At 72.0% G+C, this 42,199-nt stretch carries 39 protein-coding genes, 1 rRNA gene and 1 pseudogene; 26 read left to right on the top strand and 15 right to left on the bottom strand.

Annotated elements, in window-relative coordinates; genetic code table 11:
* Positions 1 to 88 precede the first annotated feature (88 nt).
* Positions 89 to 232 (bottom strand): hypothetical protein, encoded by a 144-nt coding sequence (locus ACH4K1_RS32040; protein WP_398093038.1) that lies wholly within the window; start codon positions 230 to 232, stop codon positions 89 to 91.
* Positions 233 to 450: 218 nt separating this feature from the next.
* A complete protein-coding gene (locus ACH4K1_RS32035) occupies positions 451 to 2,256 on the bottom strand; it encodes a bifunctional metallophosphatase/5'-nucleotidase (RefSeq protein ID WP_398093037.1) in 1,806 nt (601 codons plus the stop codon).
* A gap of 319 nt (positions 2,257 to 2,575) precedes the next feature.
* Here ACH4K1_RS32035 and mshD point away from each other — a divergent pair, with 319 nt between their 5' ends.
* The 12 genes from mshD (at position 2,576) to pstB (ending at position 15,625) form a co-directional block, all read left to right on the top strand.
* Positions 2,576 to 3,499 carry a mycothiol synthase gene (mshD, locus tag ACH4K1_RS32030; protein WP_398093036.1) on the top strand — a complete coding sequence of 308 codons (924 nt, stop codon included), beginning with the start codon at positions 2,576 to 2,578 and terminating at the stop codon, positions 3,497 to 3,499.
* A gap of 565 nt (positions 3,500 to 4,064) precedes the next feature.
* Positions 4,065 to 4,403, top strand: a complete 339-nt coding sequence (locus ACH4K1_RS32025) for a MerR family transcriptional regulator (RefSeq protein ID WP_398093035.1) — start codon at positions 4,065 to 4,067, stop codon at positions 4,401 to 4,403.
* 134 nt (positions 4,404 to 4,537) lie between these two features.
* Positions 4,538 to 4,957, top strand: a complete 420-nt coding sequence (locus tag ACH4K1_RS32020; protein ID WP_398093034.1) for a GntR family transcriptional regulator — start codon at positions 4,538 to 4,540, stop codon at positions 4,955 to 4,957.
* Positions 4,954 to 5,862, top strand: coding sequence for an ABC transporter ATP-binding protein (locus tag ACH4K1_RS32015; RefSeq protein ID WP_398093033.1), 909 nt, complete (start codon positions 4,954 to 4,956; stop codon positions 5,860 to 5,862). Before ACH4K1_RS32020 ends, ACH4K1_RS32015 begins: the two co-directional genes overlap by 4 nt.
* Positions 5,859 to 6,860, top strand: a complete 1,002-nt coding sequence (locus tag ACH4K1_RS32010; protein WP_398093032.1) for an ABC transporter permease — start codon at positions 5,859 to 5,861, stop codon at positions 6,858 to 6,860. Before ACH4K1_RS32015 ends, ACH4K1_RS32010 begins: the two co-directional genes overlap by 4 nt.
* Positions 6,861 to 7,197: 337 nt before the next feature.
* Positions 7,198 to 9,444: an RNA degradosome polyphosphate kinase gene (locus ACH4K1_RS32005; protein WP_398093031.1), complete on the top strand. Its 2,247-nt coding sequence runs from the start codon at positions 7,198 to 7,200 to the stop codon at positions 9,442 to 9,444.
* Positions 9,431 to 10,615: a CHAD domain-containing protein gene (locus tag ACH4K1_RS32000; protein ID WP_398093030.1), complete on the top strand. Its 1,185-nt coding sequence runs from the start codon at positions 9,431 to 9,433 to the stop codon at positions 10,613 to 10,615. Before ACH4K1_RS32005 ends, ACH4K1_RS32000 begins: the two co-directional genes overlap by 14 nt.
* Positions 10,612 to 11,067 (top strand): NUDIX hydrolase, encoded by a 456-nt coding sequence (locus ACH4K1_RS31995; protein WP_398093028.1) that lies wholly within the window; start codon positions 10,612 to 10,614, stop codon positions 11,065 to 11,067. Before ACH4K1_RS32000 ends, ACH4K1_RS31995 begins: the two co-directional genes overlap by 4 nt.
* A 285-nt stretch (positions 11,068 to 11,352) precedes the next feature.
* Entirely contained in the window at positions 11,353 to 12,489 is a 1,137-nt protein-coding gene (pstS, locus tag ACH4K1_RS31990; protein ID WP_398093027.1) for a phosphate ABC transporter substrate-binding protein PstS, read from the top strand.
* Between the two features lie 245 nt (positions 12,490 to 12,734).
* A complete protein-coding gene (gene pstC / locus ACH4K1_RS31985; RefSeq protein ID WP_398093025.1) occupies positions 12,735 to 13,727 on the top strand; it encodes a phosphate ABC transporter permease subunit PstC in 993 nt (330 codons plus the stop codon).
* The gene (gene pstA / locus ACH4K1_RS31980; RefSeq protein WP_398093024.1) at positions 13,724 to 14,809 is read left to right on the top strand and encodes a phosphate ABC transporter permease PstA; all 1,086 of its coding nucleotides are present in this window, start codon (positions 13,724 to 13,726) and stop codon (positions 14,807 to 14,809) included. The genes pstC and pstA overlap by 4 nt, the downstream gene beginning before the upstream one ends.
* A 39-nt stretch (positions 14,810 to 14,848) precedes the next feature.
* Entirely contained in the window at positions 14,849 to 15,625 is a 777-nt protein-coding gene (gene pstB / locus ACH4K1_RS31975) for a phosphate ABC transporter ATP-binding protein PstB (protein WP_137235552.1), read from the top strand.
* Between the two features lie 133 nt (positions 15,626 to 15,758).
* Here the strand turns inward: pstB and ACH4K1_RS31970 are convergent, their stop codons facing one another.
* Together ACH4K1_RS31970 and ACH4K1_RS31965 are read right to left on the bottom strand one after the other, a co-directional pair.
* Positions 15,759 to 16,757, bottom strand: coding sequence for an inorganic phosphate transporter (locus ACH4K1_RS31970; protein ID WP_073771025.1), 999 nt, complete (start codon positions 16,755 to 16,757; stop codon positions 15,759 to 15,761).
* Between the two features lie 5 nt (positions 16,758 to 16,762).
* Positions 16,763 to 17,383 (bottom strand): DUF47 domain-containing protein, encoded by a 621-nt coding sequence (locus ACH4K1_RS31965; RefSeq protein WP_030815607.1) that lies wholly within the window; start codon positions 17,381 to 17,383, stop codon positions 16,763 to 16,765.
* A gap of 196 nt (positions 17,384 to 17,579) precedes the next feature.
* Between ACH4K1_RS31965 and ACH4K1_RS31960 the strand changes: the two genes are divergently transcribed.
* The gene (locus ACH4K1_RS31960; RefSeq protein ID WP_228995004.1) at positions 17,580 to 17,963 is read left to right on the top strand and encodes a metal-sensitive transcriptional regulator; all 384 of its coding nucleotides are present in this window, start codon (positions 17,580 to 17,582) and stop codon (positions 17,961 to 17,963) included.
* Between the two features lie 122 nt (positions 17,964 to 18,085).
* On the opposite strand, the gene ACH4K1_RS31955 is transcribed toward ACH4K1_RS31960, so the two are convergent.
* Positions 18,086 to 18,280 carry a hypothetical protein gene (locus ACH4K1_RS31955; RefSeq protein ID WP_398093022.1) on the bottom strand — a complete coding sequence of 65 codons (195 nt, stop codon included), beginning with the start codon at positions 18,278 to 18,280 and terminating at the stop codon, positions 18,086 to 18,088.
* A 177-nt stretch (positions 18,281 to 18,457) separates the two neighbouring features.
* A complete protein-coding gene (locus ACH4K1_RS31950) occupies positions 18,458 to 19,315 on the bottom strand; it encodes a hypothetical protein (RefSeq protein ID WP_398093021.1) in 858 nt (285 codons plus the stop codon).
* A 166-nt stretch (positions 19,316 to 19,481) separates the two neighbouring features.
* Between ACH4K1_RS31950 and ACH4K1_RS31945 the strand changes: the two genes are divergently transcribed.
* The gene (locus ACH4K1_RS31945; protein ID WP_398093020.1) at positions 19,482 to 19,769 is read left to right on the top strand and encodes a hypothetical protein; all 288 of its coding nucleotides are present in this window, start codon (positions 19,482 to 19,484) and stop codon (positions 19,767 to 19,769) included.
* 146 nt (positions 19,770 to 19,915) lie between these two features.
* On the opposite strand, the gene ACH4K1_RS31940 is transcribed toward ACH4K1_RS31945, so the two are convergent.
* The 7 genes from ACH4K1_RS31940 to ACH4K1_RS31910 all read right to left on the bottom strand — a co-directional run bounded on the left by ACH4K1_RS31940 (position 19,916) and on the right by ACH4K1_RS31910 (position 28,311).
* Complete coding sequence (locus ACH4K1_RS31940) at positions 19,916 to 20,647, bottom strand: phosphatase PAP2 family protein (protein WP_398093019.1); 732 nt, start codon at positions 20,645 to 20,647, stop codon at positions 19,916 to 19,918.
* Positions 20,648 to 20,968: 321 nt separating this feature from the next.
* Complete coding sequence (locus tag ACH4K1_RS31935; protein ID WP_398093042.1) at positions 20,969 to 21,964, bottom strand: NlpC/P60 family protein; 996 nt, start codon at positions 21,962 to 21,964, stop codon at positions 20,969 to 20,971.
* A gap of 151 nt (positions 21,965 to 22,115) precedes the next feature.
* Positions 22,116 to 22,721: a hypothetical protein gene (locus ACH4K1_RS31930; RefSeq protein ID WP_398093018.1), complete on the bottom strand. Its 606-nt coding sequence runs from the start codon at positions 22,719 to 22,721 to the stop codon at positions 22,116 to 22,118.
* Positions 22,718 to 25,213 carry an alpha/beta hydrolase gene (locus tag ACH4K1_RS31925; protein ID WP_398093017.1) on the bottom strand — a complete coding sequence of 832 codons (2,496 nt, stop codon included), beginning with the start codon at positions 25,211 to 25,213 and terminating at the stop codon, positions 22,718 to 22,720. Before ACH4K1_RS31925 ends, ACH4K1_RS31930 begins: the two co-directional genes overlap by 4 nt.
* A 232-nt stretch (positions 25,214 to 25,445) precedes the next feature.
* Complete coding sequence (locus ACH4K1_RS31920; protein ID WP_398093016.1) at positions 25,446 to 25,613, bottom strand: hypothetical protein; 168 nt, start codon at positions 25,611 to 25,613, stop codon at positions 25,446 to 25,448.
* Positions 25,614 to 25,996: 383 nt separating this feature from the next.
* Positions 25,997 to 27,814 carry an alpha/beta hydrolase gene (locus ACH4K1_RS31915; protein WP_398093015.1) on the bottom strand — a complete coding sequence of 606 codons (1,818 nt, stop codon included), beginning with the start codon at positions 27,812 to 27,814 and terminating at the stop codon, positions 25,997 to 25,999.
* Positions 27,811 to 28,311 (bottom strand): hypothetical protein, encoded by a 501-nt coding sequence (locus ACH4K1_RS31910; protein ID WP_398093014.1) that lies wholly within the window; start codon positions 28,309 to 28,311, stop codon positions 27,811 to 27,813. Before ACH4K1_RS31910 ends, ACH4K1_RS31915 begins: the two co-directional genes overlap by 4 nt.
* Positions 28,312 to 28,695: 384 nt before the next feature.
* On the opposite strand from ACH4K1_RS31910, the gene ACH4K1_RS31905 reads away from it, so the two are divergent.
* The 8 genes and pseudogenes from ACH4K1_RS31905 to ACH4K1_RS31870 all read left to right on the top strand — a co-directional run bounded on the left by ACH4K1_RS31905 (position 28,696) and on the right by ACH4K1_RS31870 (position 37,302).
* Positions 28,696 to 29,253, top strand: coding sequence for a hypothetical protein (locus ACH4K1_RS31905; protein ID WP_398093013.1), 558 nt, complete (start codon positions 28,696 to 28,698; stop codon positions 29,251 to 29,253).
* A gap of 327 nt (positions 29,254 to 29,580) precedes the next feature.
* On the top strand, positions 29,581 to 29,889 hold the full coding sequence (locus ACH4K1_RS31900) for a hypothetical protein (RefSeq protein ID WP_003968086.1): 309 nt from the start codon (positions 29,581 to 29,583) through the stop codon (positions 29,887 to 29,889).
* A gap of 181 nt (positions 29,890 to 30,070) precedes the next feature.
* Complete coding sequence (locus ACH4K1_RS31895) at positions 30,071 to 30,940, top strand: hypothetical protein (RefSeq protein ID WP_398093012.1); 870 nt, start codon at positions 30,071 to 30,073, stop codon at positions 30,938 to 30,940.
* A complete protein-coding gene (locus tag ACH4K1_RS31890) occupies positions 30,930 to 32,306 on the top strand; it encodes a hypothetical protein (RefSeq protein WP_398093011.1) in 1,377 nt (458 codons plus the stop codon). The genes ACH4K1_RS31895 and ACH4K1_RS31890 overlap by 11 nt, the downstream gene beginning before the upstream one ends.
* Complete coding sequence (locus ACH4K1_RS31885) at positions 32,303 to 33,853, top strand: SCO6880 family protein (protein WP_398093010.1); 1,551 nt, start codon at positions 32,303 to 32,305, stop codon at positions 33,851 to 33,853. The genes ACH4K1_RS31890 and ACH4K1_RS31885 overlap by 4 nt, the downstream gene beginning before the upstream one ends.
* Before the next feature lie 64 nt (positions 33,854 to 33,917).
* Complete coding sequence (locus tag ACH4K1_RS31880; RefSeq protein ID WP_228994990.1) at positions 33,918 to 35,336, top strand: ATP-binding protein; 1,419 nt, start codon at positions 33,918 to 33,920, stop codon at positions 35,334 to 35,336.
* Position 35,337: 1 nt separating this feature from the next.
* Positions 35,338 to 37,022, top strand: a pseudogene (locus ACH4K1_RS31875) (type IV secretory system conjugative DNA transfer family protein).
* A 64-nt stretch (positions 37,023 to 37,086) separates the two neighbouring features.
* A complete protein-coding gene (locus ACH4K1_RS31870) occupies positions 37,087 to 37,302 on the top strand; it encodes an e9imm peptide (protein WP_398093041.1) in 216 nt (71 codons plus the stop codon).
* 60 nt (positions 37,303 to 37,362) lie between these two features.
* On the opposite strand, the gene ACH4K1_RS31865 is transcribed toward ACH4K1_RS31870, so the two are convergent.
* Entirely contained in the window at positions 37,363 to 37,923 is a 561-nt protein-coding gene (locus ACH4K1_RS31865) for a GNAT family N-acetyltransferase (RefSeq protein ID WP_398093008.1), read from the bottom strand.
* Between the two features lie 198 nt (positions 37,924 to 38,121).
* Between ACH4K1_RS31865 and ACH4K1_RS31860 the strand changes: the two genes are divergently transcribed.
* From ACH4K1_RS31860 to ACH4K1_RS31845, 4 genes are all read left to right on the top strand, one after another.
* The gene (locus ACH4K1_RS31860; RefSeq protein ID WP_398093007.1) at positions 38,122 to 39,096 is read left to right on the top strand and encodes an ABC transporter ATP-binding protein; all 975 of its coding nucleotides are present in this window, start codon (positions 38,122 to 38,124) and stop codon (positions 39,094 to 39,096) included.
* 32 nt (positions 39,097 to 39,128) lie between these two features.
* Positions 39,129 to 39,908 (top strand): ABC transporter permease, encoded by a 780-nt coding sequence (locus tag ACH4K1_RS31855; protein ID WP_398093040.1) that lies wholly within the window; start codon positions 39,129 to 39,131, stop codon positions 39,906 to 39,908.
* Between the two features lie 161 nt (positions 39,909 to 40,069).
* Entirely contained in the window at positions 40,070 to 41,356 is a 1,287-nt protein-coding gene (locus ACH4K1_RS31850; RefSeq protein ID WP_398093039.1) for a sensor histidine kinase, read from the top strand.
* Positions 41,353 to 42,018 (top strand): response regulator, encoded by a 666-nt coding sequence (locus ACH4K1_RS31845; protein ID WP_398093006.1) that lies wholly within the window; start codon positions 41,353 to 41,355, stop codon positions 42,016 to 42,018. The genes ACH4K1_RS31850 and ACH4K1_RS31845 overlap by 4 nt, the downstream gene beginning before the upstream one ends.
* Before the next feature lie 107 nt (positions 42,019 to 42,125).
* On the opposite strand, the gene rrf is transcribed toward ACH4K1_RS31845, so the two are convergent.
* Positions 42,126 to 42,199, bottom strand: a 5S ribosomal RNA gene (rrf, locus tag ACH4K1_RS31840); the annotation flags it as partial.

The following is a 42,199-nucleotide window of genomic DNA, read 5'->3' as shown; positions in this document are numbered from 1 at the left end:
CCGACCAGCTCCCTCACCTTGGTGTCCAGCAGGGCGAGATCACCCGTGAAGACCGGTATGCCCTCCAGAACCACCGGCTGCGAGTCGCTCACTTCACACCCCGCAGATCCCTCAGCACATCCAGACGCACCGACCTCGCCGCGTCCTGCGCCTGCTCCAGCTCACCCGCGTGCCCACCGGCCACCTTCAACTGGCCCTGCACGCCCTGCGGCCTGTTACCCCACCCGGTCATCCCACGCCCCCGTACGCACGCCCCCGCCCGCCCCCTCCGCTGCATCGAACGAAGGTACGCGTACATCACTGTCTATCAACCTGTACTTCGCTACTGCAATCCGCTATCGGCCATATCAACGGCCAAGAGACGGTCAGGACTTCCGCCCCCGCCCGCCCCCCGCCCAGCGCAAAGGGGCGGCAGGCCCGCAGGCCCACCGCCCCTGTACCGCCGAGGAGTTACTTGACGATCGTGATCCGGTCCGTCGCCGGCGGGGCCAGCGGGGCGGCGGCCGTGGAGTGGGCCGCCAGGTAGGCGTTGAACAGGTCCAGGTCGGACGCGCCGACCAGCTTGTTCGTGCCCTGGCCGAGGGCCGGGAAGCCGTCGCCGCCGCCCGCGAGGAACTCGTTCATCGCGACGCGGTAGCTGCGCGCCGGGTCGATCGCCTCGCCGTTCAGCTTGATGGAGTCGGTGACGACGCGGGCTGCGCCGGACTTCGTCAGGTCGAGGGTGTAGGTGAGGCCCCTGGAGATCTGGAGGATCTTCGGGCTGGCCTCGTTGGAGCCGCTGACCTGCTGCTGGAGGGCGGCGACCAGCTGGGCGCCGGTCAGGTCCACGACGTTCATCATGTTGGTGAACGGCTGCACGGTGAACGCCTCGCCGTAGGTGACGACCCCGTCGCCCTCACTGCCGGACGCCTTGTGCACCAGGTCCGCGCGGATGCCGCCCGGGTTCATGAACGCGACTTCCGCGCCGCCCTTGTCGGCCGGGGCGAGCCCTTCGAGCTGGGCGTCCGCGATGACGTTGCCGAGCGGCTTCTCCAGAGCGGTGGAGCCGCGGCCGTTGATGTCGGCGGTGATCCAGCCCTGCGGCCGGTTGGCGATCGGGGCGGCGAGCTTGTTCCAGCGGTCGATCAGGCGCGTCATGTCGGCGGCCTTGGGCTGGTCGCGGGTCACGACGTGGTTCGCGGACTTCACCGACGTACGGACGATGTCCTTGGTACGGCGGTCGTAGGTGAGCGTGGTGTCCGTGTACAGCTTGCCGAACGACGAGGCCGAGGTGACCATGCGCGGCTGGCCGGACGGGTCCGGGACGGTGCAGACGTACGCCTGGTGGGTGTGGCCCGTGACCAGGGCGTCCACCTTCGGCGTGATGCCCCGGGCGATGTCGACGATCGGCCCGGAGATCCCGTCGCCCGCGCCGGGGCTGTCGCAGTCGTAGTTGTACGAGGTGGAGGCCGGGGCCCCGCCCTCGTGGATCAGCGCCACGATGGACTTGACGCCCTTGCGGTCCAGCTCGCGGGCGTACTTGTTGATCGTCTCGACCTCGTCGTGGAACTTCAGGCCCTTGACGCCGTTGGCGGTGACGATGTCCGGGGTGCCCTCCAGGGTCACGCCGATGAAGCCGATCTTGACGCCGTTCTTCTTCCAGACGGTGTACGGCTTCAGCAGCGGCTTGCCGGTCTTCTCCTCGGTCACGTTGGCCGCGAGGTAGGGGAAGTCCGCGCCCTCGAACTCCTCGCCCTTCTCGTAGCAGCCCTCGACCGGGTGGCAGCCGCCGTTCTGGAGGCGGGCCAGCTCGGTCGCGCCCTCGTCGAACTCGTGGTTGCCGACCGCCGAGACGTCCAGGTCGAGCTTGTTCAGCGCCTCGATCGTCGGCTCGTCGTGGAAGAGGCCCGACAGGAGCGGGCTCGCGCCGACCATGTCGCCGCCGGCCGCCGTGACGGAGTACGGGTTGCCCTTGCGCGCGGTGCGCAGCGAGGTCGCCAGGTACTCGACGCCACCGGCCGGGATCGCCTTCACCGTGCCGTCGGGCTGCTTCTCGGAGACGTTGCCCGCCGAACCGGCCGGCGGCTCCAGGTTGCCGTGCAGGTCGTTGAAGGACAGCAACTGCACATCGACGGTACGGGGCTGGTGGCCGTGGCCGTGCCCGCGGTCCTGGGCGTCGGCCGGCATCGCGGCGACGAGCGCGCCCGTGGTGGCCAGCCCGGCCGCGACGGCGAGCACCCGCCGTGTCGTGCGGTTCTTCTGCGGAGTCGCTGACATCGGTCCCCTTGTGTGTCCGTGGTGGAGGTGTCACAGGCGCCGTCGATGCCGTGTATGCCACCGTTTGGCGCGTATGACGGCGCACTTCGGGAAGCCTGCGTGCCGCAGCCTAGAGTCAACGCGCGTAGCGCAACAGGTGTTCGGGGTTACGACCTGGTTGCCATCCGGCCAAACGGAGGTGCCGAACCGGCCATCTTCGCGCCGCGCCCCGACCGGTGGGCCCGCCCGGCCGGAACGTGCGCCGCAGCGACGCGGCGGCCGTGCCGGCGCCCCGTACGCTCCTCCGCACCCGGCCCCCCTCCCCTTTACGCTCGGACGCATGACGACTGACGCACCCCTCCCCGCCCCCGGACGCGAGATCCGGACCTTCGACGCGCTCGACTCCGCGCAGGCGGACGCCGTCCTCGCCCTGCTCGCCGACGCCGCCCGCTCCGATGGCCGGCAGGCAGTGTCCGAGCAGGGCAGACTCCGCATCCGGGGCGGACACCGCGAAGGCGTACGGCACTTCCTGCTCACCGCCGACGGGACGCTCGCCGGGTACGCCCAGCTGGAGGACGTCGACCCCGTCGAGGCCCCGGCCGCCGAGCTGGTCGTCCACCCCGACCGGCGCGGCAACGGGCACGGCCGGGCGCTCGGCGCGGCGCTCCTCGCCGCGACCGGCAAGCGGCTGCGGGTCTGGGCACACGGCGGCAGCGCGGCCGCCCGCCACCTGGCCCAGGTCCTCGGCCTCTCCCTCTTCCGCGAGCTGCGCCAGCTCCGCCGCTCCCTGGTCCCGCTCGGCCTGGCCGATCCGGTGCTGCCCGAGGGCGTCACCGTACGGACCTTCGAGCCGGGCCGGGACGACGCCGCCTGGCTCGCCGTGAACCGCGCCGCCTTCGCCCACCACCCCGAGCAGGGTTCCCTCACGCAGCAGGACCTGGACGACCGGAAGGCGGAGCCCTGGTTCGACCCGAAGGGGTTCTTCCTGGCCGAGCGGGACGGGGAGGTCGTCGGCTTCCACTGGACGAAGGTGCACGCGGAGGAACGGCTCGGCGAGGTGTACGTGGTCGGGGTGGCGCCCGACGCCCAGGGCGGCGGCCTCGGCAAGGCGCTGACCTCGATCGGGCTGCACCACCTGGCCTCCGAGGGGCTGCCCACCGCGATGCTCTACGTCGACGCGGACAACACGGCGGCCGTGACGGTGTACGAGCGGATGGGGTTCACCACGCACGAGGTGGACCTGATGTACCGCACGGAGTCCTGAGGCCGTCGCCCGGGGCAACAACTTCCATCGCTTCGGCGCCGCAGAAGACAGCCAACCGACATCGAAGAAAAACTGTCGTGGCGGGAGTAGACATTCCCCGGTCGATGGGTCTAGGATTTTCCTCGTAGCCGAAGGAAAGAAGGCGCGGCAGACACGAACTGCCGCGCACGCAGGTCAGAGCAGTAGCGGAACGGCAGTGGAGCGGGAGAGCCGGAACCGATGGGTTCTCCCCCTGGCTGCCGGGCCGGGCGGCCCCAGGGGCCGCACGTAGTACCGCAGTAGAGCAGTACCGCAGTGACAGCAAGAACCGCAGCACGAGAGAGATAAGGAGCAGACGCCATCAGGATCGCCTGAGCGAGGAAGTCGTCCGCTCGGGTACCGCAGACCCCGGAACGGAAGGTGGTCCCCGGTCACGCATCCGCGATCCCCGTTTCCCCGCCCCTCCGGGCGGGTCGGCGGAACAAGAAGGCCGGCCAGGTCGGTCGGCAGATGGTGTTGAAAGCTCGGGGCCCGAGCGCCGCACGGCGCTCGGGCCCCCCGACGTGTCCCCGGAAGAAGAGGTGTTATGCCCCCTCGCAGTACCCGCCCCACCGACAAGTTCGACGACGACGACTATCCCGCCTACACCATGGGCCGGGCCGCCGAGATGCTCGGCGCCTCCCCCGCCTTCCTCCGTGCGCTCGGCGAGAACCGCCTGATCACCCCGCTGCGCTCCGCCGGAGGCCACCGCCGTTACTCCCGCTACCAGCTGCGCATCGCCGCCCGCGCCCGCGAACTGGTCGACCAGGGTACGAAGATCGAGGACGCCTGTCGCATCGTCATCCTCGAGGACCAACTGGAAGAGGCACAGCGCATCAATGAGGAGCTGCGCGCCGGCCGCACCCCGGCCACGCCGACCGCGTAACCACCCACCCGGGCGGCCGCTCCACCGGCGCGACCACCTCTTCTCCGAACCGCCTCCGGGGCGGCGTCACTTGACGCCGCCCCGTTTTCACACCACCCTTTCACTACTCAATTAGTGAAAGGGTGGTGTAGCGCATGACGGCCGAGTCCGCAGCTGTCGAGTTCCGCATCGACCGGCGCAGCGGGGTCGCCACCTACCTCCAGATCGTCCAGCAGACGAAGCAGGCCCTGCGCCTGGGCGTGCTGGAGCCCGGTGACCGGCTGCCGACCGCCCGCGAGGTCGTGGAAGCCACCGCGATCAACCCGAACACGGTCCTCAAGGCCTACCGGGAGCTGGAGCGCGAAGGACTGGTCGAGGCCCGCCGCGGGCTCGGTACCTTCGTCCGCCGGACGCTGGGCGGCGCGGCCGAGGCGTCCGCCGCCGACGCGCCGCTGCGTACCGAACTCACCGACTGGGCCCGCCGGGCGCGGGCGGCCGGGCTGGAGAAGGACGACGTCCGCGCGCTCTTCACGGCCGTACTGGACAGCACGTACAAGGGGGACCAGGAACGATGACCGGCATCGCGATCGAGGCACACGGCCTCGCGAGGACGTACGGGCGCGGGGGCGGCGGACACCGCGCCCTGCACGACTGCTCGTTCCGCCTGCCCACGGGCCGAGTCTGCGCCCTCGTCGGACCCAACGGCGCGGGCAAGTCAACCCTGTTGAGCCTGGCCGCCGGGCTGGATCGGCCCACCGCCGGTTCGCTCACCGTCCTCGGCTCCTCCGTCCCCGGGGACGTCCGCGACCGGATCGCGTACGTCTCCCAGGACAAACCGCTCTACCCGCAGCTCACCGTCGCCGACACCCTGTGGGCCGGGGGCGAGCTGAACCCCGGGCGCTGGGACCGCGCCACCGCCGACCGGATCGCCGCGCCGCTGCCTCCGAAGGCCCGTGTCCGCTCCCTCTCCGGCGGTCAGCGCACCCGGCTCGCCCTGGCCCTCGCCCTCGGCAAGCGGCCCGAACTGATGCTGCTGGACGAGCCGATGGCCGACCTCGACCCGCTGGCCCGGCACGAGCTGATGGGCGTCCTGATGGCGGAGACCGCCGAGCACGGCACCACCATCGTCATGTCCTCGCACATCCTCACCGAGCTGGAGGGCGCCTGCGACTACCTGCTGTTCGTCGACGGCGGGCGCATCCGGCTCGGCGGCGAGGCCGAGGACATCGCCGCCGCCCACGCCCTGCTCACGGGTCGGGCCCGGGACCTTTCCCCGCACACCGTCGTCGAATCCCGTACGACGGGCCGTCAGCTCACCGCGCTCGTCCGGAAGGAGGGCCCCGTGGACACCGCCGCGTGGACCGTCACCCAGCCGTCCCTGGAGGAGCTGCTGCTCGCCCACCTCCGCTCCCCGCAGGCCCCCACCCTGCTCACCCCGAGCGCGTGCACCGAGACCCGTGGGGCGGTGGCGTCCGCATGAGCACGCTGACACCCCCGAAGCCCGACGCGGCCACGACCGCCCCCGCTTCCCTGCGCGGGTCCGCCCACGTCCTGCTGCGCATCCACCGCAAGGCCCTCTGGGCGGGGTCCGCCCTGGTCGCCCTCGGCATCGGCGTCGTCGTCGCGCTCCGCGTCTGGATGGCCTCCGCGAAGGAACTGTGCCCCGACGGCGACACGACCCCGTGCGGCGACGCCGTCTACCAGCCGGCCTACGCCCGTACGTCCACCGAGGTCTTCCTGGCCGACGGCGGCACCGTGCTGCTCCTCCTGGCCGGGCTCGTCGGCGTCTTCGTCGCGGGCCCGCTGATCGCCCGCGAACTGGAGAGCGGCACCTTCCGCCTGGCCTGGACGCAGTCGGTCTCCCCCGCCCGCTGGCTCGCCACCCGGCTGGCCGTGCCCGCCGTGCTGACGGTCACCGGTCTGACGGTCCTGACCATCGCCTACCGCTGGGGGCTGTGGGCGTTGCGCGGATACCCGTACTCGTACAGGGCCACCTGGCACGGCTCCGGCATCTTCCCCGGCACCGGGCCCGCGGTCCTCGGCTACGGACTGCTGGCCGTCGCGGTCGGCGCGCTGTGCGCCGTCCTCGTCCGCCGGACCGTGCTGTCCATGTCCCTCACCGCCCTCGCCCTCGGGGCGACGGCCTTCGCCCTGTCCTCCGCGCGGCACCTGCTGTGGCCGGCCGCCTTCCGGCAGAGCGCGGAGGCCGTGCGGCTCGGCCCCGGCGACTGGGCCATCGACATGGGCCGACTGACGGAATCGGGCCGGAAGCTGTACTGGGAGGACTGCTACGCCGCCGACCCGCTGCGGGACGTCGAAGCCTGCATGACCGACCGGGGCGCCGTCGACTACTTCGCCGAGGTCCACCCCGCCTCCCACTACTGGCCCCTCCAGCTCGTCGAGACCGGCATCCTGCTCGCCCTCGCCGCCCTCGCCGTGTTCGCCGCCTTCCGGGTCCTGCGCCGCCTGCACGGCTGACCCGGGCCGATCCGACCCCGCGCCTCGCCGTCCGGGCCCCACGAGGGGTGGGTCCGGGCGGCGATCGCATACCCGCGCGCAGTCACGTACAGTCACCGCACGGCCGACCCGCAGGCACACCGCTCCCTGGACGTCATGTCGCCGTTACCGGCCATTCAGACGCCCTTGCGACCCTCACGGGATGCAGCCAGCTCTGCCCGCCCCCCGCCGCAACGGGAAAGCCCGGCGTGACGCCTCTGCGGGCTCACCCGGCCGTGACCCCGGGTTTCCCGGGCCTTCCGCGATCTTTCCCGGCTCCGACGCGCCTGAGGAGCGCTCCGCGCGGAAGAATAGGTCCATGAGCCAGCAGCCCAGCTCCGAGGTCCCGGTCCAGCCCGCCGCCCAGCCGTCCGTCGGCTCACTCGCCGCGCACCGGCCGCACGCCACGCCCGCCTCCCGCGGGGTCGGCTTCTCCACCGCCGCCGACCTCGATCCCGATCTGGACGCCGACGCCGACGCGTACGAGCCCGACCGGGACGGCGACGAGCTGCCCCAGGGCCGCTTCCTGGACCGCGAACGCAGCTGGCTCGCGTTCAACGAACGGGTCCTGGAGCTGGCCGAGGACCCGGCCACGCCCATCCTGGAGCGGGCCAACTTCCTCGCCATCTTCGCCTCGAACCTGGACGAGTTCTTCATGGTCCGGGTGGCCGGCCTCAAGCGCCGCATCGCCACGGGCGTCGCCACCCGCTCCGCCTCCGGCCTCCAGCCGCGCGAGGTCCTGGACCTCATCTGGACCCGCTCGCGCGAGCTCATGGCCCGGCACGCCGCCTGCTTCCAGGACATCTGCCCGGACCTCTCCGACGAGGGCATCCAGCTGATCCGCTGGCCGGACCTGACCGAGAAGGAGCAGGCCCGCCTGTTCACCTTCTTCCGGCAGCGCGTCTTCCCGGTCCTGACCCCGCTGGCCGTCGACCCCGCGCACCCCTTCCCGTACATCTCCGGGCTCTCGCTCAACCTCGCGGTCGTCGTCCGCAACCCGGTCAGCGGCCACCGCCACTTCGCCCGGGTCAAGGTCCCGCCGCTGCTGACCCGCTTCCTGGAGGCGTCGCCGCAGCGGTACGTCCCCATCGAGGACGTCATAGCGGCCCACCTGGAGGAGCTGTTCCCCGGGATGGAGGTGCTGGCGCACCACATGTTCCGGGTCACCAGGAACGAGGACCTGGAGGTCGAGGAGGACGACACGGAGAACCTCCTCCAGGCCCTGGAGAAGGAGCTGATGCGCCGCCGTTTCGGCCCCCCGGTCCGGCTGGAGGTCGAGGAGTCCATCGACCCGTACGTCCTGGACCTGCTGGTCCGCGAGCTGAAGGTGTCCGACGCGGAGGTCTACCCGCTGCCCGGGCCGCTCGACCTCACCGGCCTGTTCGCCATCGCCTCGCTGGACCGGCCGGAGCTGAAGTACCCCAAGTTCATCGCGGGCACCCACCGGGACCTGGCCGAGGTGGAGTCCGCCTCCGCGCCCGACGTCTTCGCCGCCCTGCGCGAGAGGGACGTCCTGCTCCATCACCCGTACGACTCGTTCTCCACCTCCGTCCAGGCGTTCCTGGAGCAGGCGGCGGGCGACCCGGACGTGCTGGCCATCAAGCAGACCCTGTACCGCACCTCCGGCGACTCCCCCATAGTGGACGCCCTGATCGACGCGGCCGAGTCCGGCAAACAGGTGCTCGTCCTCGTCGAGATCAAGGCCCGCTTCGACGAGCAGGCCAACATCAAGTGGGCCCGCAAGCTGGAGGAGGCGGGCTGCCACGTCGTCTACGGGCTCGTCGGGCTCAAGACCCACTGCAAGCTCTCCCTCGTCGTCCGCCAGGAGGGCGACACGCTGCGCCGCTACTCCCACGTCGGCACCGGCAACTACCACCCCAAGACGGCCCGGCTGTACGAGGACCTCGGCCTGCTCACGGCGGACCCGCAGGTCGGGGCGGACCTCTCCGACCTGTTCAACCGGCTCTCCGGCTACTCCCGCCGCGAGACCTACCGCCGTCTCCTGGTCGCCCCGAAGTCGCTGCGCGACGGGCTGATCGCCCGGATCAACAAGGAGATCGCCCACCACCGCGCGGGCCGCCCCGCCTACGTGCGGTTCAAGGTCAACTCGATGGTCGACGAAGCGATCATCGACGCCTGCTACCGGGCGGCCCGGGCGGGCGTCCCCGTCGACATCTGGGTGCGCGGGATCTGCGCGATCCGACCGGGCGTCACCGGGCTCTCGGAGAACATCCGGGTCCGCTCCGTGCTCGGCCGCTTCCTCGAACACTCCCGGATCTTCTCCTTCGGCAACGGCGGTGAGCCCGAGGTGTGGTTCGGCAGCGCCGACATGATGCACCGCAACCTCGACCGCCGGATCGAAGCCCTGGTCCGGGTCACCGACCCCGCCCACCGCGCCGCGCTCAGCCGGCTCCTGGAGACCGGTATGGCCGACACCACCGCCTCCTGGCACCTGGGCCCCGACGGGGAGTGGACCCGCCACGCCACGGACGCGGACGGGCAGCCGCTGCGGCACGTCCAGGAAATGCTCATCGAAGCCCGGAGGCGCAGGCGTGCAACGCCCTGACCAGCAGACGACGACCCGGCCCACGCCGGACGCGGCCCCCGGCACCCGCCCGGACACGCCGTGGCCCGCCGAGGCGGCCGGGGCGGGGCGCGGAGGAACCGCGGCCCCCGGCGCCGGCCCCGCCGACCCCGCGGGGGAGCCGACCGCCCGGCCCTCCGGGACCGGCCGTTCCGCTTCCGTCCGTCCCGCCCCCCTCGGGGAGCCGACCGCGGAGGGGTGCCTCGCGCCCTACCTCCGGAGCCAGGCCGCCGAGTTCCTGCGCAGCCTGCGCCTGCACCACGAGTACAGCGCCCCGGCGGACGCGGGCGGCCACGACGCCGCCGAGGCCGCCCGCGCACTGCGCCGGGCGGCCCGCCGGATCGGCGGCTCCCTGCACACCTTCCGGGCCGCGCTCGACCCGCACTGGGCCGACCAGCTCCGCGCCGAGCTGGCCTGGCTCACCGGCGTCCTGGCCCGTGAACACGCCTACGCCGGCCGGCTGACCCGGCTCGTCGAGGCCCTGCACCAGCTCTCCGGCCCGGCCCTGCCCGCCGCCCGGGGCGTCCGCACCGCCGGGGAGGGCGCCGCGGACGACGCCCAGGGCCGCGCCGCCCTCGGGGTCGGGGCCGCACGGGCCGCGGCCCTGCTGGAGCGCCGCCTCACCCTCGCCCGGACCCGGTCCCACTCCGCGGCCCTCCAGGCGCTCGGCTCCTCCCGCTTCCACGCCATCGCCGACGCCGTCGCGCTCCTCGCCTCCGAGGTCCCGCCGGCCCCCGGCCACGCGGGCCGGGCCGCCGCCGCCTCCCTCCGGGAGCCCGCCGAACGCGCCGAACAACGCCTGCTCACCGCCGTCGCCGCCCTCCCGCCCGACGACACGGGGCCGTACAACGAGATGCAGGACGCGGCCTGGCACCAGGCCCGCCTGCTGCTGCGGCTGCACCGGTACGCCCACGAGGTCGTCCTCGGGGCCGCCGACCCGGACCTGACCGCACCCGGCCACGCCCTCGACCTGCACCGGGACGCCGTCGAGGCGGCCGGGGCGGCGGCCGCCGCCGCCCGCACCCCCAGGATCGCCCCGGCCACGGCGTACGCGCTGGGCGTCCTCCACGCGGACCAGCGCCACGGGGTGGAGTCGGCGCGGGCGGCGTTCCGGAAGACCTGGCCGTACGCCACGGCCCTGGCGGCCCCATGAGCGGGGACCGGGGACGCCGCGCCGGCGGGGCGGGCGCCGGGCGGGAGGGCGCCGTCCTGGCGGCGGGCTGCGTCCTGTGGCGCCGCGCCCCGGACGGCGGCGGGGTGGAGGTCTGCCTGGTCCACCGGCCCCGCTACGACGACTGGTCCTTCCCGAAGGGCAAGCTGAAACGCGGCGAGGACGCGCGGACCGCCGCCGTACGGGAAGTGCTGGAGGAGACCGGCCACCACTGCGCCCTGGGCGAACCGCTGCCGACCTCCCGCTACCCGGTGGAGGGGCGGCCCAAGGAGGTCGCCTACTGGGCGGCGGAGGCGACGGGCGGCTCGTTCACCGCCAACGACGAGGTGGACCGCATCCTGTGGCTGGCCCCCCAGGACGCCCGCGTACGGCTCACCCGGCCCCGTGACGTCCAACAGCTCACCGCGCTCCTGGACGTCCTGCCCGCGCCCTGACCAGCGCCCCGCCCCGGTCGGCACGCCCCCCGTCCCGGCGCGCCCCCGCCCCGTCCCGCCGCCGCGCCGCCCCCACGCCGTCCCCGCCCCCGCGCCGGACCGGCCCCGCACCCGCCTGCCCGACACGGTTCACCTGCCGTTCACTCTCCCCCGTAGGCGGCTTCACCTGTTCTGCCTAATTTCGGACGTACACGGTGCGCGGCGACAAGCCACGGCACCCCTCCTCATCGCACGCCGTCGTAGAACGAGACCGATCACGGCGGCTCCTGGAAGGAACACCCGAAAGTGAAGCTTCAGCGCAAGAACCGGCTTCGTGCCACCGCGCTCGGTGCCCTCGCCGTCTCCGGCGCCCTGGTCCTCACGGCGTGCGGTTCGGACGACAACAGCAACGGCGGCGCGGCCGGCACCGGCGAGAAGACGACCGCCGCGTCGAACGTGGACTGCGGCAAGGCCAAGGGCCAGCTGCGCGCTTCCGGCTCCAGCGCTCAGAAGAACGCCATGGACCTCTGGGTCAAGAACTACATGGCCGCCTGTTCCGGTGTGGAGATCAACTACAACTCCTCCTCCTCCGGCGAGGGCATCGTCGCCTTCAACCAGGGCACCGTCGGCTTCGCCGGCTCCGACTCGGCGCTGAAGCCCGAAGAGGTCGCCGACTCCAAGAAGATGTGCAAGACCGGCCAGGGCATCAACCTCCCGATGGTCGGCGGCCCGATCGCGATCGGCTTCAAGCTGGAGGGCGTCGACAAGCTCACGCTGGACGCCCCGACCCTCGCCAAGATCTTCGACACGAAGATCAAGAAGTGGAACGACCCGGCGATCGCCAAGCTGAACGACGGCGTCGACCTCCCGGACAAGGCCATCCAGGCCTTCCACCGCTCCGAGGACTCCGGCACCACGCAGAACCTCGGCAAGTACCTGGGCGCCGCCGCCCCGAAGGACTGGAAGTACGAGGCCGAGAAGAAGTGGCCGGCCCCCGGCGGCCAGGCCGCGTCCGGCTCCTCCGGCGTCGCCGCCCAGGTGAAGCAGGTCGACGGCGCGATCGGCTACTTCGAGCTCTCCTACGCCAAGTCCCAGTCCATCCCGACCGTGGACATCAACACCGGCGGCGCCGCCCCGGTCCAGGCCACCTCGGAGAACGCCTCCAAGGCCATCGCCGCCGCCAAGATCAAGGGCACCGGCAAGGACCTGGCACTCGACCTCGACTACACCACCAAGGCCGAGGGCGCCTACCCGCTCGTCCTGGTGACCTACGAGGTCGTCTGCGACAGCGGCAACAAGCCCGAGACGCTCGACACGGTCAAGTCCTTCCTCTCCTACACCGCCTCCGACGACGGCCAGAAGATCCTGACCGACGCCGGCTACGCGCCGATCCCGGCCGAGATCAACGCCAAGGTCCGCGAGACCATCGGCTCCCTCTCGTAACACCCGCGGCGGCCGGTCCGGACTCCCCGGCCCGGCCGCCCACCGGCCCCGCGCCCCCGGGCGCGAGCCGCCCCGACGCCCGCGCCGCCGACGCACCTTGTCGCCCCCGGCGCAGGCCGTCACCGGCAGGCCGGCCCGGCGCACCCCTCCGGACCGGCCCGCCGTCCCGACCCGCCCGTCCCACTCCCCATCCGGTGCACCGCCGCCAGGGGAGCTCCGGCTCCCCCACACAGACCGGAAAGACCATGGCTTCCACCACACCGACAGACACGCCACCGGCGCCGCCGGTCGACCGCCCCCGCCCCCGGGCCACCGGGCGCATGGGCGACAAAGTCTTCCTGGGCCTCTCCCGGGGCTCGGGCATCCTGCTGCTCGTGATCATGGCGTCGATCGCCGTGTTCCTCACGTACCGCTCCGTCCTCGCCATATCGAAGAACGAGGGCAACTTCCTCACCACCTTCGACTGGAACCCGGCCGGCGACCCGCCGGTCTTCGGCATCGCGGTCCTGCTCTTCGGCACCGTCGTCAGCTCGATCATCGCGATGGTCATCGCGGTTCCGATCGCCGTCGGCATCGCCCTGTTCATCTCGCACTACGCGCCGCGCAAGCTGGCCGCCCCCATCGCGTACGTGGTCGACCTGCTGGCCGCCGTGCCCAGCATCGTCTACGGCATCTGGGGCGCCCTGGTCCTGGTGCCGTACCTGGAGGGCCTCAACCTCTGGCTCGACCAGTTCTTCGGCTGGACGTACCTCTTCGAGAAGACCGAGGTCGGCGTCGCCCGCTCGCTCTTCACCGTCGGCATCCTCCTCGCGATCATGATCCTGCCGATCGTGACCAGCGTCAGCCGCGAGGTCTTCCTCCAGGTCCCGAAGATGAACGAGGAGGCCGCGCTCGCGCTCGGCGCCACCCGCTGGGAGGTCATCCGCCTCTCGGTGCTGCCCTTCGGCCGCTCCGGCATCATCTCCGCCTCGATGCTGGGCCTCGGCCGCGCGCTCGGCGAGACGATGGCCGTCGCCACGGTCCTCTCCCCGAGCTTCCTCATCTCGCTGCACGTGCTCAACCCGGGCGGCGGGACGTTCGCCCAGAACATCGCGGCGAAGTTCGGCGAGGCCGACGCGTTCGGGCGCGACGCCCTGATCGCCTCCGGCCTCGTCCTCTTCGTCCTCACCCTGCTGGTCAACGGCGCGGCCCGGCTCATCATCGCCCGCCGCAAGGAGTACTCGGGGGCCAACGCATGAGCTACGCACCCACCGGCGTCATGGAACGCCCGAAGCCCGCACCGCCCTCCCCGAAGAAGAGCAGCCTCGGCAGCCGCTCCCTCCCCCGCCTGGCGCCGGTCGGCTTCGCCGTCCTCGCGGTCGTGCTCGGCGTCGGCCTCTCGCTGGCAGCCGGCTGGGAGAGCCGCATCCAGTGGGGCCTGCTCTCGGCCCTGTTCTTCCTGATCGTCTCCTACGTCGCCACGACGGTCGTCGAGAACCAGCGCCAGGCCAAGGACCGTCTCGCCACCAGCGTGATGTGGGTCTGCTTCCTGGCCGCCGTCGTCCCGCTCGCCTCGCTGCTCTGGACGACGATCGTCCGCGGCGCCGAGCGCCTGGACGGCTACTTCCTCACCCACTCGATGGCCGGTGTGCTCGGCTCCGAGGCCAGCGGCGGCGTCTACCACGCGCTGATCGGCACCCTGCAGCAGGTCGGCATCGCCACGGTGATCTCCGCCCCGCTCGGCCTGCTGACCGCCGTCTACCTCGTCGAGTACGGCAAGGGCTCGCTAGCCAAGGCCGTCACCTTCTTCGTCGACGTGATGACGGGCATCCCGTCCATCGTCGCCGGCCTCTTCATCCTGTCGATCATGCTGATCGCCAGCCTGGAGCCGTCCGGCCTGATGGGCGCCCTCGCCCTGACCATCCTGATGATCCCCGTCGTGGTCCGCTCCACCGAGGAGATGCTCAAGCTCGTCCCGAACGAGCTGCGCGAGGCGTCCCTCGCCCTCGGCATCCCGAAGTGGCGCACCATCCTGAAGGTGGTCCTGCCCACCGCGATCGGCGGCATCACCACGGGCGTCATGCTCGCCATCGCCCGTATCGCCGGTGAGACCGCGCCGATCATCCTGCTGGTCTTCGGCAGCCAGCTGATCAACACGAACCCCTTCGAAGGCGCCCAGTCCTCGCTGCCCTTCTACATCTACGAGCAGTACAAGATCGGTGAGGCCGCGTCCTACGACCGCGCCTGGGCCGCCGCCCTGGTGCTGATCGCCTTCGTCATGATCCTGAATCTGGTGGCCCGCGGCATCGCCCGCTGGAAGGCCCCGAAGACCGGTCGCTGACGCGGCCACAGCGACCTCCCGAAAGAAGCAGTGATTCCCATGGCCAAGCGCATCGACATCAGCGGCCTCACCGCCTACTACGGCAGCCACAAGGCCATCGAGGACATCTCGATGACCGTGGAGCCCCGCTCCGTGACGGCCTTCATCGGGCCGTCCGGCTGCGGCAAGTCCACCTTCCTGCGCACCCTGAACCGGATGCACGAGGTCACCCCCGGCGGCCGCGTCGAGGGCAAGGTGCTGCTGGACGACGAGAACCTCTACGCCTCCAACGTCGACCCGGTCACCGTGCGCCGCACGGTCGGGATGGTCTTCCAGCGCCCCAACCCCTTCCCCACCATGTCGATCTTCGACAACGTGGCGGCGGGCCTGCGGCTCAACGGCAGCTACCGCAAGAGCGAGCTGAACGACGTCGTCGAGAAGTCCCTGCGCGGCGCCAACCTCTGGAACGAGGTCAAGGACCGGCTCAACAAGCCCGGCTCCGGCCTCTCCGGCGGACAGCAGCAGCGCCTGTGCATCGCCCGCGCCATCGCGGTCGAGCCGGACGTCCTGCTGATGGACGAGCCGTGCTCCGCGCTGGACCCGATCTCGACCCTCGCCATCGAGGACCTGATCGGGGAGCTGAAGGAGCGCTTCACGATCGTCATCGTGACGCACAACATGCAGCAGGCGGCCCGCGTCTCGGACCGCACCGCGTTCTTCAACCTCGCGGCGGTCGGCAAGCCCGGCCGGCTCATCGAGATAGACGAGACCGAGCGGATCTTCTCCAATCCCTCGGTCCAGGCCACGGAGGACTACATCTCCGGCCGCTTCGGCTGAGCCGTCCGGCTCCGCCCCCGATACGGCCTTGCGGTGCTGCATGGCGGTGCCACCACAAGGCAAAAGGGTCCGCCCCCGTACTCGTACGAGTACGGGGGCGGACCCACACGTGTCAACGGCCGGGCTCCACCGCTCAGCCGAAGAGCAGCAGGACCGCCCCGTAGCTCAGCGCGGCGACCAGGGCCGCGGCGGGCATGGTGATGAACCAGCCCAGGATGATGTTCTTGGCGACGCCCCAGCGCACGGCGTTCACGCGCTTGGTCGCGCCGACGCCCATGATCGCGGAGGTGATGACGTGCGTCGTGGAGATCGGGGCGTGGAACAGGAACGCCGAACCGAACATGATCGAGGCGCCGGTCGTCTCGGCCGCGAAGCCCTGCGGCGGGTCCAGCTCGATGATCTTGCGGCCGAGGGTGCGCATGATGCGCCAGCCGCCCGCGTACGTGCCCAGGGAGAGCATCACGGCGCAGGCGATCTTGACCCAGACGGGGATCTCGTCGTTGGGCCCCTCGACATCGGCGATGACCAGGGCCATCACGACGATGCCCATCGTCTTCTGCGCGTCCTGGAGGCCGTGGCCGAGCGCCATGCCGGCCGCCGAGACCGTCTGCGCGATCCGGAAGCCGCGCTTGGCCTTGTGCGGGTTGGCCTTCCGGAACATCCACATGATGCCGACCATCACCAGATAGCCGACGACCAGGCCGATGATCGGGGAGAGGAACATCGGGATGACGATCTTCTCGACCACACCGGACCAGATGACGTCCGTCCCGCCGGCCAGCGCCGCCCCGACCATGCCGCCGAACAGGGCGTGCGAGGACGAGGAGGGAAGCCCGTAGTACCAGGTGACGAGGTTCCAGATGATCGCGCCGACCAGCGCCGCGAACAGGATGCCCATCCCCTTCTGCCCGACGGGCGTGGCGATGAGGCCCTCGCTGACGGTCTTGGCGACCCCCTGGCCCAGGAAGGCGCCGGCGAGGTTCATCACCGCCGCCATCGCCAGAGCCGCACGCGGGGTCAGCGCCCGGGTGGAGACCGAGGTGGCGATGGCGTTCGCCGAGTCGTGGAAGCCGTTCGTATACGTGAAGCCGAGCGCGACGCCGATGGTCACGATCAGCGCAAAGGTGTCCACGAGGTTCAGGACTCCTTGACCGCGATGGTCTCCACGGTGTTGGCGACGTGCTCGAACGCGTCGGCCGCCTCTTCCAGCACATCCACGATCTGCTTGAGCTTCAGCACCTCCATGGCGTCGTACTTGCCGTTGAAGAGCTGGGCCAGCAGCTTGCGGTGGATCTGGTCGGCCTGGTTCTCCAGACGGTTGACCTCGATCCAGTACTCCGTGAGGTTGTCCATGGTCCGCAGCCCCGGCATGGCCTCGGCGGTCAGCTCCGCCGCCCGCGCCAGCACCTCGATCTGCTGCTCGACGCCCTTGGGGAGCTCCTGGACCTGGTAGAGGACGACCAGGTCGACGGCCTCCTCCATGAAGTCCATGATGTCGTCGAGCGAGGACGCCAGGTTGTAGATGTCCTCGCGGTCGAACGGCGTGATGAAGGAGGAGTTCAGCTGGTGGAAGATCGCGTGGGTGGCATCGTCCCCCGCGTGCTCCGCTGCCCGCATACGCTCCGCGATCTCGACTCGGGAGGCAGAATCCGCCCCGAGCAGTTCCATCAGGAGTTTCGAGCCCGTGACAATGTTGTCCGCGGAGGCGGAGAACATGTCGTAGAAGCTCGTCTCCCTGGGGGTCAGACGAAAGCGCACGTGGGGTCCTCGGGGTGCTTTGGATTCGGTCAGGCTGATGCTAGGCGCATCATCCGGCCACGGCTAACCGGCGTTGTTCAGTGTCGCCCATCGAGCACCGCGATCGGCACGGACCCCCGTCACGTTTCCGCGGGATTCGTTACGATATACCCGGCAGGGGTATAGGAGGACGTATGAGGACAACGGGAGGACGCAGATGACCACGACCGGGACCACGGGGGCGGAAGCGGCGGGCGCGACGGCCCCGGACGCGGGGGCGGCCGCCCCGGTGGAGATCGTCACCGACCACGACCGCGGCCTGCACGGCTACCACCACCAGAAGGACGAGCACCTCAAACGGCTGCGCCGCATCGAGGGCCAGATCCGCGGCCTCCAGCGCATGGTCGACGAGGACGTCTACTGCATCGACATACTCACCCAGGTGTCGGCCTCCACGAAGGCGCTCCAGTCCTTCGCCCTGCAACTGCTGGAAGAGCACCTGCGCCACTGCGTCGCCGACGCGGCCGTCAAGGGCGGCGACGAGATCGACGCGAAGGTCGAGGAGGCCACGAAGGCCATCGCCCGCCTGCTCCGCACCTGACCCCCTGACGCCCCGGGCGGCCTCCCGCGGCCCGGCGGCCGGGGGCGCCGGCGGCGGTACGGGGTGGCGCGGCGGCCTCGGGCGTCACCCCGGCCGGCCGCGGCGGCACGCGGCTTCGGCCGTCACCTCCGCCGGGAGCCCTGCCGGGGGACCGCGGCCCGGCACTCCGCGCCCCCGACGTCGAGCACTTCGTCGATACGGTCGTGGCTGAGGCGTTCCTCCCCGGCCGCCGACGCGGCGATCATCAGTTCGCCGCACAGCTCGATCTCGGCGAGGGCCGCACGGTCCTGAGCGTTCGGAGTCCTGAGCGTCACCACCTGCCTCCCCTCTCTCTGCCGTTCTCTCCGCCGTCCCGCGACCGTCCACCGGCCCCTGGCACAGCGGCTTCCCAGCCTAGGGAACGCGAGGGGCGCCGCGCATGGCACGGACGGACCATTTGCGCCCCCTCCCAACCGGCCCCACCGCCCGGCCCGTCCCGCCCACTCCCCGCCATCTCAGCCCTGCCGGATACGGCCGGTGTAGAGGGTGTCCTCGTCCGGCAGCACCACCGTGACGGGGAGCCCGAACCCGTACAGCAGCAGCGTCGAGACCACCGACACCTCCGGGCCCTCGGAGGAGAAGGTGAAGCGGTGCCGGACCTTCCGCAGCCGGCCCTCCTCGTCGAGGTAGGCGTCGAACGGAACGGCGTCCTTGCTGAACCCTTTCGCCGCCGCGGCGAGCGCCCCGCGCGACTGCGGCGACGCGGCCCTGGCCGCCCGCCCCAGGTCTGCCACCCCCCGGTAGTGGTGCACCGTCACCCCGGCCAGCTCGGTCTCCCCCGCATACGTCACATCGGCCGCACCGCGCAGCAGTTCGGCCGCCGCCATCGGGTCGGTCACCCCGCCGGTGACGAGGTTGCCGTCCTTCAGGGTGGTCGTGTCGATCCTGACCCACTTGTCGTCGGGCACCCCGGCGCCCCGGTTCTTCATGTACAGCGCGCCGGGGGCCAGCAGTTCGGTGATCGAGCGGTGCCCGTCCGTCCCGGCGCCCTCGGGCAGCACCACCTTGATCCGCCCCGACTGCTCGCGGAAGTCGTACGCCCCCTGCCCCCGGATGGTCACCCGCGTCCCGCCGGCCGCCGTCTCCATGGACGTACGGGTCTCCGCGCCGCCCGCCGCGACGAGGACGTCCGCCGCCCGCCCGAGCAGGTCGAGGGGGCGTTCGGCGGCCACGGAACGCTGCCCGGAGCCGTCGCCCGCGCCGCTCACCGCACTCCCGCCGACGCATCCGGCGGCGACCGCGACCGCCCCGGCCGCGGCGAGGGCGCGAACAGCACGGGCCCCGCCTCCGCCCCTGTACCGCTGCACCACCATCGCCTGCCTACCCCCAACGACTACCGCCCGGCCGAGCCCCGCACCCGCTCCGCATAACGACCGCCGCCTCCCCCCGTCACGCCGCCCCGGGGCCGCGGACCGCCCGGGGCGGTCCCTCCCCGCCCGCGATCCCCCGTTCGGCGGCTGCGGCCAGTACCGTGGTCGGGTGCATGAGGATCCCCCCGCCCCGGCCCGCACCACCGCCGCCCCGCGCACCGCCACCCGGCCCGTTCCGGTCCCCGCGACGCCCGCCGTCGCGCCGCGGCCCCGGGCCGGGGCCGCTCCGGGGCCCGCGCCGGCCTCCCCGGACGGCCCTCTGAGCGGGCACACCACCACCACGATCGAACGCGGCTCGTTCTGCCTGGCCCGCTGCACCTGCGGCTGGGTGGGGCCGGCGCGCAGGTCCCGGGACCGGGCCCGTACCGACGCCGCCGAACACCTCGCCGCCCCCTGACCGACACCGGCGCCCGGCCGCACCGGTCCGTACGGCGCGCTCCCGCACCCCGGGCCCGTACAGCACGATCCCCCGGGCGCCGGAAGCGCCCGGGGGATCGGGAGAAGCGGGGACCGGGACGGGAAGGGCGTCCGCGGAACGGTCCGTCAGGCGGCCAGGTCCTTCTCCCCCGGGTCGCCGCGCCGGGAGCCGGGCCGCGGCTCGGAGATGCCGCGCGCACCGCTCCGCCCGTCCGCGTACGCCACGTCGGCGTTCTTCGACCGGACGACCCAGCCGACGCGGGGCGACCGGGCGATCGCCGCCATCAGCGGGGTCAGCAGCGCCATGGCGAGCGGAGCCAGCAGCAGGGCCACGGCCGTGCCGAGGGCGAACCCGCCGATCACGTCGGTCGGGTAGTGGACGCCCATGTAGACCCGGCTGAAACCGGCGAAGAGGGCGAGCCCGATCGCGACGAAGCCGAACTTCCGGTTGGCCACGAAGATGCCGACCGCGATGCCCATCGCCAGGGTGGAGTGGTCGCTGACGAACGAGAAGTCCGTCTTGCCGTGGATCAGGACCTCAAGGCCCTCGTGGTCGTTGAAGGGGCGCGGACGTTTGACGAAGCCGCGGATCGGGATGTTGACGAGGATGGCGAGGGCGGCGGCGAGCGGCGCCCAGACGATGGCGGCGGCGGCCGTCACCGCGTCCTCGAGCGTGCCCCGCTTGCGCATGCTCCACCAGCACCACAGGCCGACCAGGACCAAGCCGAACATGATCCCGTACTCGCCGACGAACTCCATGACCCGGTCGAACCAGGTCGGAGCGGCCTTCGCGAGGCCGTTGATGTCGTAGAGCAGACCGACGTCCGGGTTCGACCCGTCGAGTTCGAGTCCAGCCATCTGCTGCGGCCCCTTGCCTTGTCTGCTTCATCTGCTGCGACGCGCGTCCTTGCCCGCCGCCGTGGTCGAACCCCCGTGTCCGGTGCGATCCGTCACCGCACTGCACCGCATAGCCCGGTCCGTGCGCGTGCCGTTCCCGTTCCCTGTCCAGGGAACGGCCCGGCCGTCGTGTGCGTTCCGCTCTCCACCGAATGATCACCATGACGTTATCGAAGAGTGACTCGTCGTCGCAGCTCAGGGCCCAGGCTTCACGGAGAGTTCCGGCCCCGGCCGACTGCCCGTCAAGGGCCCCCGCCACTCCGGAAGCGCGCGAGACATGGATCACCCCGCGGGCAGGTCGGTCGGCAGGGCGGCGGCGCCGTCCTTGGTGACCCGTGTCGCACCGAAGTAGTCCGGTGTGTCGATCTTGTCGAACCGGATGACCGCCCCGGTGAACGGCGCGTTGATCATATAGCCGCCCCCGACGTACAGGCCCACGTGCCGGATGGCGCGCGAATTGGTCAGGTCGTCGGAGAAGAACACCAGGTCCCCCGGGAGCAGTTCGTCCCGCGAGGGGTGCGGCCCGGCGTTGTACTGGTCGTTGGCCACGCGCGGCAGCTCGATGTCCACCGTCCGGTACGCGGCCTGGGTCAGCCCGGAGCAGTCGAACCGCCCCTGCTGCTCGGGGGTGCCGTTGCCGCCCCACAGGTACGGCGTGCCGAGCTTCTTCTGGGCGAAGTAGATGGCCGCGGCGGCCTGCCGGGAGGGCGCGACCCGGCCGACGGGCCGGGCGAAGCTCTTCTCCAGCGATCGGATGATCCTGACGTAGTTCTGGGTCTCCTTGTAGGGGGGCACCCCGCCGTACTTGATCACCGCGTACGCGCCGGCGTTGTACGCGGCCAGCATGTTGCTCGTCGGGTCGCCCGGCACCTTCTTCACGTACCCGGCGATCTCGCAGTCGTACGAGGCGGCCGAGGGGATCGCGTCGGCCGGATCCCACACGTCGCGCCTGCCGTCGCCGTTGCCGTCGATACCGTGCGTGGCCCAGGTGCCGGGGATGAACTGGGCGATGCCCTGCGCGGCTGCCGGGCTCTGGGCCCGCGGGTTCCAGCCGCTCTCCTGGTACAACTGCGCCGCCAGGAGCGCCGGGTTGATGGCGGGACAGAGGTTGCCCCACTTCTGCACCAGCCCCTGGAACCGCGCCGGCACCGCGCCCTTGGCCAGCGCCACGGCGCCGCCGCCCCCCGCACCGGCGATCCCGGCGGCGGCGGAGTACGTACCGACGACGAGCAGCGCCAGGAAGCACATGACCATGCCGACGCCGATGCCACCGAACACCCAGTATTTCCGCACCCCTCAACCATCCCCCATCGGGGCGTGCTTCAGAGCCGTTTTCGAGGGTGTGTACGAGTCATCCGCGGCACACCACCGGCGCACCTGAAGCACACGGGGGCGTCGGCGGCTCACCGGTCCCAGAGGCGACGGCCTCTCAGCCGCCCTCCGCCGACCAGAAGTCGGAGCGGACGTTGGGCCGGGGCAGCGGATAGACGCCCTCGTAGGCGGGGCCGTTCGGCTCGGAGGCGGGGGCGGCGACCTCCGACTCCTTCACGCACGGGCTGTCGGCCTCCAGGAACGCCTGTCCCTTCCCCCGGAAGGAGACGCTGACACCGAATCCGCTCCGGGTGACCGCGTAGACCGCCGGGAACTTCTCGTCCTTGTTGACGGCCTTGATCCGGTAGTCGTTCTTCCGCCAGAACGTCTCCGCGCGGTCCAGGAACGTCTGACGGCGCTCGGGCGAGACGACGGTCATGACGGCCCGGCGGCGGGTCACCCCGCAGGCGCGGGTGGTGGTCGGTCCGTGCGCCCACTGCACCTCGGGGTCGATGCCCTCCAGGACGGCGTCCAGCAGGGCGTCGGACTCCTCGGCGGCCTCCTGCATGTCCATCCCCTTCTCCTTCCCGCTTCCTTCCGCCCTCTCCTGCCCCGTGCTCACGCCGTCCCCGCGCGGCCCGCTCTCGCTCCCGCACCCGGACAGCGCGGCCCCCAGGGCCAGGACCACCGCGACGAGGGGCAGGGCCCGCTTCGCTCGCCTCACTTCGGTTCCTCCATCTTGAGCCGGTCGGCGTTGCCCGACACGATCAGGGCGATGCTGTCCGCGGACACGGCGTCGCGCTCCGGGCTGAAGTAGTTCGAGTGCGATTCCAGGCTGACACCGCCGCCCCCGACCAGCGGCGGGCCGTCCGCCACCGGGAAGCGCCGCGCCCCGAACGCCTCGCTCGCCGGATCCTTCCCGAACCACAGGTCGTCGTCGCCCGGATCGGCCAGATCACCGGCGAGGTAGGCCCCGCCGGGCCCGCCCAGGGCCAGCCCGACCCCGCCCACCACGACCTGGGTCTTCGAAGGCAGCTTGGTCACCGGGTCGTTGGCGGCCGCCCCGACGAAGACGTGCTCGCTGCCGACGCCGAGGTCCACGGCGTGGTCGACGCCGACACCGGGACTGCCGACCAGGATGATGTCGTCGACCCCGGGGATCCCGCCGGGCCGGGCCGCCGCGGCGCCCACGGTCCGGGAACCGTAGGAGTGCCCGATGGCGGTCAGGTGCGGGTCCTTGTGCTGGTTGGTCACGGAGATCCCGTCCATGAAGCCGCGGTAGGCGGCTCCGCCCTTCTCGGCGCGCCCGGTCCCCATGACGGCGAAGTAGCCCGCCACCCCGTCCCCGTCCGGCAGCTGCGGCGCGTCGTACCCGAGCCAGACGACGGACGCCGTCGACTCGTCGTACCCCTGCGCCCCGATCGCGGTGTCCCGGGCCCGCCCGACGTCGTTCTTGGCGAACTCCTCGTCGAGCGAGGTGTTGAGCCCCGGTACGTACGCCGACACGTGCTGCGAGGCGTCCGGGTTGCCGAAGGAGACGATGGCCCTCCCGTTGCCCTCGTCCCCGATCCCGATGAGGTACATCGGCGGCTTCCCGTTCTCGTCCAACTGCCGCTGGATCTCCCGCAACCCCGCCAACTGGTCGCGTGCTTTCTCGGTGTCGGCACCCTCCAGCTTGTCGATCAGCGCCGGGAGGTTGCGGCGGTTGGCGGCGTCGCGGGCGAGGACCGGGATGCCGTCGAGGTTGCCGATCCGTTCCGGGACCAGCTCGATGTACCGCTCCCGCTCCTCGGGCGAGAGCCCGTCCCACCACGCCTTGCGCCCGGCGGGCGTCGCGCCGAGCGGAATCCTCTCGCTCAGGTGCGCGCGCTCGGCGTCCCGCACCTCGGCGTCGACCCGCGCCCCGGACCCGGGTATCGCCATCCCGGCGCCGGCGCCCCCGACGGCCTTGTTCCAGTCCCAGGCCGCACCGATGTAGTCGCCCCGCGCCCACTTCTCCTGCGCGCCGCGGGTGTCGCGCCCCCACGCGTCGACGATCCTCCGCCCGGCCTCCCCCGGCCGCAGAACGGCGTCGACGACCCCCTGGACGTCGCCCCCCAGCCCGTCCCCGACCAGCCCCCCGAGGAAGCCGCCGCCGTGGGGGCCGGCGGGTCTACCCGCGTCAACCGGAACGATGAAGTCGACCGGAGGAAGGGCGGCACGGTCCTGGGGGGAGCCGGCCCCGCCCTGAGCCCCGGAAGCCCCGGAAGCCCCGGAAGCCCCGGAGACCGTACCCCCGCTACCGGTCGGCCGACCGGTGGAACCGGTGGAACCGGTGGAGCCGTCACTTCCGCTGCTCCCGCTGCTACCCCCGCTCGCGCTCCCGCCGGTGGTGGTGGCTCCTCCGGTGCCGCCGCTGGTACCGGTGCTGCCGGTACCACCGGTGAGGCTGGACCCGCCACCGCCGTCCCCGCCGGACCCACTGCCCTCACTGCCGCCGGGCCCGCTGCCCTCACCGCCGTCCGCGCCGCTGCCCGCCGGACCGCCCGTGCCGCCGCCCGCCCCGGAGGCGTCGGCACCGGCGTCGGAGGCGTCACCGCGTCCGGCGCCCCCACTGCCGCCGGCATCGGCCCCACCGCCCCCGGCCACGACGTCGCGGCCGGGCGCCGGACACGAACTGCCGGTCAGATCGCAGATCGCGGCCCGGATCTCGGCGGTGAGCTGCCTGCCGGTACCGGTGGCCATCAACCCGCCGACCAGGGCGACGACGACCAGGACGAGGCCGAGGTACTCCAAGGCGGTCTGCCCGCGGTCGCGGCGGAGCTTCATCATCCCGGTGAAGCTGAACAACCGCTGCTCGGTCCGCTGCTCCGGGCCGCTCCGGAACCACCGGCGGCTCTCCGGCCTGCACAGCAGCACGAGGACGGCCGTCGGCATCACGAGTCGCGCGGCTCCCACGAGCCCGGCCCCGCCGCCCACCTCCGCGACCGCGCCGAGGACGACCCACGCCTGCGCCCCGAGAAGCCCGTACCAGACGCGGACGCCGCCCTGAGGCACGTACAGCGACAGCACGAAGGCGGCGAACCCGGGTAACGAGGCGTAGAGCAAGAGCCCGAGGAGGTACCCGTCGACCGCGTCCACCGAGGACGCCGTCGAAAGCGCCCGGATCGCGCCCACCAGGGTGGCCACGAAGAGAACATGGAGCAGGACGAGCACCGCCTGCAAAGGCCGGGGCATCAACCGTCCGGCCGAGCCTGCCGCGGCAGCGCTTACCCCGACGCCGACAGGAACCACGCTTCTTCGTATGCCGGACAAGAGCAGTCCCCTACCTCGTGAGTGGGCGCAACGGGCGACAGGTCAGTCACTCCCTGCATGCGACCACACGGGCGGGCCCCCGCCATGGGCCCCAGGACCCAACGGGGGGCTCAAATCCTCTTCACCACACCAGAGTTGACCCGGGCAACCCGACTCACACCCCTCCGCCCGCCGCTTCGGAGGCGCCGGCGGACCAGAAATCGGAGTGGATGTTGGGGCGGGGGATGAGCTGCGCCTCCGGATCGAGGTACGCGGTGGCCGGACTGGCGGAATCGGCGACCTCGGACCTGCGCACGCAGGGGCTGTCCACATCGAAGTGCACTTGACCTTGAGCAGAAACAATCAAGGTCACTTGAAAACCATCCTGGGTCTTCGCATAGACGGCAGGGGCATCCACATCGTTATTAACGGCCGCAATGCGATACCCAGCCCTCCGCCAGAAACGATCCACAACTCCGAGAAGGCTCCCCCTTCGCTGAGCGGAAACAATCGTCATGACTGAGCGCCGCCGGGTCACAGTACAGCTTCCGGTGGTCGTAGGACCATGTACCCAGTGCACAATTGGAGCGATCTCGGTCAGAACGTCGTCAAGGATCCCGTCTGCCCGCTCCGCTGCACCCTGCATATCCAACTTTTCCTCCCGCGCCCCCATGCAACTTGTAAGGATTACACAGGCGAGGAGGGCCGTCAGCAGGCATCGAAATTTCACCGCGGCCCCTCCGTTTTGATGTTCCGTGAATGCCCCGCAACAATCAGCGCCATGTTCTCGACCGAAGTTTTGTCCACCGCCGGATCGAAGTACTCGGAATGGGCGTCTGTTGTCAGCCCTCCCCCACCGATAAGAGGCGGACCGTCTCCCACCTTGAAACGCGTCGCCCCGAAGGCTTCGCTGGACGGATCCTTGCCGAACCAAGCATCGTCGTCATCTCGATCAACCAAGCCGCCAAAGGCGCGGGCCGGCGCCGGGCCACCGAACAGCATCTGGACAGCAACTGCCGACTCGCTCCTCGACGGAAGTTGGGTCACGACATCATTCGCCGCCGCTCCGACAAACACGTGGTCGTTACCGACCCCCAAGTCTTCGGCCCTGTCTACACCGACCCCCGGGCTCCCGACGAACACGATGTCGTCGACACCAGGAATCCCCCCTGGATGCTGCGTAGCGGCGCCCACTGTTCGAGAACCGTAGGAGTGACCGATTGCAGTCATATGTGGGTTTTCATTTTCGTTGACCACCTCGATTCCATTCATGAATTCTCGGAAGGCCGCGCCCCCTTCCTCCGCCCTTCCCTTCATAGCAACATCAAGTGTTCCGAGCCCGTCCGGAGACTGCGGCGCGTCGTACCCAAGCCAGGTGATAACAGCCGCGGGTGACCCATGACGATTGGTAGAGATGGAAAGATCACGCGCCCGCTTGAGATCCCCCTCGGCGAACCCCATGTCCAACGACGTGTTCAACCCCGGCACATAAGCCGCCACATTCCGCGACGTATCCGGGTTCCCGTACGAGACGATCGCCCGGCCGTTGCCCTGGTCGCCGATGCCGAGCAGGTACATCGAGGGCTCCCCCGGCTTCGTCCCCGCCCGGAGCTGCCGGTCGATCTCCCGCAGCGCGGCGAGCTTGGTCGCCGCGTCGTCGTCGTTCAGACCCTCCAGCTTTCCGATCAGCAGTTGCAGGTTGTCCCGGTTCGCCGCGTCCCGTACCAGAGCCGGGATGCCGTCCAGGTTGCCGATCCGGTCCGGGTACACCGCGAGGTACTCCTCGCGCTGCTCGTCCGTCAGACCCGCCCACCACGTCTTGCGCTCGGCCGGGCTCGCGTCGTACGGGATGGCGTCCTTCAGGTAGTCGCGCGCCGCCTGTCGTACCGCCGCCGCGTCGGACGCGGCGTCCGTCCACGTCGCCGTCGAGACGCCGAGGCCCTCCTGCGCCTTCAACGACCGCAGGATTCTGGCGTACCGCCAGTCCGCGTCGGCCGCCGTCCGTACCGCCTGCGCCACCCGGTCCGCGATGTCCTGGGCCTTCCCCGCGTTCGGGTTGGGCGCGACGAGCCCCGAGGGGGTGACCATGCCCGGGTTCGGAACCCCGGAGGCCGTGCCGCCCGGAAGCGGTTTCCCGTCGACCAGGCCCTCGCCCGCCGCCGGATACGTCACCGAACCGTCCGCGTGCACCGTGAACCTCAGCGCGCCCGCGTCGTCCAGTGCGTCCTGCAACGCCCGCTGCTGGGCCCTGATCTCGTGGGCCAGGCTGTTCAGCGTGGTCCGGAGCAGCCCGCACTCCGTGTAGATGTACTGGAAGTTCGTCCCCAGCCTGCGCAGCCGCCGCACGGCCGCGTCGACCGCTTCTCCCTTCTGCGTTTCGCGCAGACCGGGCAGGAGCCGGCCCTCGACCCGGTCGCGGGCGGCGTCGGCGCGGTTGCTCACCCGTCCCCAGCCGTCCGCCGCCTCCTCCAACTCGGTGCACTTCACCTCGCGTAACGCCGCCCAGGTCAGCGCGGAACCCGTACCGCCGCCCCGTCCGCTCACCGCGCGCCGCCACCGCTCGGCGTCACGGAGGGCGTCCCCGGCGGCGTCACGGAAGGCGTCCTCACACTGTCGAGGCCGCTCCGCACCGCGTCGTTGGACCGGGTCTGCCCCTGGACGGCCGCCCGCATGTTCCCGGCGAGGCTTCCGCACTCGCCGCGCGCCTGGTCGATCCGGCGTTCCCACGAGGCGCGGACCGCCCCCAGTTCGGCCAGGGCGGAGAGGGCCTGGCCCCCGGCGGCCAAGCCCCGGTGCGCCGCACCCAGTTCCGCCCTCACCGGTCCGAGGTGCGTCACCAGCTGATCGGCGCCGTCGGCGGCCCGCAGCCACGGGCCGCGGCTGTGCCGGAGGTCGCCGCCCCCCGCCGCCCTCGGGCCCGGACCTGGCCCACCCGTCACCCCCGGCACGCCCACCGGCCCCAGCGACCCCGCCGATCCGGCCGGCGGCCACAGACGTCCCGAGCCGTCGTCCGGCTGCCCCGCCACGGTCACTCCACCCACGCCGCTCACCCCGTTCTCTCGATCGTGGAGCGGCACTGTGCCAAACCCGCGCTGCGCGACATGCCGTACGTCAACGTGCCGTGCACCGGGCCCCGTACGCACCCGGTCTTGTGGTTCCCGGCCAGGTGAACCGGGGAAGCCGTTCCTCCGGAGCCGTGCGGTTCACCCGAACGAAGGTCGGGTGGCCCGACGCTCCGCTCCTCCGGGCACCAAAGGCCGTGCCAGGCGCCCGCCGGCCGGGGGCCGCCCCCGTAAGGGACCCTCAACGGCCAGGTCCCCTCCCCCGCGCGGCGGAGGCCCCCTCTCCGGCCTCCTACCGCAGAACAGCGCTTTCCGGACCAGGAGCTGACGACCGGCCGCCTCCTCCTGGCCACGATGGAACGCATGCGCATCCGCGAGCGACAACCGGCCACCCCCGCACCCGCCCCTACGACCCCGTCCTCGTCCCCTCCCCCGTGGGCGGTCCGTGCGGCGCGGTTGATCCCACTGCTCGTGCTGCCGACCGGACTGTGGCGCCTGGCGATGGTGTGCGGGCTCCCCTCCGGCTACACCGCGACCGGTTTCGTGCCGTTCGAGACCCCGGGCGCCAAGGTGTGGATGCTGACGCTGAGCGTCGTCTGCGAGCTGCTCGCCCTGCTCTCCCTCGGACTGGTACGGCCGTGGGGCGAGACGTACCCCCGATGGCTGCCGATCGTGGGCGGCCGCCCCGTCCGTCCCCTGGCCGCCGTCGTGCCGGCCGCCGCGGGGGCTCTCGCGCTGACGGCGATCTGGGCCGCCATGCCGTGGTGGTGGACGTACCCCCACCCGGACATGACCCCGGCCGGCAGCCTCCTGGTCGGCATCATCTACCAGCCGCTGGTCCTCTGGGGCCCGCTCCTCGGGGCCGTCACCTTCTCCTACTACCGCCGTACGCACCCGCGTCGGCGTCGCGCGCTCCCCTGAATCGAACGGGTTGCCGACCGGCGCACCGAGGGCTCTCGAACGGCGCATACGAACACGCCGTGCTCCGCGAACGCTGCGACCGCCTCAGGAACCCATGGCCATCGTCGTTGCTCCTGGTCACACCCCGTGATACACAGAGTGACCAGGTGTGCGCAGGGAGAGTGGGACGAGCCGCAGGTCAGGGTGCCCGCCCCGGTCAAACGTGCGAGATCCGGGTAAAGAGACCCCGGAAGACGTCGTGCGAGCGCGGTTTCATCAGCGAAGATAGAAGGCGACCCGTGTCGGCCGGCATGGGCAGCGAACTACCCAACAGGGGCGGTGACTTACATGATCCTGGCAGCAGAGAAGGGCGACATCACCACCATCATCGGCGGAATCGCTCCGGACTGGGGGCCGTTCGGGACGCTGGGCAACGAGGCGCGCATCATGATCGAGGTGGTGATGGCCATCGCCATCCTCCTCTGCCTCGGCATCGCGATCTGGGGCGCGGCGAAGCAGCGGATCGGTGCGACGGCTCTGCGCGACACCTTCAGCGCGGAGCAGGGCAAGGGCCTGATCGTGGCCGGGCTGACCGGGGTCTTCATCATCGGCTCCCTGGGGACCCTGTTCACCATCGTGTACGGGATGGCCGTCTGACCCGCCGTCGACCGTCCCGCTCCGGGCCGTCCCAGCCCGCTCCCCACCGTCCGCCCGTCGTGCCCACCGGCTGAGGTCGCGTTTCCCTGATGTCGAGTCACCCCACCGCGTTCGAGCGGCAACCAGCACAGCCGGCGCCGACCTGCGCGGATCCGCACACGACCGAGGGAGCGAACGCGGCATGAGCCCCGGTGACGAGCACGACTACCGCTCCGCGGACCGGGGGGGGCGCTCGGACGACCCGTACAGCACCCTCGGCGGCACGCGTCAGACCCGCACCCGCCTGCCCGACGGCGACGCGGGCCTCCCCCAGGCCCGCCGGCCGGTGCGGACCTCCCGTTCCCTCGTGATGATCGTCGGCGTCGTGGTCCTCCTCATCGCCGCCATCGCCTTCGCCAACCGCGGTGGCGGCAGCGACGACGACGCCTCCCCGGGGGCCAAGGACCGCGGAAGCGCGGGAAGCGGCCCCACCGCGGCCACCGGCACCAAGCCCGTGCAGGGCAAGAACGGAACAATCCCCTCCGGCTTCGCCCGGGACGAGCAGGGGGCGCAGAGCGCGGCGGCCAACTACGCGGTGGCGCTGGGGTCTGCGGAGATGTTCACGAAGGAGAGCCGCCACCGGATCCTCGACGCGGTCTACGCCCCCGAGGCGGCGGACAGGCTCAGAGCGCCACAGGACCAGGCATACTCACCCGAGTTCCTCGCGCGCCTCGGCCTCGATCCGGAGGGAAACGCCCCGAAGGGCAGCACCTTCATCTCCCGGACCGTTCCCGTGGGCACCAAGGTGCTGGCGTTCGACCACGACACCGCCAAGGTGGCTGTCTGGTACACGAGCCTGATCGGCATGTCCGGACAGGATTCCACCAAGCCTGTGAGCACGACCTGGAAGACGTGGACGGCTCAGCTGTCGTGGACGGGCGGTGACTGGAAGGTGACCGGCGCCTCCGAGAGCGACGGTCCCGCACCTGTCCCCGGCGATGTCCCGGCATCCCCGTCCGACACGATCAGCAAGGTCGTAGAGGAGTACGGAGGCTTCACTTATGCCAGGTAGCCCCAAGTACCGCTTCCGTTCGGTGGCGTCCTCGCTGATCGGACTGCAAGCAGCCGCGCTGGCGTTCGCCGGACGTGCGGCCGCGGATCCGACGCCCGCCCCGACGCCGACGCCCACGCCTTCACCGAGCGCCGACGAAGAGTGCAGTCTGCTGTTCGGCGAGGTGAAGGAGTTCTGCGAGGAAGGCGACGGCGACGGCGCTCCCAGCAGCGTGCCGGGCTCCCCCGACCCCGCGGATTCCCTCGACCCCCTCTCCTCCCTCGCCCGGGGTTGCGCCGACGCCGCCTCCTGGATCGTCGGCAAGCTCAGCGAGGCCGTCGAATCCACGGCGAACGTCGACTTCACCAACCCCCGGTTCCTCCAGCAGTACGCCGTCATCTTCGCGGCCTCCACCATCCTCACCCTCGTCCTCTGGCTCCTCGCCGTGGCCAAGCGCGCCATCCGCGGCGTGCCCCTCACCACCGCGATCTCCGAGGCCGTCGGGTTCCTCTGGCTCACCGTCCTCGCCTCGGCCTTCACCCCGCTGATCCTCTACACGATCGTCTCCGCCACCGACGGCGTCACCGAGGCCATCGCCTCCGCCACCGGCGGCCAGACCGACGTCTTCTTCGGCTCGTTCGCCGAAGCCCTCGAAAAGGGCGAGGACATCGGCGGCGGCCCGATCATGCTGATCGTCGTCTCGCTCGTCTCGATCCTCGCCGCCGGCGTCCTCTGGCTCGAACTCGTGATCCGCGCCGCCCTGCTCTACGTCGGCGCGCTCCTCGGGATCGTCGTCTACGCCGGTCTCGTCGACAAGAACATGTGGGGCCACGTCCGCCGCTGGGCCGGCATCATGATCGCGGTGATCATGGTCAAGCCGGTCATCGTCATCGTCCTCGGCCTCGCCGGAGCGCTCTCCACCGGCGACGGCCCCGACGCCTTCTCCGCCGTCGTCTCCGGCCTCTCCATCATCCTGCTGGCCATCTTCGCCTCCGCCATGATCTACCGCTTCGTCCCCGGCTTCGGCGACGAGATCCAGGGCGCCCGCACCAACCGCAAGCAGGCCACCGACGGCTCCCAGGCCGCCGCCCTGATCAGCTCCCCGGCCGCCCTCGTCTCCCAGGGCATCAAGACCCACAGCGGCCGCACCGACCAGAACAGCGGCGGAGGCGCCCGCCCCGCCAACCCGGCCAGCGGCGGCGTCGCCGCCCACAGCTCCCGTGCCTCCGGCGGAGGCGGGACCGGCGGAGGCGGCGGTTCGGCCGCCCCCTCGCCCCGCAGCGGCTCCGCGCCCACCTCCGGCGCCCCCCACAGCAGCCGCTCCTCCCGAGGCGGAGGCGGCTTCGGCACCACAGGCAACTCGAGCACAGGAGGTGGAGGGCGTTGACCACCCCGTCCCACACGATGGCGCCCCGCCGCACGTACCTCATCGGCCGCGCCCGGCCGAACGCGATCATCGGCAAGAACCGTGAGACCGGCGAGATCGCCCTGATCATCGTCGGCGCGTTCCTCGGCATGATGAGCGGGCTCCTCGTCCCGGTCCTCTCGATGCGCATCGTCTGCCTCGTGGGCTTCCCGATGCTCGCCCTCGCCGTCGTGTACGTCCCCTACAAGGGCCGCACCTTCTACAAGTGGTTCGAGATCAACCGCAGCTTCAAGCGCTCCCTGCGCCGCGGCACCGCCTACCGCTCCGGCGCCATGGAAGCGGGCATCAGCGTCACCGGCCGCGAGGTCGAGATCGGCCCGCCCCCGGGCATCGGCCGGATCAGCTGGCTCGCCGCCCCCTTCGGCCCCGACGAGATCGCCGTACTCCTCCACGCCGACCGGCGCACCGTCACCGCCGCCATCGAGATCGAGGGCCCCGGCGTCGGCCTCCGCGACAGCGAGGACCAGGAAGCCCTCGTCGACCGCTTCGGCACCCTCCTCAAACACGTGGCCAACGGCGACGGCTTCGTCACCCGCCTCCAAATGCTCGCCCGCACCCTCCCCGCCGACCCCGACGCCCACGCCAAGGACGTCGCCCAGCGCGGCGACAAGAACGCGCCCGGCTGGCTCCAGGACTCCTACGACCAGCTCCAGTCCATGGTCTCCACCTCCAGCGAGCAGCACCGCGCCTACCTCGTCGCCTGTATGCACTACAGCCGCGACCTGGCCGCCGAGGCCAACGCCATGGCCCGCGCCGCCCGCCCCCACGGCGGCCGCAAGCTCGACCGCGACGCCGGCCTCGCCGTCGTCATGGCCCGCGAGCTCACCGACATCTGCGCCCGCCTCGCCGAGGCCGACATCCGGGTGCGCCAGCCGCTCGGCCAGAGCCGGCTGGCCTCCCTCGTGCACTCCATGTACGACCCCGACCACCCCATCGACCACATCCAGGCCATGACCAAGCGCAACGCCTGGCCCGCCGAACTGGACGCGGTCGAGCCCACGTTCCTCCAGGCCAAGACCCGCGAGTCCACCACCCGGGCCCCCTGGTGCCACGCCACGGCCTGGGTGAAGGAGTGGCCGATGACCCCCGTCGGCGTCAACTTCCTCGCCCCGCTCCTCGTCCACACCCCCGACGTCATCCGTACCGTCGCCGTCTGCATGGACCTCGAACCCACCGAGGTCGCCATCGAACGCATGCTGACCGAGAAGACCAACGACGACGCCGAGGCCAGCCGCCAGGCCAAGATGAACCGCACGGTCGACCCCCGCGACATCGCCGCCCACGGCCGGCTCGACCAGCGGGGCGAGGATCTCGCCAGCGGCGCGGCCGGAGTCAACCTGGTCGGGTACATCACGGTGTCGTCCCGCTCCCCCGAGGCCCTCGCCCGCGACAAGCGCACGATCCGCGCCTCCGCCGGCAAGTCGTACCTCAAGCTGGAGTGGTGCGACCGCGAGCACCACCGGGCCTTCGTGAACACGCTCCCGTTCGCCACCGGCATCCGCCGCTGACGCGGGTCTCACCCCACGACCGATACAGCCACCCGCGACAAGACCCAGAGAGGGCGCCCCCACCATGCGAGACCCCCTGTCCGCATTGTCGGATGCCTTCACCTCCTTCCTCTTCGGCAAGGTGGAGACGACCCGCCTCCCCGTCCGTACGTCCACGGGCCAGGCCCAGGCCGTCTACCTCCCCACCGCCGCCCCCGGCCTCGGCGACTCCGGCGTGATCATCGGCCGCGAGGTCTACAGCGGCAAGGGCTACATCTACGACCCCTTCCAGCTGTACGGGCAGCAGCTCCCCGCCCCCCACTGGCTCGTCCTCGGCGAGTCCGGCAACGGCAAGTCCGCGCTGGAGAAGACGTACGTGCTGCGCCAGCTCCGCTTCCGCGACCGCCAGGTCGTCGTGCTGGACGCCCAGGGCGAGGACGGCGTCGGCGAATGGAACCTCATCGCCCAGGAGCTGGGCATCACCCCCATCCGCCTGGACCCCGCCGCCGCGCTCAACGGCGGCATCCGCCTCAACCCGCTCGACCCCTCCATCACCACCACCGGCCAGCTCGCCCTGCTCCGCACGATCATCGAAGTCGCCATGGGCCACGGCCTCGACGAACGTTCCGGTTTCGCGCTGAAGGTGGCGCACGCCTTCGTCACCACGACCATCACCGACCGCCAGCCGGTCCTGATGGACATCGTGGAGCAGCTGCGCCACCCCGAGCCCCGGTCGGCCGAGGCGATGAACGTCGACATAGACGATGTACGGGCCTGGGGCCTGGACGTCGCCCTCGTCCTGGACCGGCTGGTCGACGGCGACCTGCGCGGCATGTTCGACGGGCCCACGACCGTCGGCATCGACCTCGACGCGCCCCTCATCGTCTTCGACCTCTCGCACATCGACCGCAACTCGATCGCGATGCCGATCCTGATGGCCATCGTCGGTGTCTGGCTGGAGCACACCTGGATCCGGCCCGACCGCAAGAAGCGCATCTTCCTGGTGGAGGAGGCGTGGCACATCATCAACTCCCCCTTCGTCGCGCAGCTGTTCCAGCGCCTCCTGAAGTTCGGGCGTCGGCTCGGACTCTCCTTCGTCGCCGTCGTCCACCACCTCAGCGACGTCGTGGACGGGGCCGCGGCGAAGGAGGCCGCCGCCATCCTCAAGATGGCGTCCACCCGCACGATCTACGCCCAGAAGACGGACGAGGCCAGAGCCACCGGCCGGGTCATCGGTCTGCCCCGCTGGGCGGTCGAGATCATCCCCACCCTCACCCCCGGCATCGCCGTCTGGGACGTCAACGGCAACGTCCAGGTGGTCAAACACCTGATCACCGAGGCCGAACGCCCCCTGGTCTTCACCGACCGCGCCATGACCGAGGGGTCGACGGACGACCAGCTTCCCGAGGACATCCGCGCCGCCGAGCTGGAGGCGGAGCAGCGGGCGGCCCGGATCGAGCACCAGCAGCGGATGAACGAGTCGTCGCAGTCCACGGTGGCCTGACATGGCACGCCACCCGGTAGGGGGCCGGGGCCCGGCCCCCTACGACGGACCCGAGGGGAACGGGGGCGGCGGAGGCATCCCGGACGGCCTGCTGATCGGCCTCCTGGGCTTCCTCCTCGCCGCCACCCTGGTCACCTGGACGGCCACCGGCCTCGCCGGCCTCCTCGCCCACGGGGGCTGGCCGGACGGCGTGTCGTTCACCCGGGCCCCGCTCGCCCTGCGCGAACTGGCCACCTCCCCCCAGGACCTCGCCGCGGCCTGGCCGGAGACGCCCCGGGCCCAGCTCTCCGGGCACGGCCTGTTCTGGGGCCTGTTCATCGGTGAGCTGATGGTGCTGCTGGTCCTCACCGTGTTCACGGTCGGCGTCGTGGCCCGCGGCCGGTCCGTACGGGAACGCCGCCGCGAGGAACGCGCCGCCGCCCGCGCGACGCCGTCCCCGGCCCCGCGGACGACCACGCCGCCCCCACCGGCCGCGGCACCGCCCCCCGACGCCGTCCCGGGCCTTCCGGCCACCGACCACGCCGCCCCGCACACGCCCGCCGCCCCGCACGCAACCGCCGCCCCGCACACGCCCGCCGGCCCCCACGCGTACGAACACGCGCCGACGCCGTCACCCGCGCCCTCCCACCCCTCCGCGTACGCCCCCGCCCCCGCCCCCACGCCCGTGTACGCGCCCGTGTACGCGCCCCCCGGCGCGGGCCGGCCATCGCCCCCCGGCGCCCCCGGCGGCGCCCCCTCCGTCCACCTCCCCTCCCCCCGCGCCTCCCTCCTCGTCCACGCCCCCGCCGCCGCCCGGCGCCCCACCGCCGTGCGGGCCGTCCACGACGCCGAGGGCCCCACGGTGGTCGTCACCTCGGACCCCGCCGTCTGGGCCGAGACCAAGGACGCCCGCGGCAAGCTCGGGCCGGTCCTCGTCCACGACCCGGGCCACCTCTGCGACACCCCGGCCCGCCTACCGCCGGGTGCGAGCTGCCCGACACCGCCGCCTCCCGCGCCGCCGCGCTGCTCGCCCCGGTACGCCCCCGGGCCAGGGTCGACGCGGCGGTGGCCGACACCGCGCAGACGCTCCTCCAGTGCTGGCTGCACGCCGCCGCGGTGGACGGCCGCCCCTTCCGCCAGGTCCTCCGCTGGGCCTCCGGTTCCGGCGCCCACGAACCGGTACGCCTCCTCCGTACGCACCCCAAGGCGGCCTCCGGCCTCGCCGGGCTGCTGGAATCCGCCCTCACCGCCTATCCCGAACGGCGGGAGGTGGCACAGGAACTGACGGTACGGGCGTTCGCCGCCCTGTCCACGGTGCACATCCGCGAGGCATGCACGGCGAACCGCGCCGATTCCCTCGCGTTGGATTCTTTTGCCGCCGAAGGGGGAACGCTCTACTTGGTGGGCGAATCCATCGAGGATCCCCGCTCCCGCCCCGGCGCGATGCCCCTCCTCACCGCGCTGGTCGCAGACGTGGTCGAGCACGGCCGCCGCATGGCCGCACGGTCACCCGCCGGCCGGCTCGACCCACCAATGACGTTCGTCCTCGACGACGTCGCGGCCGTGGCGCCCTTTCCCCGGCTCCCCGAACTGCTGGCGACCGGCCAGGACCGCGGCATGCCCGCCCTGGTGCTGCTCCGCTCCGAGGAACAGGGCCGCGCCCACTGGGGAGACCGGCTGCGCCCTCCCGCCCCGGGCGCCGGCTGATGCCCCTCTCCGGCCGGCCCCACCGCTCGCCGGGCTGGAGCCGAGGGGACGGGGCGCCGTGACGATGAGCCGGGCCGAAGCGGTCGCACGCGTGGAGCGGATCGTGGCGGGGGACTACGCGTCGGAGGACGAGCTCCACGGAGGGCTGGAAAGCCTTGACCGAGCACTGGCCCGTCCGTCGGGCTACGTCAGCGACCTGATCCACTGGCCGCCGGAGGGCGAGCTCACGGCCGCCGGGGTGGTCGACCGGGCCCTGGCCTACCGGCCGATCGCTCCGTGACCGAGGGCGGCGCCGACGACGGGAAGTCCCGGCCACGCCGGCCCGGTCCGCCGAAGCGCCCTACCCCTCCCGCCCCAGGACGTACTCCAGCTCATGCTCGCCCCGGCCGCCCGGGGCGGCGATCTGCCGGCCGGACGGGCGGAAGCCGAACTTCCGGTAGAAGGCGGCGGCCCTCGGGTTCTTCTCGTGCACGTGGAGGCGCACCCGCTCCATCCGGGGGTCGGACAACGACCAGGCCCACGCGACGGCCCCCCGGAACAGCGCGTCTGCCACCCCGGTCCCCCGCACCTCGGGGCGGACGAACACCCCCACCAGGTGCGCCTGGTCCACGGTGACGGCCTCCCCGAACCGCGGCTCCTCGTCCGGACTCTCGACGAGTACGGTGACCGTCCCCACCCAGTCGCCCTCGGGCGACTCCGCGACGAACTGCCGGACCCACCGAGCCCCCTCCTCGGCGGCATCGGCCGTACGCCCCTGCCAGAAGGCGTCCGGTCGCGCCACCGCGTCCTCGTACGTCTCCAGGAACGCCACCGGGGCCGCCGGGTCCTGCAGAGCATCCAGCCGCAGCTTCCGGGCCTGCGGCCACTCGTCGGCCCGCACGCCACGCACTACATAGTCCATGTCCTGATCTTCGCCCCCGCCCTCCGCGCATTCAACCGACTAAAACCGCCGCCACCGGCCCCCCGCCCGACGCCCCACTCCGCCGCACCCCACCGCACCGGTGGCAGCCCCCGCCGTCGTACCCCGGTACTACCGCCCGCCCCACGCCCCACCCCCGGTCGGACGACCCCGTCCCGGCGGCTCCGTAGCGTCGGGCGCATGATCAGAGCCCACGGCCTCACCAAGCGGTACGGCGACAGAACCGTCGTCCAGGACCTCGACTTCACCGTCCGCCCGGGCACGGTCACCGGCTTCCTCGGCCCCAACGGCGCCGGGAAGTCCACGACCATGCGCATGCTGCTCGGCCTCGACAGCCCGACCCGCGGCCGCTCCACCGTCAACGGGCGCTCGTACGCCACCCACCCCGCACCCCTCACCCGGGTCGGCGCGCTGCTGGAGGCCCGGTCCGCCCATCCGGGGCGGTCCGCGTTCCACCACCTGACGGCCCTCGCCCACACCCACGGCATCCCGCGCCGCCGCGTCGAGGAGGTCATCGACCTCGCCGGGCTGACCGGCTCCGCCCACCGACGGGTCAAGGGCTTCTCCCTCGGCATGGGCCAACGGCTCGGCATCGCCGCCGCGCTCCTGGGCGACCCCGCCACCGTCCTCCTCGACGAACCGGTCAACGGCCTGGACCCCGAGGGCGTCCTGTGGATCCGCACTCTCCTCACCTCGCTCGCCGCCGAAGGACGTACGGTGCTCGTCTCGTCCCACCTGATGAGCGAGATGGCCCTCACCGCCGACCACCTGATCGTCATCGGTCGCGGGAGGCTTCTCGCCGACACCACGGTGGCCGAACTGGTCCGCTCGGCGGGCGGGGCGTCCGTCAAGGTCGTCACCCCGCGGGCGGCGGAGCTGACCACCCGCCTCACCGCCCCCGGGGTGACCGTCACCACCGCCCCCCGCGTCCCCACCGCCGACGCCCCGGCCCGCGAACTGCGCGTCCGGGGAGCGGACGCGGCCCACATCGGAGCCGTGGCCGCCGCACACGCGATTCCGTTGCACGAACTCACGCCGCAGACCGTGTCGCTGGAGCAGGCCTTCATGGACCTCACCCGGGAATCGGCGGAACACCGCCCGCGACGACAGCCGCGGCCCTCGACCGTCCCCACCCCCACCGGAGCCGCAACGTGAGCACGACCCGTCCCGCCCCGCCCGTCGCACCGATGCCGCCCGCCTCGCCGTACCGGATCACTCCCGCCCGCGTCCTGCGCTCGGAGTGGCACAAGCTCCTCTCCCTGCGCTCCACCTGGATCACCGTCGTCCTCGCAGTCGTCATGGTCCTCGGCGTCGGCCTGGTCATGGGCGGCACCTACACCTCCGGAGGCGGCGACTCCGACGTCGACACCGTCGTCCTGACGCTGTACGGCAGCATGCTCGCCCAGCTCTTCCTGGTCGTCCTGGGCATCCTCATGACCGCCGGCGAGTACGCGACCGGCACGATCCGCTCCTCGCTCACCGCCGTGCCCGCCCGGCTTCCCGTCCTGTGGGCCAAGGCCGCGGTGTTCGCCGCGACCGCCTTCACCGCCATGTTCGCCACGGGACTGGTCACGTTCGCGGGGGCCCAGGCGTTCCTCCACGACACCGACCAGGCGGCCTCGCTCACCGATCCGGGCGTGCTGCGCGCCGTGGCGGGCAACGCTCTCGCGCTCACCCTCATGGGGCTGCTCGCCCTCGGCCTCGGAGCCCTGCTGCGCTCCGTCCCGGGTGCGATCGGCGCGTTCATCGCCGGAGTCGTCATCCTCCCGGAGATCCTCGGGATGCTTCCGTACGACCTCGTCGAGCGCGCCATCCAGTACTTCCCCACCCAGGCCGCCGGAGCCCTGGGTTCCGCCACTCCCGTCCCGGGCACCGCCGCCCCCGGCCCCGCCCTGCTCGCTCTGTCCCTGTGGACGGGTACGACACTGGGCGCGGCAGCGGTGGCGCTGAAGCACCGCGACGTCTGACCCCCGAGGAGGGCGACCACGTGAGCACCCGGAGGAGCGACCGGTCCAGCACCCGGTCCGGCACGCAGGCGAGCGACCCCGTACGCACGCGGGCGGGCGGTTCGGCCGGCGTTCCGTCGAAGGCCCGGGGCGCCGGCACCACGGCCCCTCCCCTCACCCGGATCGTCCAGGGGGCCCTGGACCGGCTCCGCGCGTTCGACCGGAGCCGCCCGCGGGTCTGGGACGCGGCGGTGACCGGGTTCTGGGTGGTGGCCGCGGTGCTCGACTACACCTCCGGCGGCTGGCGGACCACCGCGCACGAGGATGTGACGGCCCCCGAGTACCTGGTACTCCTGATGAGCCTCGGGTTCTCGCTGCCGCTGCTGTGGCGGCGCACCCACCCTCTGGCCGTCGTCCTGCTCATGACCCCGATATCCCTCGTCAACGTCTGGACGGGGGCCGTGGTGCAGGCTTCGCTCCTCCAGCTGGTCCCGGTCTTCCAGCTCGTCCTGCGCTCCTCGTTCCGTACGGTCGGGGCGGCGGCCCTGCTGTTCGTCGTCCCGGTCCTGTCCGCCGGTGTCCGCCTCCTCCCCGGCTGGGGCCAGGAAATGGTCTCGTACCTCTGGGGCCTGGTCTTCACCGTGCTGCTGGGGATCGCGGTACGCACCCGGCGCGAGTACACCGAGGCCCTGGTCGAGCGGGCCCACCGCCTGGAACACGAACGCGACCAGCAGGCCCGGCTCGCGGCCGCCGCGGAACGCACCCGCATCGCCCGGGAGATGCACGACATCATCGGCCACAACCTGTCCGTCATCACGGGCCTCGCGGACGGGGGCGCGTACGCGGCCCGCAAGAGCCCCGAACGTGCGGGTCAGGCGCTCGAAGCCATCGGCGCCACCAGCAGGCAGGCCCTGTCCGAACTCCGCCGCCTCCTGGGCGTCCTGCGCGACGACCTCTCCGACGCCGAACGCGCCCCGCAACCGACGCTCGACGAACTGGCGCCCCTCATCGACCGGGTACGCAGGGCGGGCCTGCCCGTGCGCCTGGAGCTCCACGGCGAACCGGGGCCCCGGACGCTCACCCCGGGCCGCCAACTCACCGTGTACCGCGTGGTCCAGGAAGCCCTCACCAACACGCTCAAGCACGCCGCACCCGCCACGCCTTCCGCCGCCTCCGTGCCGGGTCCGGGCGCACCCGGCGAACCCCACCGGCCACCCCTGTCCGCGACGGTCGCCCTCACCTACACCCGCACCCACCTGGACGCCCGCATCACCGACACGGGCACGGGGCCCGGCCCCGGGGCCGGGCCGTCCGCAGGGGGCGGGGAAGCCCCCGCCCCACCGCAGGGCATCATGGGCATGCGCGAACGCGCCGCGCTGTACGACGGCACCCTCGAAGCGGGACCGCTGCCGGAACGCACCGGGTGGCAGGTACAGCTCCGCCTTCCCCTGGAGGAGACGCAGCCGTGACGACCGTACTCATCGCCGACGACCAGCCCATGCAGCGTTTCGGCTTCCGCATGCTGCTGGAGAGCCAGGACGACATGACGGTCGTCGGCGAGGCCGGCACCGGCACCGAGGCCGTCCGACTGGTCGCCCGCCACCGTCCCGACGTCGTGCTGATGGACGTCCGCATGCCGGACCTGGACGGGATCGGGGCGACCCGCCGCATCATCGCGTCGGGCGCCCCCAGCCGCATCCTGATCGTCACGACGTTCGACCTCGACGCCTACGCGTACGAGGGTCTGCGCGCGGGCGCCAGCGGCTTCCTGGTCAAGGACGCCCTGCCCGAGGAACTCCTCGCCGGCCTCCGTGCCGTGGCCGCCGGCGACGCGGTGGTCGCCCCGGCCCTGACGCGCCGTCTGCTCGACGCCTACGTCCACCACCTCCCGGCCGTGCCCGGCGCCCCGGCTGCCTCGGACCCGCGGATCTCCGCACTGACGGAACGCGAGCGGGAGATCCTGACGGTGATCGGCCGGGGCTGGTCCAACACGGAGATCGCGACCCGTCTCCACTTGGCCGAGTCCACGGTCAAGACGCATGTGACCCGCATACTCGCCAAAACCGGCGCGAGGGACCGCGTGCAGGCGGTGATCCTGGCGTACGACACCCGCCTGGTCACCCCCGGGTGATCGGCTGGAGGCGAGGCGGCGGAAACTCGGAAGACCGGGCGGGGGGAACGGGTGGTGAACGCAGAAAAGCCCCGTGCCACAAGGCACGGGGCTTTCCCACAATGATTGTTCGGCGGCGTCCTACTCTCCCACAGGGTCCCCCCTGCAGTACCATCGGCGCTGAAAGGCTTAGCTTCCGGGT

The sequence above is a fragment of the Streptomyces sp. NPDC017448 genome (assembly GCF_044330565.1).
Lineage (GTDB): Bacteria > Actinomycetota > Actinomycetes > Streptomycetales > Streptomycetaceae > Streptomyces.
The sequence above is the reverse complement of the archived record's forward strand: the minus strand, read 5'-3'. Positions and strand labels throughout refer to the sequence as shown.

Bases quoted from the DNA above. Each gene is read 5' to 3' on its own strand.
- pstA (WP_398093024.1), top strand. From the start codon at position 13,724: ATGAGCTACGCACCCACCGGCGTCATGGAACGCCCGAAGCCCGCACCG.
- ACH4K1_RS31895 (WP_398093012.1), top strand. From the start codon at position 30,071: ATGAGCCCCGGTGACGAGCACGACTACCGCTCCGCGGACCGGGGGGGG.
- pstB (WP_137235552.1), top strand. From the start codon at position 14,849: ATGGCCAAGCGCATCGACATCAGCGGCCTCACCGCCTACTACGGCAGC.
- ACH4K1_RS31995 (WP_398093028.1), top strand. From the start codon at position 10,612: ATGAGCGGGGACCGGGGACGCCGCGCCGGCGGGGCGGGCGCCGGGCGG.
- ACH4K1_RS31905 (WP_398093013.1), top strand. From the start codon at position 28,696: ATGCGCATCCGCGAGCGACAACCGGCCACCCCCGCACCCGCCCCTACG.
- ACH4K1_RS31925 (WP_398093017.1), bottom strand. From the start codon at position 25,213: ATGCCCCGGCCTTTGCAGGCGGTGCTCGTCCTGCTCCATGTTCTCTTC.
- ACH4K1_RS31950 (WP_398093021.1), bottom strand. From the start codon at position 19,315: ATGGTGGTGCAGCGGTACAGGGGCGGAGGCGGGGCCCGTGCTGTTCGC.
- ACH4K1_RS31940 (WP_398093019.1), bottom strand. From the start codon at position 20,647: ATGGCTGGACTCGAACTCGACGGGTCGAACCCGGACGTCGGTCTGCTC.
- ACH4K1_RS32020 (WP_398093034.1), top strand. From the start codon at position 4,538: ATGACGGCCGAGTCCGCAGCTGTCGAGTTCCGCATCGACCGGCGCAGC.
- ACH4K1_RS31890 (WP_398093011.1), top strand. From the start codon at position 30,930: ATGCCAGGTAGCCCCAAGTACCGCTTCCGTTCGGTGGCGTCCTCGCTG.
- ACH4K1_RS32015 (WP_398093033.1), top strand. From the start codon at position 4,954: ATGACCGGCATCGCGATCGAGGCACACGGCCTCGCGAGGACGTACGGG.
- ACH4K1_RS32035 (WP_398093037.1), bottom strand. From the start codon at position 2,256: ATGTCAGCGACTCCGCAGAAGAACCGCACGACACGGCGGGTGCTCGCC.
- ACH4K1_RS31870 (WP_398093041.1), top strand. From the start codon at position 37,087: ATGAGCCGGGCCGAAGCGGTCGCACGCGTGGAGCGGATCGTGGCGGGG.
- ACH4K1_RS31960 (WP_228995004.1), top strand. From the start codon at position 17,580: ATGACCACGACCGGGACCACGGGGGCGGAAGCGGCGGGCGCGACGGCC.
- ACH4K1_RS31880 (WP_228994990.1), top strand. From the start codon at position 33,918: ATGCGAGACCCCCTGTCCGCATTGTCGGATGCCTTCACCTCCTTCCTC.
- ACH4K1_RS31865 (WP_398093008.1), bottom strand. From the start codon at position 37,923: ATGGACTATGTAGTGCGTGGCGTGCGGGCCGACGAGTGGCCGCAGGCC.
- ACH4K1_RS32025 (WP_398093035.1), top strand. From the start codon at position 4,065: ATGCCCCCTCGCAGTACCCGCCCCACCGACAAGTTCGACGACGACGAC.
- ACH4K1_RS32005 (WP_398093031.1), top strand. From the start codon at position 7,198: ATGAGCCAGCAGCCCAGCTCCGAGGTCCCGGTCCAGCCCGCCGCCCAG.
- ACH4K1_RS32010 (WP_398093032.1), top strand. From the start codon at position 5,859: ATGAGCACGCTGACACCCCCGAAGCCCGACGCGGCCACGACCGCCCCC.
- ACH4K1_RS31900 (WP_003968086.1), top strand. From the start codon at position 29,581: ATGATCCTGGCAGCAGAGAAGGGCGACATCACCACCATCATCGGCGGA.
- ACH4K1_RS31860 (WP_398093007.1), top strand. From the start codon at position 38,122: ATGATCAGAGCCCACGGCCTCACCAAGCGGTACGGCGACAGAACCGTC.
- mshD (WP_398093036.1), top strand. From the start codon at position 2,576: ATGACGACTGACGCACCCCTCCCCGCCCCCGGACGCGAGATCCGGACC.
- pstC (WP_398093025.1), top strand. From the start codon at position 12,735: ATGGCTTCCACCACACCGACAGACACGCCACCGGCGCCGCCGGTCGAC.
- ACH4K1_RS31855 (WP_398093040.1), top strand. From the start codon at position 39,129: ATGCCGCCCGCCTCGCCGTACCGGATCACTCCCGCCCGCGTCCTGCGC.
- ACH4K1_RS32040 (WP_398093038.1), bottom strand. From the start codon at position 232: ATGACCGGGTGGGGTAACAGGCCGCAGGGCGTGCAGGGCCAGTTGAAG.